Source organism: Klebsiella sp. BIGb0407 (assembly GCF_024807845.1).
Classification (GTDB): Bacteria; Pseudomonadota; Gammaproteobacteria; order Enterobacterales; family Enterobacteriaceae; genus JGM124.
Genome location: NZ_JANUEQ010000008.1, coordinates 1 through 57,671, shown reverse-complemented (window position 1 = coordinate 57,671; position 57,671 = coordinate 1). Strand labels below are relative to the sequence as shown.

Sequence of the window (57,671 nt, the reverse complement as noted above, 5' to 3'; positions counted from 1 at the left end):
GGGGCGGGAGCAGGAGTTGAGGCCGCAACATTGAGCGGATATTTTATTTCCGGCAGCTGTAAGTCCAGTACTGAACCTCGGGATAATAACACTGCGCGTTCAATAACATTCTCCAGTTCGCGCACATTACCCGGCCACGGCATGCGGCTCAGCTGGCGAAGGGTTTCTGAAGGAATACTGTCGATGGTACGTTTCATGCGTTTGGCTATTTTATAGGTGAGAAATTTCACCAGTTGGGGAATATCTTCTGGGCGTTCACGCAGGGGGGGAATAACAATCGGAAAAACATTCAGCCGGTAAAAGAGGTCGCTGCGAAATTCTTTATCCATCACCATCTGACCCAGATCCCGGTTGGTTGCCGCAACAATACGCACATCCACAGAAATCAGCTTGCTGCCACCGACGCGTTCAAATTCTTGCTCTTGTAAAATACGCAATAGCTTAGGCTGTAACTCAATGGGAATTTCCCCGACTTCATCAAGGAATAAAGTACTTTTATCGGCCAGTTCAAAACGGCCCATACGCTGGGTGGTTGCGCCGGTAAATGACCCTTTTTCATGGCCAAATAAATCACTTTCCATTAATCCGGCGGGCATCGCCGCGCAGTTCATTTTAACCATGCGCTGATTACGGCGATCGCCCAGGTCATGAATCGCACGGGCAATCAGTTCTTTACCGGTTCCCGTTTCGCCAAGGATCAGTACCGTGCAGTCGCTTTTCGCGACGATTTCAACCTGCTTTAACACTTCCGACATGCTGGCACTACGGCCAACAATATCGCTGAAATTCGGGTTATTACTGTTAATTTGCTCGGTAAGATAGAGGTTTTCGTGCTGAAGCTTTTCCTTGAGGCTTTTAATTTCCTGGTAGGCTAAAGCATTATCCACCGCAATCGCAATACGGGCGGCGATTTGCTGCAATACCCGCAGGTTAGCAGCATTAAAATTATCCGGCTGACAGCGGGCCAGTTCTAGTACACCTAATGTTTTATGCCCGAAACACAGAGGGAGTAAGCACAAGGTTTTGGTCTGGTCGCGCCAGAGTCGATTGAAAAACTTACTCTTATCCTCGTCAATCCCTTCACCGGCCTTCACGTTGGACAGCAGCATTTTACCGTTCTTCATCACCTGCTGTTCCAGTGAACCCGCAAGCCTCATATGTGTCTGTTCGCGTTCTGCAATATGGCTCGGCAGATAATGCGTCGAGTAAACGCTGGCCTGGTCGCTCTCTTTATCGGCGTCACACAATACAATGCTGATGGCATTAATGTGGAAGAAATGGTGAATGGATTTGGCAATTTCACCCGTCAGCTCATCAAGATCGAGCTTGGACAGTACCGCGTTAGTAATATCAACCAGAATACGGAAGTCATCGCGCTCATGGCGCAGCATGGCCTGCTGGTGCAAGGCATTCTCACGCAGCTGGATCTGTTCGACGGCGATGGCAGTTAGTAAGCAGAGTTCATATAAACCATTCTGATCTTCCTGGCTGAACGGCTCGCCACGCTGACGAGTGAACTCACAGCCGCCCAGTGTCCGGGTCGAGATCCGCAAAGGCACCAGACAATAGTCAGAAAACTCCGGGTAAAGTTTTAACGCAGCCAGTTGAGGATAGCGAAAATGCAGCGCTTCCCAGCTCCAGGCCGATGTTTGAGGGTGAGCGAGCAGGCTGTGTACCGGCCCGCCCGCCAGCAGGGTTTCATCTTCGTAGGTCACCGGCTGATGCTGGGCATCGATACCATAAAAACTGACGCGGGCACTATTGTCGTCGAACAGCACAAGCGTCACGGCGTCAGCAATCCCTGCTGTCTGGATAACCTGAGTTAAGGTTTCCAGCAGCGACGTCATATTCTGTTGCTGCAACAGTGTGCGCGCAAGCTCCAGTAATCCTTTATGTTTCGTGACGCTTATGGTGGTACTCGGCATAGTGTTTGCTCTAAATAACATCGATTATGGAAACAGGTTGTTTCAAAAATTAAGACGCTGAAAAAAGTGTACTCCTTTCAACGTAGTCGAGCCCCAGACAAGATCAACAAATACGGGGTAAAGGTTCTGCGTGAGGTAGCATTAACTGGCGAGAAATACCCAAAGCACCGCGCAAACACACTTGTGGGTTTTCTGTCACCTCACCGATGGTCGCGGCATCCATGCCCAGCGGATGGCTACGTAATAGCGCCAGTACCGCCTCTTCTTCCTCGGCTGACACGACCACCACCATTTTGCCTTCGTTGGCAAAATTCAGCGGCTCCAGGCCCAGCAGTTCACAAATGCCACGCACCGCCGGTTTTACCGGCAGGCTATTTTCATCGATACAAATACCAAAACCACTGGCGGCACTGAACTCATGTAAAATCGCGTTCACGCCGCCACGGGTTGCATCACGCAGAGCATGAACCCCAGCTTGTTCACGCAGAGGAGCAATCATCGGTGCCAGCACGGCACAGTCACTCTCGACCCCTAAATCCATGCCTAAATTTTCGCGCAGGTTAAGAATAGCGGCCCCGTGGTCACCCAAAGTGCCGCTGACTATGACTTTATCGCCAGCTTTAATATGAGTTGCCGCCCAGTTCACTTCGGTCGGAATAACGCCAATCCCGGCGGTATTAATAAATATTTTATCGGCAGCGCCTCGCTGAACCACTTTGGTATCACCGGTGACAATCGCAATTCCCGCATCCCTTGCCGTCTGCGCCATGGCGCTAACAATTTTCTGTAAGTCATCGAGCGGCAACCCTTCTTCCAGAATAAAACCGCAGGAAAGATAGGCCGGGGTTGCACCACTCACAGCCAGATCGTTTGCCGTTCCGCAGACCGCCAGTTTACCGATATTACCGCCCGGGAAAAAAATCGGGTCAATCACGTAGCTGTCGGTAGTAAATGCCAGTCGGTCGCCCTGCGCAGTCAGACTGGCTAGCGACAAGCGCGCACCATCTTCCCGTTCATTAAGCCAGGGATTATCAAACGCGCTGAGGAACATCTGTTCGATTATCTGCTGCATCGCGCGACCACCGCTGCCATGCGCCATGGTGATAACTTGTTTGTTCTCATTCATCCTGACTGACCTTCTGTTGTTGGCACTTGGGCTGAGGTTTATTCGCGAGAGCCTCTTCCTGATGACGATACTGATACCATGCGGCACAGGCCCCTTCTGAAGAGACCATCAGTGCCCCAAATGCGTTATGCGGCGTACAGCCGCTACCGAACAATGGACATTCATGGGGTTTACAGCGCCCGGTTAACACTTCACCGCAACGGGAACGCGGATCGTCGGCAACTGACTGAGCCTGCGGACTGAAGCGGCGTTCGGCATCAAAGCTCGCGTAGGCGTCAGTCAGGGAAATACCGGACTCTTCAATTAAGCCTAGTCCACGCCACTCGCTGCTTCCAGCAAGCATAAAGACTTCGTTCATCGCCTTTTGTGCAAGCAGGTTACCCTCGGTCGGTACCACGCGGCTGTATTGATTCTCGGTTTTACAGGTTTGCTCACAAACTTGCTCTACCAGCATCAGCACACTTTGCAGCATATCCAGCGGTTCAAAGCCACTGATAACCAAGGGTTTACTAAACTCTTCATTGATAAAATGATAGGGAGTGATGCCGGTTATCATGCTGACGTGGCCGGGTGCCAGGAAGGCATCAATCCGCACATCCGGCTGCGAAAGCAGACTGCGTAAAGTTGGCATCAGGCTGATATGCTGGCAAAAGACGCTAAAATTGGTCAGACCTTCGCGTCGTGCCTGCTGCAGGGTGACGGCGGTGACGGGCATCGTGGTTTCAAAGCCCAGGGCGAAGAAGACCACTTGCCGTTCAGGATTTTCACGCACCAGTTTCAGGGCATCAAGTGGGGAGTAAACCACCCGGACATCGGCCCCACGCTCACGCGCCTGGATCAGGGAGCCTTGTTTTCCCGGCACCCGCAAGGCGTCACCAAAGGTACAAAAAATCACCTCAGGGTGAGAAGCGATTTCGCAGCAGGCATCAATGCGCCCCATAGGTAATACACACACCGGGCAGCCAGGACCATGAATAAATTCCAGCTGTGGGGGCAGCAGTTTATCGAGGCCGAATTTAAAAATAGCATGAGTATGACCGCCGCAAACTTCCATAATCTGCATCGGTTTTTTCGCGCTGTAGGGCAGGAATGCCGCCCGCTGGTGTAGCCGTTCAATCAGCGTTTTTGCCAGTTGAGGGTCGCGGAATTCATCAACAAAACGCATTATCTGGCCTCCCCGGCGCCGAGGAACAGGGCAACATCCGCCTCGACTTCTTCCATGGCATGTAATGCCGCCAAGGTTTCCAGCGCTTCCTGCTCATCTAACCGGCTGAGGGCAAAGCCAACGTGGATTAACACCCAGCAGCCTATCAAAGCTTCGGGATCTCCCTCAGAGACCAGCGCAATATTCACTTCACGTCGTAGCCCGCAAACCTCAGCCCAGGCATGGTCGGGCTGCTGTTGATGCAGGGCAACAATTTGTCCCGGAATGCCTATGCACATAGTTGTTGCTCCAGCCATGTCAGCCACAGCTCCATACCCTCGCCGCTGGTGGCGGAAAGCTGGATCACTTCAATCTGCGGATTCACCTGGCGGGCATTGGCGATGCAGGTTTCGACGTCAAAATTGACATAGGGCAGCAGGTCAATTTTATTCAAAATCATCAGGCTTGAAGCGGCAAACATATGCGGATACTTCAGCGGTTTATCTTCCCCTTCAGTGACGGATAGCACCGCTACTTTATGGCGTTCGCCAAGATCAAAGCTGGCCGGGCACACCAGGTTTCCGACATTTTCTATAAACAGCAGGCTGTTATTTTTCGGCGCTAGCTGATGCAGCGCATCGTGAACCATCTGCGCATCCAGATGACAACCTTTGCCGGTATTAACCTGAATGGCGGGAACCCCGGTGGCACGGATACGGTCAGCATCATTGGTGGTTTGCTGGTCACCTTCGATGACCGCGCAGTCAACCTGAGCAGCTAAGCGAGTCAGGGTGCTGGTCAGCAAGGTGGTTTTACCTGAGCCCGGGCTGGACACCAGATTCAGTGCCACAATCTTCGCTGTGGCAAAATGCTCGCGATTATGGGTCGCGATATGGTTATTTTTCGCCAGCACGTCCATTTCGATATCCACCAGCCGACGTGGCGCAAACGGCAGTCCGTGACTGTCAGCATGAGAATGTTCGTGGGAATGGTGATGAGTGTGTTCAGGGCTGACGCCTTCGATACGAAGTTCGCCGCTGGCACAACCGCAGGTACTACACATAGCTTTCTCCCCGGGTAAACCGCTACCCGTTATTCGATTTCAATTCGTTTAATTTTCATGCCGTCGTCAGCGACCACTCGCACATCTCGTCCGCCGCAGATCGGGCAGAGCAGCACACTAGGGCTGAGTAAGGTGATCTCCTGCTGGCAGTGATAGCACCAGCTTTCGGCCTGTGGTGTTTCAAGATGTAATTCGCAGCCTTCAGCGAGCGTTTCACGACACGCCAGTTCAAAGCAAAATTGCACCGCTTCCGGCTCTACACAGGAAAAGGCGCCTATTTCCATCCAGACCGCGGTAATTTTCCGGGCATTATTTTGCCGCCCAAACTGCTGCATTATTTCTACCGCATTCTGACATAAGGTGATCTCGTGCATTATTATCCGCCATCCGGAGATTAATAAAGAGAGTATGAAAGAGTGACTGCAATATTGATGCCAGAAATAATGAGAAGGTTCAGAATACCCCTCAATAACGCGCCATCATATATGTCGAAATAAAGTGTCATCGACATGTCATCGTACTTTTCACCCGGTCAGGAAAATAATTAGCAGTCGCTTTAACTTATTAATAATAAATAAGTAATCAAAAAATTGTGGAAACTGGCACGCTTTATGCCAGTACCAGTGTATGCACCCTCTTTTTGTCGTCACTTTTTGCATCCCGGCGAATAAAAAAAGGCACCGGCACATCATTTAATTACGGGTAATAACAATGAGTACTCTGAGCGATCTGACCAATAAAGCAGATTACATTGCCAGCAAAAACAACCATCTGAAAGCGCAATGGAGCCTCTATCAGAACAGTCTGACGCAGGCAGTAACCCATTCAAATAAAAAGATAAATCATGATTTCAGCTGCGGCGAAGAGAGGGGTGTCTGCTTTACGCTGTTTGACTATTTTTCCGTCAGTATTTACCTCAGTGACGACTTCTATAGCCAGGATATTGTTTACAGCCTGAATATGGCGCATAGCAATGAAGTCGATGATTTTAAAACATTTGCCCATGCCACGCTGAGCGAAGAAGGCTTAGTCGATGGCTCTGTGGATATCAAAGATAAAAACGCGGTGCTGGAACATTATCTCAGTAAAATTTCAGCTATTTATCAGTGTATTTTTGATTCGCTGAAAAGTAATCAACCTATTCATCCGCAGCTCGAAAAATTACTCGGCAATGCCTGAGTTAATTCTGAAATAAATTATTGCTGCGGCAGTAAAGAGATATTTCAGCACCGTTTTTACTGGGTTCAACTCCGACATAAATGTCGAAATATCAAATTAAGTGCCGATTTCGTCACTTTTGATGAAATACTGAGGAGACTTCATGAGCGTTAAACATGCCATGAATCAATATGTGATAGCCGATCCGAAACTGTGTATCGGCTGCAATACCTGTATGGCGAGTTGTTCGCAGGAGCATCAACGCCAGGGTTTACAATCCGCACCCCGTCTACAAGTGATGAGGAACCGTCTGGATTCGGCACCGGTGATGTGTCACCAGTGTGAAGATGCCCCTTGCGCCCAGGTGTGTCCGGTCAATGCTATCACACGCGAAAATGACGCCATTTATCTGAATGAAAGTCTGTGCGTGAGCTGCAAACTCTGCGCACTCGCCTGCCCATTCGGCGCCATTACCTTCTCCGGCAGTACACCTCTGGATATCCCCCTGGACTGTAATACCTCAAAAGCACGACCTGCCCCACGTCCACCGCGGGCTGTCAGTCCGTTCCTGGACTGTGTGCCGGGCGTGCGTGCGGTAGCGGTGAAATGCGACTTGTGCAATTTCAGCTCTGAAGGCCCGGCCTGTATTAAAACTTGTCCGACACAGGCCATCACGCTGGTCACCCCGGCACTAAGTGAGAATGCCAGCCAGCAAAAACGGCTGAATGCGATGAATGTCTTTTCGACCAGGCTGACCACCTTCGATGTCCCTGATGAGGGAGCCAAATAATCACAACAATATTTCCAATGGCTCCGGCATCTCTGAGATTAGTTTCAAAGCGGACTGCTGGCTGACCTGACATTTTTCTTATCTCACGACTGTGGGAAGAGGCTTTGTAATGAATGAATTCAATACTGCATTAAATCAAAACCCGGTCGGCAAAGCGTATCTGGCGGATCTCGAAAAGCAATTCCCATCGGCCATTTTAGGCAGCAGCTGGCAAACCGATACCCAGGCCACCGTCACCATCAGGCTCAACTGGTTACCTGAAGTGGTTGAATGGCTGTATTACCAGCAGGGTGGCTGGCTTTCCGTGCTGTTCGGTAACGACGAACGTACCCTCTGCGGCAATTATGCGCTGTATTACGTGCTGTCGATGGAAAAAGGGGTGAAGTGCTGGATAACAGTACGTGCTGAAGTTGATCCTGTTTCCCTGGAATTCCCTTCCGTGACACCGCGTGTTCCTGCGGCGGTCTGGGGTGAACGTGAAGTCCGCGATATGTATGGTTTGCGCCCTGTCGGGCTACCGGATGAGCGTCGACTGGTGTTACCGGATGACTGGCCGGATGATTTATATCCTCTGCGTAAAGATGCGATGGATTATCGTCAGCGCCCGGCGCCAACTACCGATACAGAAACCTATCCGTTTATTTCTGAGGCCAAAGAGAGCAGCAATATTGTGCCGATTGGTCCGCTTCACGTCACTTCTGACGAACCCGGACACTTCCGCCTGTTTGTTGATGGCGAGGATATTATCGATGCCGACTATCGTCTGTTTTACGTGCACCGTGGCATGGAGAAACTGGCGGAAACCCGTATGGGTTATAACGAAGTCACCTTCCTCTCAGACCGGGTATGTGGGATCTGTGGTTTTACCCACAGCGTGGCTTATACCTCTTCGGTCGAAAATGCGATGGGCATTGAAGTCCCTGAACGCGCTCAGATGATCCGTTCTATCTTGCTTGAGGTCGAACGCCTGCACAGCCACCTGCTTAACCTCGGGTTAGCTTGTCACTTTGTCGGTTTTGACTCCGGTTTTATGCAGTTTTTCCGCGTCAGAGAGCAGTCAATGAAGATGGCGGAGATCCTCACCGGGGCACGTAAAACCTACGGTATGAACCTGATTGGCGGTATGCGCCGCGATATTCTCAAAGATGACATGATAGCCACTATCGCACTGGCGGGTGGCATGCGCCGGGAGCTGAACGACCTGGTTAATATTCTTCTCAGTACCGCCAATACCGAACAGCGTAGCGTCGGGGTCGGTATTCTTGACCCGCAGGTAGCGCGTGATTTCAGTAACGTCGGGCCAATGGTGCGTGGCAGCGGTCATCGTCGTGATATGCGCCAGGATCATCCTTATGCCGGTTACTCAAAATTACCTTTTGAGCTCTATAGCGAAACCGGAAATGACGTCTATTCCCGCTTAAAAGTGCGTATTCACGAAGTGTTCAACTCGCTGGATATGATTGAGTTTGGCCTGCAAAACCTGCCCAGCGGTCCGCTGGCGGTGGAAGGTTTCAACTATATTCCGCATCGTTTTGCCCTCGGTTTTGCTGAAGCCCCGCGTGGGGATGATGTTCACTGGAGCATGACCGGTGATAACCAGAAACTGTTCCGCTGGCGCTGCCGTGCCGCCACCTACGCTAACTGGCCAACGCTTCGCTATATGTTACGCGGCAATACGGTATCTGATGCACCGCTTATCATCGGTAGTCTCGATCCTTGCTATTCCTGCACCGACCGCATGACGGTCGTCGATGTGCGTAAGAAAACCTCCATTGTGGTGCCTTACAAAGAGATAGAACGTTACGGCATCGAACGTAAAAATTCGCCGCTTTAAGGAACTGTTCATCATGCTGAAACTGATTAAAAAAGTACTCAAAACCGGCGACGCCACCGTGTCTTACCCGTTTAAGCCACTCGATCTTGCGCCTAACTTTCGCGGTAAGCCACAATATACTGCTCAGCAGTGTATTGCCTGCGGTGCCTGCGCTAACGCCTGTCCGTCGAATGCACTAACCATGACCACATCAGAAGATGGCGAAACCATCCGTTGGTCGCTGTTTTTAGGTCGCTGCATTTTCTGCGCGCGCTGCGAGGAAGTTTGCCCGACCGCCGCTATTTCGCTGTCACAAGAGTTTGAACTGGCCGTGTGGCGTAAAGAAGACTTATTTGAAACAGCCGATTTCCCTGTCTGCCACTGTCGTTCCTGCGGCAAACCTTACGCGGTACAAAAGGAAATCGACTTCGCACTCAGCCTGTTGCAAGAGAGCGCGGCACTGAGCGACAAACAAATTGCCGAGCGTCGGGAACAGTACGAAACCTGTCCTGAATGTAAAAAACGCCACAGTCTTTCTTCTTCCGACCGGATTGATATCGGCCGCCATATGACAACGGAGGCCCATCCATGAGTCATAACCCGATTGCGCCACGTGATGCGAACGGTCTGCCCGTCCCCATTACGCTGGATGAGAGTATCGCTAAACTAAAATCCACGCTGCTGCATAGCATTCGTCGTTCGGCCTATGTTTATCGCGTAGACTGCGGCGGCTGTAATGGCTGTGAAATTGAGATTTTCGCCGCTATTTCGCCGTTATTCGATGCAGAACGCTTTGGTATTAAAGTGGTTCCGTCGCCGCGCCATGCTGATATTTTGCTATTTACCGGGGCCGTAACCCGTGCCATGCGCATTCCCGCCATGCGCGCCTGGGATAGCTCCCCTGACCCCAAAATCTGTGTTTCCTACGGCGCTTGCGGTAACAGTGGCGGTATTTTCCACGACCTGTATTGCGTCTGGGGCGGCACGGATAAAATCGTACCGGTGGATGTCTATATTCCCGGCTGCCCGCCGACACCCGCCGCAACCATTTACGGCTTTGCCATGGCTCTGGGTTTGCTCGATCAGAAAATAAAAGGTCAGCAACACGACGAAGCTGCCCGCGAACCCGCGGCATTATTACACCCCGCTTTACCGCAACCGCTGCGCGTGCTGCTGGACCGCGAGGCGCACCGTATGGCGGGTTACCGCTATGGCCGCCAGATTGCCGACCAGTTTATGGATTTGGTGGTCGCACCGGGTACTGAGTCGGTTGAACAACGGGTAGCGAGTTATCTTGACCAGCGCGGTGACCTGCGCCTTAACGAGATTGTCGGTAATCTGCTGCATATCTATCAGCAGGTACTGCGCGGAGAGGTACGTCTGTGATGAGCCACGTTAACGAACAGCGCTATGCGCGCCACCAGCCTTATGCCGGGCAGCCTGACAAAAACAAAGTCATTTTTTATTCGCTGAGCAGCAAATTTGTCGATGAAGAAAAGGCCCGAAAACATAGCTCACAAAAAGTGCAGGAAGTGGTGTATTACAGCCTGGCTATTGGTCATCACCTCGGCGTTATCGACTGTCTGAAATCACGCCTTGAATGTCCGCTGGACGGCTATATTAGCTGGGTTAACTGCCTGCCAGAAGAGAGCGAGGCGCACCGTAAGCTGGCCGGCGTACAGCGTTTCGGCGAGATCAATATTGATAGCAGCCATACCCACTTGCTGGCGCTGGCATTGCGCGATGCTCGACCAAAAATGACCCCGGAACAACAGGGCTGGAGCGATGCGCTTATCGCTCTGCTGACACAAATTGAATACGATCCCGCCATGTATCTGATGGTCAGGAGGTTTGATGCGTGATGTAAACTCCCGCTTTGCGCTGCTGTGCGTCGGCAACAGTATGATGGGGGATGACGGTGCAGGTCCGCGTCTTGCAGAGCTGTGTGCTGAACAACCTCTCTCTGGCTGGACGGTGGTTGACGGCGGTGCTGCGCCTGAAAATGATATCGGTTTTTTACGCGAGCTACGCCCGGAACATCTGGTGATTGTCGATGCCACCGATATGGGGCTGGCGCCCGGTGAAATGCGCATTATCGACGAAGATGATATCGCCGAGATGTTTATGATGACCACCCACAATTTACCGCTTACCTTCCTTATTCAGCAATTGCGCGAGGATATCCCGCAAATCACCTTTGTCGGTATTCAGCCGGATGTGGTGGCCTTTTACTTCCCCATGAGTGCCGTCGTTGAACAGGCGGTAAAACGTCTTCATCAGCTATTGCCTGCCCTGGAACAAGATTTAGGGATTGCGCCTTTTAAACAGGAAACTGACTGATATCCCTCTCATTCACGAGTCTGACAGCCGTCAGACTCCTTTTTTGATAGCAATAAAATGCGATAACCCGTACTTCATATCTTACGCAGAATATTACTGAGAGAGTTGAGGTATGAATTCCAGACGGATAATGATTAACGCCTGCGTCATTCTTATCCTCGGTTTACTATCGATTGACCTGTATAACCCCGCCCTACCATCCATTAAAATAGCATTGAATATCACTGATGCTCAGGCGCAAAGAATGGTGGTCTGGTATCTGGGCGGTTTTTCCGTATCGCAGTTAATTTACGGGCCGATGTCAGATAAGTATGGTCGAGTCCCGGTCATATTACTGTCACTGTTTCTTGCAGCATTAGGTAATTATTTAACGTCAACCGCTGAAAGTTACCACGCATTATTAGCCTTCCGTTTATTCACTGGCCTGGGAGCAGGTGGCTGTCCGGTGATTAGTCGGGCGATTCTGAGTGATACCTTTAAAGATAAGGCTGAGCTATCAAAATCACTTACCGTATTTTCTATGGCATCCCAGATATCCCCGGCACTGGCACCAATTATTGGCGGTTATATCACGGCCCATTTACCCTGGAAATATAACTTCCTGGCCCTGGCTCTGTTTATGTGTCTGGGATTCTTGTTTGTCAAAATAACCTTAAGGGAAACGGTACCCAAAAGAAGAGTGTCTCAGGGAGCTTTTTCCGGTTTTATCGTTTTATTGTCCAGTCGCAAATTTGTTATTTATAGCCTTGTCTCTGCAATATTATTTGCCATTACCATTGGTTATTTTACCGCAAGCCCTTTTGTGTTTCAGAGGCAATTTAATCTCTCCCCGCAACAAAATGGCTATGTATTTATCGCCTATTCCGCTGGCATTGTTACTGGCTCCTGGCTGACCAAAAGAGGATTAACCTGGGTAACACCGGAAAAACTCCTCAGGGTTTCGTTGCCGCTGCTGGTCATCGTCACTTTGTCCGCCTTTCTGGCTACTCAGTCTACATCCCTGTTGTCGGTGGGATTTATCGTAACGTATAGCGCGGCCGTCGGTCTCGGTTGTGGCCTCTCTTCCCCTTTGCTGCTGGGTATCAGCCTGCATGGTCATCCGGGGTTAGCCGGAACCGGGAGCGCGTTGCAAGGCACGCTAAAAATGGCGGATGCCGCGCTGGTGTTATGGTTTTTCGCAGGCGGACATACGGCGACTGCCTCGGGGCTTTTACTGGCTTTATTTATCCTGTCACTGATGTGTTTTGCGTTAATCACCCTCCCCCTTTCAAACCGCGAGTAGCCTGATAACGGCTGTCGACACAACTGTCGACGTCATGACGACAGCCGAATGTCATCAGCAAATAAATTCGTCACCGCCGGAAAACAAATATATAACGCACTGAATCAAATGAATAATTTTTAAATTAAAAAACTGGCACGTTTTGTGTATTACCCATGCAAACCCTTCATCATTCGCGCTGTCCAGGCAGCTTGAATTATGAAGGGTAGAGCAATGTCGCCAAGCCGGTGTAACCCGGTTTAATAAAAAACCCGGACTCAGGAGGTTTAGATGAACCGGTTTATTATCGCCGACCCAAAAAAATGTATCGGCTGCCGTACCTGTGAAATTGCCTGCGTGCTGGCTCACAGTGAATCTCAGGATCTCTCGCTGTTTAGCGCCGCCACATTTGCACCGCGTCTGCATGTGATTAAAGGCGTCAATATCAGTACTCCGGTGACCTGTCGCCAGTGTGAAGATGCGCCTTGCGCTAACGTCTGCCCGAACGGTGCCATTCTTCGCACCGGAGACCATGTGCAGGTAATGCAGGAACACTGTATTGGCTGTAAAACCTGCGTTGTCGCCTGCCCATACGGCGCAATGGAAGTCATCACTACCCCTATTTTCCGCCAGAATGGCGCCGCTATGGTGGCCATTTCAGATAAAGCTGAGGCGCATAAATGCGACCTGTGCAGCTCCCGCGATGAAGGCCCGGCCTGTATTGACATTTGCCCGACCAAGGCAATTTACGTCATCGACCGTAACCAGTTACAGGATATGAACGCAGAAAAACGCCGCCGCGCTGCGCTCGACAGCACATCCCCACTGCTGTTTTAACCCCGGATTGAGGAAATAATTAAATGAAAAAAGTCACCACTGTCTGTCCGTATTGCGGTGCCGGATGTAAATTAAATCTGGTCGTGGATAACGGAAAAATCATCCGTGCGGAAGCTGCGAACGGCGTGACCAATCAGAACGAATTATGCCTGAAAGGCTATTATGGCTGGGATTTTCTGAATGATACTAAACTGCTTACCCCGCGTCTGACGCAGCCGTTGATTCGCCGTGAAAGAGGCGGAAAATTTGAAGCGGTTAGCTGGGAAGAAGCAATCAGTTATACTGCCAAACGCCTGAGCGAGATAAAACAAAAACACGGTCCGCGCGCTATCATGACCACCGGTTCTTCCCGCGGTACCGGGAATGAAACCAACTTTGTGATGCAAAAATTTGCCCGTGCGGTCATCGGCACTAACAACGTCGACTGCTGTGCCCGCGTCTGCCATGGTCCTTCTGTTGCCGGTTTACAGGCCACGCTGGGTAACGGGGCGATGAGTAACTCGATTGGCGATATCGAAAACTCAAAATGCCTGCTGGTGTTTGGCTATAACTGCGCCGACTCCCACCCCATCGTTGCCCGCCGGGTGATTAAAGCCAAAGAAAAAGGCGCCCAGGTTATTGTCTGCGACCCGCGTCGTATCGAAACGGCACGTATTGCGAATCAGCATCTACAAATCAAAAATGGCTGTAATATGGCGCTGGTGAATGCCTTCGCCCATGTGCTTATCGAAGAAGACTTGTATGACCACGATTATGTGGCGAAATACACCGAAGGCTTTGAAGCCTACCGTAAAAATGTCGCCGATTACTCACCGGAAGCGGTCGCCGAGCAAACCGGCGTTTCTGCCCAGGAAATCCGCCAGGCAATGCGGACTTATGCCGCAGCACCTTCTGCCACTATAATGTGGGGCATGGGAGTCACACAATTTGGTCAGGCAGTTGACGTAGTTAAAGGCTTGGCGAGTCTGGCATTACTGACCGGTAACCTGGGTCGGGCCAATGTCGGCGTTGGCCCGGTGCGTGGTCAGAATAACGTCCAGGGTGCCTGCGACATGGGCGTGCTGCCGAATGAATTCCCGGGATACCAGTCAGTGACTGACGCCAAAGTTCGCGCCAAATTCGCAACGGCCTGGGGCATTGACGTAAATCAGATGGATACGCAAATTGGTCACCGTATCACTGAAATCCCACACCTCGCCATCGAAGGCAAGGTGAAAGCCTACTACATCATGGGCGAAGATCCGTTGCAGACTGAAGCCGATTTAGGCTTAGTGCGTAAAGGATTTGAAGCGCTGGAATTTGTGGTGGTTCAGGATATTTTCATGACCAAAACCGCCGAACAAGCCGACGTTATTTTGCCTGCAACCTCCTGGGGCGAGCACGGCGGCGTCTTCTCTTGTGCAGACCGCGGCTTCCAGCGTTTCGAAAAAGCGATTGAACCAAAATATAATGTCAAACGTGACTGGGACATTATCAGCCTGCTGGCTACCGAAATGGGTTATCCAATGCATTACCAGGATAATCAGGAAATCTGGGACGAAATGCGTAGCCTGTGCCCACTGTTCTTTGGTGCAACCTACGAAAAAATGGGCACTTTAGGGCATGTTCAGTGGCCTTGTACTACACTTGAAAGTCCGGGAACACCTTATCTGTACGCGGATAACCACTTCGATACCCCAACCGGTAAAGGTCAGTTATTTGCGGCCCCATGGCGTGCACCGGCAGAAGTACCGGACGGCGATTATCCGCTGGTCCTCTGTACCGTGCGCGAAGTGGGTCACTATTCATGCCGTTCGATGACCGGTAACTGCGCGGCTCTGCAAACCCTGGCTGACGAACCGGGCTTTGTGCAGATGAACCCGACAGATGCCGAAGCGCTGGGTATCCGTGACCAACAGCTGGTCTGGGTGGCCTCTCGTCGCGGTAAAGTGATTTCACGCGTTAACTACAATGAGCGTATCAATACGGGTGCAGTCTATATGACTTACCAGTGGTGGATCGGGGCCTGTAATGAACTGACCCAGGATAACCTTGACCCGATATCCAAAACACCGGAAACCAAGTACTGTGCGGTGAAAGTCGAACCTATCGCCGATCAGCGCTGGGCCGAAAACTACGCCCATCAGACTTACAGTGATATGAAAGCCCGTCTGCGTAGTGCTGTTGAAGATGTCACACCAGTCAGCTCAATGTAGTTTGCTGTCTCTAACGCCTCCCCCCGGGGGCGTTATCCCTCTGGTTTAAGTCTAAAGAGGTTTTATGTCTGGTCTGCTTATCCGTGTCTACGGCAAGGTACAAGGCGTCGGTTTCCGACCTTTTGTCTGGCAACTAGCCGACCAGCTACAACTTTGTGGTGATGTCAGTAATGACAGTGCGGGTGTCGAAATCAGGCTCCTCAATCCCTTTAATCTTGATGCCTTTATTGAACAGCTTAAACAGAATTGCCCACCTCTGGCACGTATCGACAGTATCAGCGTCACTCCCTTCGACTGGCAGACATCCCCCGAAAATTTTACCATTATTGAAAGTCGTCACTGCCAGATGGATACCCAGGTGGTGCCCGATGCCGCGACCTGCCCCGAATGCCTGAAAGATATTAACTGCAAGGGAGATCGTCGTTTCGGCTACGCGTTTACCAACTGTACACATTGCGGACCGCGTTTTACGCTGATCCGCGCCATGCCTTACGACAGGCCTTTTACCAGCATGGCAGAATTCACCTTATGCCCCGACTGTCTGCATGAATACCAAAATCCTGCCGACCGACGCTTTCATGCCCAGCCCGTTGCCTGTCCGCACTGTGGGCCACAAGTCACGGCAACGTTGCACAATGGCGATGAACTTGCCCGGGGAGAAGCGGCGCTGGAATATGCGGTCAACGCGTTACGCGCGGGGAAAATCGTCGCGGTCAAAGGACTTGGGGGTTTTCATCTTACCTGTGATGCCACGCGGCAAGATGCGGTTATGCGATTGCGGGAACGTAAACAGCGACCGTCAAAACCCCTGGCCGTGATGTTGCCGGATATCGACTGGCTGGCGCAATGCAGCGCGGCAAGCGAAGACAAAGCGCTACGCGATTTACTCCGTTCCCCGGCGGCACCCATTGTACTGACAGCCAAAAATGCCCGGTCGCCACTGTGCGCCGCCATAGCGCCTGACCTTGATGAAGTCGGCCTGATGCTGCCCTTTACTCCGCTCCATCATTTATTAATGCAGGCGGTTCAGATCCCGCTGGTAATGACCTCCGGCAATGCCAGCGGCTGTGCGCCAGTGCTGACCAATGAACAGGCTCTGTCGCAGCTGGAAGGTATCGCTGATGTCTGGCTGCTGCATAACCGCGATATCGTCCAGCGTGCGGATGATTCACTAGTACGCCTTACCCCTCAGGGGACGGAGATTCTGCGCCGGGCGCGGGGTTACGTACCGGATGCCCTTCCACTCCCTCCCGGATTCAAGACACAGCCACCGTTACTGGCGTTGGGAGGCGATCTTAAAAATACCTTCTGTCTGGTACGCGGCAACACCGCTACCCTCAGCGCCCATTTCGGTTCACTGACCCACAGCGATATTGCTGACCAGCAGCAACAGGCGATTGCGCATTTTCAGCATCTTTATGACTGTAAACCGCGGGCGATAGCCCGTGATATCCACCCGGCGTATGTCAGTCACGCGCAGGCGGAAAATTACCGGGTCCCGGTTTCTGATGTACTTCACCATCATGCCCATATCGCCGCCTGCCTGGCGGAACACCAGTGGCCGCTCGATAATAGAGAAGTCATTGGGCTGGCGCTGGATGGCCTGGGTTATGGTATTGGGGAAGATAACCAGGGAGCGCTCTGGGGCGGCGAGTGTTTACGGGCCAATTACCTGCACTGCGAACATCTGGGTGGATTACCGGCAGTGGCGCTGCCCGGTGGTGACCTGGCTGCACGAGAGCCATGGCGAAATACCCTGGCACAGTGGCTGGCATTTGTCCCGGACTGGCAGACCCGCCCTGAGGCACAGGTACTGCAAAACACACCCTGGTTCCCCCTGTCGAAAGCTATCCAGGCAGGCATTAACTCACCGCTCGCCTCATCCTGTGGACGTTTATTTGATGCCGTCGCGATGATACTCGGTTGTGCCCCTGTCCGGCTTAGCTGGGAAGGTGAAGCCGCCTGTCGCCTGGAAGCGCTGGCACAACAGGCTCCGGGGACTTTACATCCGATCACGATACCGCAGCTACAGACAAACTCTGGTACTGTTCTTGATTTAGCGACATTCTGGCAGCAATGGCTTGACTGGAAAGCCGAACCCGCCGCACGGGCATATGCTTTTCACGACGCTCTGGCTAAGGGCTTTGCCGCTCTGGCTTTATATCATGCAGAAAGAACTGGAATCCGGACCATCGCCCTTAGTGGCGGGGTACTACATAACCGCCTGCTGCGCCAACGGTTATATCACTACTTAGCGCCGCTTCAGGTGCTGATGCCGCAGGCTATCCCTGCCGGCGACGGCGGGCTGGCGCTGGGGCAAGCGGTTATTGCCTGTGCAAGCTTGCAACATCGCGCTATCTAAAACATCAAAAAACCGTTCATCCGGCTTGATAAGAAACCCCGCATATATACGTAATATTGTTAAGCGCCCTGTCATTTTCTCGCTTACAAGTCACATGTTAACGATTAATTGATATTGTAATGAAAATCATTCTCATGTAAATTTTGATGTATCAACGTTTCATCATTTACACCACAGTAACGGCTAGAACGATATGTCATCTCCTGGTTTAGGTTCGGCTGAAAATATTGAGCTGATTTTCTCAGAACATCATAGCTGGCTACAGAAATTACTCAGACGACGTCTCGGAAATACCAGTGATGCAGCCGATCTGGCCCAGGACGTGTTTCTTCGATTACTGCTGAAACCCCGTCATTTTGACAGTCTGGCCGGCGCGCGAGCCTATCTGGGTACCATGGCTCAGGGGATGTGTATTGATTTATGGCGCAGAAAAGAACTGGAGCGCGTATGGCTTGAGGCCTTGGCCCTGCAGCCACTCCCCGTCGCCGTTTCGGCTGAACATTGCGCTATTGTGCTCGAAACCTTATATCAGGTCGATGCAATGCTACGGGCTTTGCCAGAGAAGGTTCGTGCAGCTTTTGTCATGTCACAAATCCGCGGGCTGACCTATGCAGAAATTGCCAGCGAACTGGCCGTATCTGAGCGGATGGTGAAAAAATATATGGCACAGGCTATGCTGCACTGCCTGATGCTGGAAGTTGAGTATACTGATGCTTTCACACCCGCCTCAGCCTGAAGCTGTACCCCATAAGCCGGGTTTCGCAGCCTTGCAACAGGCGGCAAACTGGTATGCTGAGGTCGAGGATATCGCTTCTCCTGAGCATTATCCCGCGGCATTACAATCCTGGCTTAACCAAAGTCAGGAGCACCAGCAGGCATGGCGGTATGTGCTGAATATTAGCCAGCGTTTTACCCCGCTGCGGGAAAACCCCGGGCAACAAACTGCGGCGCTAACGGCGTTGAATCAGACATCGCATAATGCAGGACGCCGTCAGATGCTGAAAATGGCTGCATGGATCTCTCTAGGATCCCTGCTCGGCTGGACAAGCTGGCGACATACCCCACTGCGTGAGCAGGTGCTGGCCTGGCGCGCAGATTATTATAGCCCGCTCGGGTCTGTCACGCAGTTCACTCTGAGTGATGGGTCACATATCTGGCTCGATACTGACAGCGCACTGAATACCGATTATTCCTCAACCCAGCGTGCACTTCAGCTACTGCATGGTCGAGTGATGATTAATACAGCGACCGATCCATTGCGGCCACTGACGCTATCAACCGCACAGGGAACAATGCGAGCCCTTGGTACCCGCTTCAGTGCTCAAGAACGAGACAAGAGTACGGTGCTGCAGGTTTATCAGGGGGCGGTGGAAGTCTCACCGACAGACAGCTCCGAGCGGCTTATCGTAAAAGCGGGGCAAAAAGTCACCTTCCGGCAGAATGAAATTGGACCCGTAACCGCCGTCATGAGAGAACCGACCTGGCCACAGGGGTTATTGCAGGCAGACAATCTGCCGCTCAGTGAGTTTATCGAACGATTAGCAACCTATCGTCGCGGTTATCTGGGATGTGACCCGGCAATTGCGAAGCTTACCGTCACGGGTACTTTCCCATTGAATAATACCGATATGGCGCTGGAGATGCTGACCCACGTGCTACCCGTCCAGCTTAATCGCCGTTTTTCATGGTGGCTGACCGTTGCCCCACTCGATAAATAACCGCTTTTTAAAAAAAATTGATCAGCCGGGTTCCCCTTTTGGTTCTCTCATCCGATTAATCCCCTGTAGCACTTCTACTTTTGGGAATTAACAGGGTATCTATGTCACCGTCACTACAAAATAGCCAGCCATACCGTTTTCACCGCACGCCCGTGGCTGCATTTATGCGCATCATTTTGTGCGTACCTGCTTTCAGCTTAACGGCTTCTCTGATGTCTCCCGTTTATGCCGCCCAGGTAACCGAAAGCACACACACTTTCGCGATCCCGGCCGCCTCTCTTGCCGCTCAGCTTAATCAGTTTGCTGCACAGTCAGGTATTTTTCTGGCAAGCGATGCCCGACTTACCGCCGGAAAATCAGGCCCGGCGCTTAAAGGGAGCTATCTGATTGCTGATGGTTTTTCTCGCCTGCTGAGCGGCCATGGCTTAATGGCCGAACAGCAGTCTGATGGCAGTTACTCGCTAAAAAAGATCCCCGAAGGGGACGAAATGGTGGTGACAGCCAAGGTTAACCATGGCTCTATGACGGAGGACACCGACTCATACACTACCCGAAATATGGCTGCCGCGACGCGGCTGAACCTCTCGCCACGCGAAACGCCACAGTCGGTTAGCGTCGTCACACGTCAGCGTATGGATGACCAGAATATGACGACCCTTGACGATGCGATGCGTCAGGTGACTGGCGTCAATGTCATCAAGGAGAGCTCCTACCAGACTCGCTATCAGTCACGCGGTTTCACTATGGATAATATTCAGGAAGATGGCATCAGCTCATCGTTTCAGAATAGCGTTGCCGGTATGGGATCTTCTGAGGCCTCGGCCGAATCACCCGACCTGGCCATTTATGACCATGTGGAAATACTCCGGGGGGCATCAGGCCTGACGCAAGGGAGCGGCGAACCTGGCGGTACCGTGAACATGGTGCGTAAACGTCCTACTTACGATTTTCGCTCATCTATCAGCGCAGGAATCGGTAGCTGGGATAACTACCGGAGCGAAGCGGATGTTTCCGGACCATTGAATGACGATGCTTCACTTCGCGGCCGTTTCGTCGGTGTTCTGCAAACGAAAAACAGCTTTACCGATTATGTGAACAGCGATCGTCAAGTACTGTTCGGTACCCTCGCCTACGATTTCACACCGCAGACCACTGTCACCACCGGTATCTCATGGCAAAAAACCAACACCGTGCCCGATCTTTACGGTGTCCCGATGTCCACTGACTACTCGAGTCTTAATTTGCCGCGTTCGACCTTCCTGGGGGCAAGCTGGAATAATATTACCTTTGAAAAAACCAATGCTTTTGCGGAGTTAGAACACAGCTTCGATAATGACTGGGTGGCGAAAAGCTCGGTAAATTATATCTCTGCCAGTGCCCAGGGTAAGTTTATTGGTATTTTTGGTAACGGTACTCAAGGCGTGGATGATTCAGGTAACGCTAAACTCAATAACGTGTTACAGCGGCACAATCGTAGTACACAGTTTGGTTTAAATATGAATTTAAGCGGTCCGTTTGAATTACTGAATCGCGACCATGAGCTGGTACTCGGCGCTGATTATCAGAAGGAAAACTTCAGTAACTTATTTGGATCTGTCAGTAATACCAGCGTAGTGAATATCAATAGTTGGGACCCTGAAAGTCTGAACGAACCCACCTGGGATTACACCCGCCGCTATCAGTACGATATCTATCAGCGTGGGGTCTATGCCACGACCCGGCTGAAACTGGCAGATGACTGGACAGCGATCCTCGGCAGTCGCTACAGTAATTTCACCTACGACTCTTATTTTACCAATCTCACGACCGGAAATATCACCGGGCATAGCAATTACAAGGTGAAAGGTAAAGCCATGCCTTATGGCGGCTTGCTGTGGGATTTTGCAGAAGATTACACCTGGTATCTGAGCTACGCAGAAATTTATAAACCGCAAAGTTCGAAAGATGCCAATGGTAACTTCCTGCCACCGGTGACGGGAAGTAACTACGAAACCGGTATAAAAGGGGAATTCTTCGACGGAGCTCTGAATGCTTCCGTCGCCCTGTTCCGTATTATTCAGGAAAATAATGCGCTGAGCGGCATCGACTGCGACGAGTGCTATATTGCCGATGGCAGAGTACAGAGCCAGGGGCTGGAGGCTGAAATTTCCGGCCAGCTGGCAGAAGGCTGGCAAGTTTACGCCGGGTATACCCTCAATAACAGTAAATACCTTGAAGCTTCCACCACGCAAAAAGGGACTAACTACAGTAAACACACACCCCAGCACCTTTTCCGCTTATACAACAGCTATCGTTTACCCGGAGAGTGGAATAAATGGTCATTCGGTGCGGGCCTGACAGCCCAGACAGACACTACCACTAACTACAGTGTGTCTCAGGGTGGATATACCCTGTTTAATGCCAATATCGGTTACCAGTACAGTAAACAAATCAGCCTCAGCTTAAATGGTAATAACCTGACGGATAAAGAGTATTACATCGGCGTGGCTAACCGTCACCGGGGGGGGAATAACTTCTACGGCGATCCGCGTAACGTCATGTTTAACGTGAAATTGGCTTATTAAGCTAACGCCCTCTGAATCTGAAAGATAGCCATTCGCATTCGTAATGGGCGGCTATCTCTCTAAGCGCGACCTTTACCACTCTCTTTATACGACGTGCTCTATGCAAAGTTTAAAACGATTTTACTCGCTTATTACTCCCTACTGGCTGCATCCCCGCTCAGGCTTTATGTGGCTTTTACTCCTGACTCTGGTCGGGCTCACGTTAGCTGTGGTCTGGATAAGCGTTCAGTACAATAACTGGAGCCGTGAGTTCTATGATGCCATGACCGACTACTTTCAGCACACCGCTGTTACCGGACTAGTGCTCTCATATGCTGGCTTAACGGTACTCTTTGTGTTGTGTATTATCAGCGCAAACTGGCTGAAAAAGTTACTGATTATTCGCTGGCGGCAGAAAATGACGCTGAGATTTCAGTCCACCTGGCTAAGAAGACATAATCATTATCGTCTGAGTCTCGGCTCAGGTCCGGATAACCCCGACCAGCGTATTGCCGAGGATATTCAGCTGCTGATTGAGCAGAGTCTGGAGCTCTTTTTATCGCTACTCAAAAATACCACCCGACTGTTTTCGTTTATTTTTATTCTCTGGCAGCTATCGGACCAGATACGTGTCACTGTTTCCGGTTATAGCTTCATTGTGCATGGTTATCTGGTCTGGATCGCGCTGATATATGCAACGCTCAGCAGTTTGCTCGCACACAAAATCGGGCGTCCTCTGCATAAACTCAATATAGAGAAACAAAAAACCGAGGCGGATTACCGCGCCGGTCTGTTACGTATCCGTGAGAATACCGAGCAAATTGCTTTCTACCGCGGTGAACGCGCTGAACTACGTCGAGCCCAGCAACGTTTCCGGGCTATCGTCAGAAACTGGCAACAACTGATGCTACGCGAGTTTAAGCTGGAAAGTTTCACCACCACGTATTTTCGTCTGAGTCTGATGATCCCTATTTTTGCCGTACTGCCGCTTTATATCGCCAAAAAAATCTCGTTCGGCGGGGTGATGCAGGCGCGTTCCGCATTTGGCTATGTGCTGGATGCTTTTGGCTGGTTTATTGATTCCTATCGCCAGATAGTCGCCTGGTCCGCAACGGTGGAAAGGCTCTGGGAATTTGAGCAACATTTAAGGAACTTACCGGCCAGGACCAAGGAGCCACGTTATTCTCAACAATTGGTTTGCCGCAACCTGGTCGCTTATCATGGGAATGGCTACCCCCTCTTCGATCCCGTCAGTCTCAGCCTGCAAAGCGGCGATTCAATAGCGATTACGGGTGCCAGCGGGAGCGGTAAAACAACCTTTTTAAGAACTCTGTCGGGGCTGTGGCCGTTTTGTAGTGGAAGCTGGAATTTACCGCCAGGAAAGAGTCTTTTTATTCCACAAAAGCCTTATTTGCCTTATGACACGCTTTGGCATGTGCTGACTTACCCGGGACTCACTTATGTCACCGAAGAGCAGGTTATAATCTGCATGAAACAGGTCGGGCTAACTCACCTGAGCACTCAGCTTAATGAGCGAAAATTATGGAGTCATATTCTCTCTGGCGGGGAGCAACAGCGTGTTTCGTTTGCCAGAATATTATTGAGTAAACCGGCGCTTATTTGTCTGGATGAGTCGACAAGTCATCTCGATGATAACAGTGCGTTACGGTTAATAAGGCTTATTCAAAGCGAATTGCCGGAAAGTATTATTCTGGCTGTCAGCCACCAGGTCTCTGTTATGGAATTATTTGCCCGCCATCAAGCCATTCAGTTGGATGCTACTGAATGGGATAATACCGGCCCTGTTGTTTATTAAAAGCATATTCAACGCTGATATCATCCCGCATGCTGTAGCAATGAAAAGAAACCGTCGCGTCATTAACAGTTTCAATATTTTGATAAATAGCTGTCATATAAAAACCAAAGTCACAATTTTCCGTTTGCGGATTAATTGTCTGTATCACCGCGCCGCGTTTTTTATCAATAACCTTAACCTGATGAATAACGAGACCGTCATTGCTGTTTTCATATACGCCAATAAAACCGTGATCCGCAGTTTGTCCCCAGAAAGGGATGTCCATGCTCGCTTCACCGGCAACGATCTGAGTTTCATCCAACATGTCGGTACCGGATAAACTGACGGGCAGACGGGTTTTATCATTCTGCCAGACACCCGTTAAGCCTTCATCATTGTAGGTGAGTCTGAAAGGACAGGTCTCCAGATCGTAATTTTCACCCACCAGCAGATATTTATCGAAATCCGTCTTGCTGGTGGTCTCACACAGGGTAAGACCGGTTGCTGTTTCACGACCATAGAGCACAATCGGCGCGCGGCGTTTATCGTAGTAATAGCTTCCCTCAACGCCAGTATGAGGGCCAAAAGTGTAAGTCTGAAGAGAGACATGTACCGGATATTTGCCTATCGTGCCAGTATAGTTACTGACCACATACCAGCTATTCCCGGCGAAAACCGCCTGACACACTGACAGCGAAACCGCCGCAGTTATCGCCTTTATTCCATTCATTGTTTACTCCATAAAAAAAGCCCCGAAAAGACTCCGGGGCCTGGTACAAACAACATCATATTGGGCGACATGATGTGCGGTAAACACGTTTTCTCAGGCTGAAGTGGCCTGGTGATTCAGTGCTGCGTTCATCGCAGCCTTCATTGCAACTACGCTATCGCCGTCAACGCAATAGCGCGAGAATTCGTCGGCGGCTGCATCAGCACTCATGGAGACGCCAGTATTGCGGTAACGCATCGTTGATGCGACTAAATGCCCCGCTGAACTGTGCAGCTCTTCGATTCCATGCTGCAGAAAGAGTGGGATATTGGCCAGTCGTACTCCAGCCCCCGCCATAATGATTGGAGTAGCCGATCGTTGTTTTAGTTCCCGAAGCAATGAAATTCCTTTCTCAGCGCTCGGTTGCTGGCCTGAGGTCAGTATCCGCGCTACGCCAAGTTCTCTTAGCGTGTCAAAGGCTTGCTGCGGTGAGCGACACATATCGAATGCACGATGAAAAGTCACAGACATACCCTCACTGGCTTCCATCACTTGCTTCATCCGCGGAATATCGACCTCACCTTCTTCATTTAAGATGCCAGTCACCAGCCCCGGGAATCCTAGCTCACGCACCAGGGCAATATCGGCCAGCATGCAGTCAAATTCACTCTGGGTGTAACAGAAATCGCCACCGCGAGGACGAATAATCGGGTGAACGGGTATCGATACCTGTTGTTTTACCAGAAGTAATACGCCTGCCGAGGGAGTCAGCCCTCCTTCTTTAGGTGCCGAACAGAGTTCGATTCTGTCTGCCCCTGCCCGTTGTGCCGTCAGTGCACAATCTAAGCCATAACAGCATATTTCTAACAACGCCATTGCTTGCTCCTTAAAATCGGGACGATAAAATTACTGTTTTTCGCTTAACACAATCTCTTCAAGACTCCAGGGATGAAACTTCAGCGTAACTTTGCCATCTGTAATCGCAAAAGTGGTGTTAGGGAGTCTTTCCCCTTCTGCTTGCGGCGCGCTGGTTTTCACAGCAATCCCCGTTTCCATTAATCCTTCATCGCTCAGTAATGCTAAAGCTCGGGTATTTAAACTTTCCGCAGGGCCGGGAAGAACGATTTCTACATGCTCCCAGCCTTCGTGGGGGTAACGTTTTTCACCAGGCCAGGGCAGCTCTATCAGCGTAAACGCCCAGCCTGCTACACAAACCGGCTGTTCCAGTTTGAATAAGCAGACAGGACGACCGTTGATCTGACTTTCGCTGAATAAGACGCCGCACTTTTCTAACCCCCTACGCCAGCGTTCTGCAGTAGTATTCTGGTGACAGCGCAATGAAATATGATCGGCATTTAGCGGCACAATATCCAGCCCGATGCGGCTCGCCAGCCCGGTTATCTGCAGGCAAAACCGATCCAAATCAGTCACCAGGTCCTGTAATTCATCAATACTTTGCCATTGTGCCATCCGCAACTCTCCAGAAATATAAAAAACGCTAATCTACCTTGTCACCTCAGGGTAACCAACTCCAGCGGAGAATTTCTGCCATTGAGTGACTATTCCTTATACACAGGAACAAATTACTGGCGCGGAAATAAGGCTTTTGCTGACTCGGCGCGATAAATAACGCTATACTTACTCTCTATTTCTTTGCTCATTTATCAACGACCGCCCGCATCAGGTGGTTCGGACTCTGTTAAGGTATCCCGGTGAATATTCAGTCTCTTCTCTCAGAAAAAGTTAGCCTGGCAATGATTGCTGCAGGTGCAGCCGCGGATTGTGAACCGCAGGTTCGTCAGTCAGCAAAAGTTCAGTTCGGCGACTATCAAGCCAATGGCGTGATGTCAGTTGCCAAAACGCTGGGCATGCCACCGCGACAATTCGCTGAGAAGGTGATTGCCAGCCTCGATTTGACCGGTATCGCCCACAAAGTTGAAATTGCAGGTCCGGGTTTTATCAATATCTTCCTTGAGCCCGCATTCCTGGCTCAGCATATTGAAACCGCCGTGGCTTCACCTCGTGTCGGGGTCAGCCCGGTCAAACCGCAGACCATTGTTGTCGACTACTCTGCGCCAAACGTTGCCAAAGAGATGCACGTCGGCAATATTCGCTCCACCATTATTGGTGATGCGTCAGTGCGCACTCTGGAGTTCCTCGGCCATAACGTTATCCGTGCGAACCACGTCGGCGACTGGGGCACGCAGTTTGGTATGCTGATTGCCTGGCTTGAAAAACAGCAGACCGAAAATGCCGGTGATATGGTGCTGGCTGACCTCGAAGCCTTCTATCGTGACGCGAAAAAATATTACGACGAAGACGAGGTTTTTGCCGAACGTGCCCGCGGCTATGTCGTGAAGTTACAGAGTGGCGATGAGTACTGCCGTGATATGTGGCGTAAACTGGTCGACATCACCATGACTCAGAATCAGTTAACCTATCAGCGTCTGAATGTCACGCTGACCCGGGATAATGTGATGGGTGAAAGCCTGTATAACCCAATGCTTGCTGGTATTGTTGCTGACCTGAAAGCTAAAGGCCTGGCGGTTGAAAGCGAAGGCGCTACCGTTGTCTATCTTGATGAGTTCAAGAATAAAGACGGCGAACCTATGGGCGTGATTATCCAGAAAAAAGATGGCGGCTATCTCTACACCACCACCGATATCGCCTGCGCCAAGTATCGCTATGAAACCCTGCATGCTGATCGTGCGCTCTACTATATCGACTCTCGTCAGCACCAGCATCTGATGCAAGCCTGGGCTATCGTGCGTAAAGCCGGGTATATTCCTGACAGCATGTCACTTGAACACCACATGTTCGGTATGATGCTGGGTAAAGACGGTAAACCCTTTAAAACCCGTACTGGCGGCACCATTAAACTTTCTGAGTTACTGGACGAAGCGCTGGATCGTGCGCGCCGTCTGGTTGCTGAGAAAAACCCGGATATGCCTGCCGATGAGCTGGAAAAACTGGCCAATGTTGTTGGTATCGGCGCAGTAAAATACGCTGACCTGTCTAAGAGTCGTACCACCGACTATATCTTCGACTGGGACAATATGCTGGCGTTTGAAGGTAACACTGCGCCGTATATGCAATATGCCTATACCCGAGTACTGTCCGTCTTCCGTAAAGCAGAAATTACTGAAGCCGAGCTGCTGAAATGTCCGGTGACACTGACAGAAGAGCGTGAAACTCAGCTGGCAGTCCGCCTGCTGCAATTTGAAGAGACGCTTAGCGTGGTTGCCCGTGATGGTACCCCGCATGTCATGTGTAGCTACCTCTATGATTTAGCAGGCCTGTTCTCTGGCTTCTACGAACATTGCCCTATCCTGAGCGCGGGTAATGATGAATTGCGTAACAGCCGTTTAAAACTGGCCTTGTTAACCGCTAAAACGCTGAAACTGGGTCTGGATACTTTAGGTATTGAAACCGTAGAACGGATGTAATCAGTCAAAATAACAACGGCATGTCACTGATGAGTGACATGCCGTTTTTTTATGCCTGATTTCTGCCTCAGGGCGTGTAGTTGACGATAACCTGGTTACTGCTGACACGTAATGGCGGATAAAAACTCCCTCGGCCATGCACTTCCCAGACAAAAATCAGCGGCTGACCGGCAGAAATGCCCGCTAATCCTCTGGTAGTACCGCTCGGGCCGTCCAGCGCAACACAGCGACTTGGCGAACAAAGCTTAACTCTTAGTCCGGCGGGTTCCGGACTCATCAGCTGGTAGCGCCAGGCAATTAAGGTCATGTTTCCATTCACCTCAGCCGGAGGGCGAAGTGCCGGGGAATTCACCACTATCCCACGCTGACTGAGCGTGGCGCCCATGCCACTCGCCTGCCATGCCCCGCTACCCGAGGCGCTGGCCTGCAAGGGCAATAACAAGAGCAGCAGTAAGACTCGCACTATTTGCCCCCAATCGTTGCCGTCATACGAATATTGCGGTTATCCGACAGTTCCAGGCTGGAAAGTACCACCAGCTGCGGCAGCGAGCGGCGCAGAAAACGCGATAACAGCGGGCGCAGAGCATGATTTACCAGTAATACTGGCGGCGCCCCCATCATTTCCTGACGTTGTAAGGCATCCTGCGTCTGGGCAAGCAGGCGATCTGCCAGACCCGGCTCAAGCCCGCCCCCACCCTGCAGGGCTTGTAACAGAATACGTTCCAGGGCCGGATCGAGGCCGATAACCTGTACTTCAGCCGTACCAGGGAACCATTGTTGGGTGATAGCGCGCCCCAGCGCAACACGTACTACGGCCGTCAGTTCATGGGGATCATTTTGAATAGGGGCATGTTCTGCCAGGGTTTCCATAATGGTGCGCATATCCCGAATCGGGATATTCTCCTCAAGGAGATTTTGCAACACCTTATGCAGAATAGTCAGGGTCACCACCGCAGGAACTAAATCTTCCACCAGTTTGGGCATTTCCTGGGCCACTCTGTCCAGCAGTTGCTGGGCTTCCTGACGACCAAATAATTCAGCCGCATGCTGGCCAATCAGATGGTTAAGGTGTGTCGCCACCACGGTACTGGCTTCAACTACTGTAAAACCTTGAATTTGTGCCTGTTCTTTAAGCGCACTTTCAATCCAGATGGCAGCCAGACCAAAAGCCGGATCGATAGTGGTTTCTCCGGGTAAGGTTCCCGCGGCCGTTCCCGGGTTAATCGCCAGCCAGCGTCCGGGATATGCCTCACCACTACCAATTTCGACCCCCTTCATCAGAATACGGTAGCGTGCCGGGGTTAAATCCATATTATCGCGGATATGGACTACCGGTGGCAGAAAGCCCATTTCCTGAGCAAATTTCTTACGGATACTCCGAATCCGTCCGAGCAGTTCACCATCTTGCTGAGTATCCACCATCGGAATTAAACGATAGCCCACTTCCATACCTAGTGGGTCTTCCAGCTGAACATCATTCCAGCTAGCTTCCACTACTTGCGTATTATCCGGCATTTTTACCGGTTGTGGGGCGGCTATGACCTGCCCTTCGCGGCCACGCAGCCACCATGCCAGCCCTAAAAGCGCGGCGGTAAATAGCAGAAAGACTAAGTTCGGCATGCCCGGCACTAAACCGAGTAAACCGAGCACGCCTGCGGATAACACCATAACCCGCGGATGGCTGAACAGCTGGGTGACCATCTGCTCGCCAACATCCTGATCGGTGGCAACCCGGGTCACAATCACACCCGCGGCGGTTGAGATAACCAGCGCCGGGATTTGTGCGACCAGACCATCACCGATGGTCAGCAAGGTATAGCTTTCCGCCGCAGCGCCAATCGGCATATCATGCTGAATTACCCCGACCAGCAAACCACCTACAATGTTGATAACCATGATGATTAAACCCGCAACGGCATCACCACGGACAAACTTACTGGCACCATCCATTGAGCCGTAGAAGTCGGCTTCCTGGGTCACTTCTGAGCGGCGTTTTTTTGCTTCTTCCTCACCAATAATGCCGGCATTCAAATCGGCATCAATCGCCATTTGTTTACCTGGCATACCGTCCAGCACGAAACGGGCACCTACTTCGGCAATACGTCCGGCACCCTTAGTGATAACCATAAAGTTAATCAGGACGAGGATAATAAACACCACGATACCAATAGCAAAGTTACCGCCTACCAGGAAGTGGCCGAAGGCTTCAACCACTTTACCGGCGGCCGCGGCACCAGTATGACCATCGAGTAAAATGATACGTGTTGAGGCAACGTTAAGTGCCAGACGTAATAAGGTCGTAAACAGTAAAATAGTCGGAAAAGCAGCAAACTCGAGGGTCCGCTGGGTAAACATGGCCACCAATAACACCATAATAGATAAGGCAATATTGAAGGTGAATAACAGATCCAGAACAAAGGCCGGTAATGGCAGCACCATCATCGACAAGATAAGTAATATCAGGATTGGTCCGGCAAGGATCTGCCACTGACCCGATTTCATACCGCGAGGTAAACGCAGCATTGTTATCAAATTACTCATCAGAGTCCTTGTTATTGGTAAAGTCTAGTGCCGCTGGCACGGGTAAATTTGCAGGTTTTTGCGGGATCAGTCCCCCGGCCATACGCCAGCGTCTCAGCTGCCAGACCCAGGCCAGTACTTCGGCGACAGCCGCATACAGCTGACCGGGTATCTGCTGACCGATTTCGGCGTGTCGATATAAAGCACGAGCCAGCGGAGGAGCTTCCAGCATCGGAATACGGTTTTGTTCGGCAATTTCACGTATCCGCAATGCCACCTGCCCCGCCCCTTTTGCCAGTACTTTTGGCGCACTCATTTTATTTTCGTCATATTGCAAAGCGACCGCATAATGGGTCGGGTTAGTGACAATCACATCCGCTCTGGGCACATCCGCCATCATGCGACGACGGGCCATCGCTCGCTGTTGCTGACGAATACGCCCTTTAACATGAGGGTCACCCTCATTCTGTTTGTGTTCATCACGAATATCCTGGTGGGTCATTTTCAATTTTTTGATATGGCTGAAAATTTGGAAAAAGACATCAAAGCCCACCATCGGGATAAGCCCGAGTATCACCAGCAAGGCACATAATGCGACGATATTCAGGGCATTACCCAATGCAGCAACGGGTGGCTCATGGATTAGACGTAACATCGACGGCCAGTTATGCCAGAGGAACCAACCCACCACGACGCCCAGCAGTATGACCTTCAGCAATGCCTTAAATAACTCAGCCAGCGTTTGCATCGAGAACATGCGTGCAAACCCTTTAATCGGGTTCATTTTGCCAAGATCAAACTTAATCGATTTACCGCTGAACATAATGCCGCCCAGTAGCATCGGGGCAGCAATCGCCATAATGACTAGCCCGGCAATAAGCGGCAGGAGAGCCATCACAGCGAGCTTAACTAAATGGCTAATTTGGTGAATAGTCAGACTGGGATCATTAATAATTTTATGATCAAAATGCAGACCATCTGAGAGCATCGACCCCAGGGTACGGCCGAGTGACGCACCTCCGGCCCAGAGCACGCTCAGTCCAACCAGCATCATAAGTAATGAGGTGAGTTCGCGGGATCGCGGGATCTGTCCATCTTCCCGTGCTTTTTCAAGTCGGTGGGATGTGGGGGCTTCTGTTTTTTCCTGATCGCTATCTTCAGACACTCTGAAAATCCCGTGGCCGTAAGTCAGCCAAAGCATGCCAGAGCTATGAACAAATAATGGAAGAATTACAGCGGTTTTTATGCGGCTATTTTGGCGTTAAGACACACCTTGCAGGTAAATATCTGCAAGGTGTATTAGCGCTTAGAAACCTAAGCTATCGAGTAAATCATCAACTTGATCCTGACTGGCTACTACACCTGTCGCACTGGCATTCAGTTGCGGGCCATTTAATAGCCCCTCATTTGCACGTTTTGTCCTGTTATCTGACTCAGGCATGTTTTCCAGTAATACCATCAGTAACTGACGCTCAATTTCTTGAATAACATCCATCATGCGTTTGATAACCTGACCAGTAAGGTCCTGGAAATCTTGAGCCATCATGATTTCAAGCAACTGTGCATTAGTAAAACTGGTATGATCGGGAACCTCGGACAGATAGCTGCGCGTATCCGTCACCAGTTCACGTGCATCATCAAGCGCTATTGGGTTTGCAAACCACTCATCCCAACGACCACTGAGCGATTTCGCTCCACGTTCAAGTTGCGTTTGATGAGGCTGAGAAAGTTCGACACAGTTTAATGCTCGTTCAGCAGCCTGAGCGGTCATCTGTACCACATAATCCAGTCGGTCTCGTGCGTCCGGTATCGCTTCTGCTGCTTCAGCAATCGCTTGATCCAGGCCCAGTTCACGCAGACTGTCACGCAACATCCGCGTTAAGCTACCGATGCGAGCAACGATATCTGCCGCTGATTGCGGGTGTAAATCTATTGCCGGGTTGGCTGGTGAGTGCATTTGCTCCTCCTTACATGCCAAGCTTTTCGAATATTTTGTTCAGCTTCTCTTCCAGTGTTGCGGCAGTAAAAGGCTTAACGACGTACCCACTTGCTCCCGCCTGCGCTGCTGCAATGATGTTCTCTTTTTTAGCTTCTGCCGTAACCATCAACGTCGGCATCGCCGCCAGAGCACCATCGGCACGAATGGCTTTCAGTAACTCCAGACCATCCATATTAGGCATGTTCCAGTCAGTGATAACGAAACCGAAGCCACCGCCCTGGAGTTTGTTGAATGCCTCAACGCCATCCTCTGCCTCTTCAACATTATTAAAACCGAGCTCTTTTAATAAGTTACGTACGATGCGTCGCATCGTTGAGAAATCGTCTACCACCAGAAACTTGAGTTCTTTATCAGCCATTAAAATCGGGCTCCTTCAATTAAATACGTATTGCCTGTCCGGCACTCATTTTCGCCAGCATTTGCTGGCTTATCTGGCTTAACTCGACCACTTCGCTAACGCCACCAGCATTGATGGCCTCGCGCGGCATGCCGAACACCACACAACTGGCTTCATTCTGAGCAATAGTCCAGGCACCCGCCTGGTGCATGGCGAGCATTCCTGCTGCGCCATCATTACCCATTCCGGTAAGAATGACGCCCACGGCATTTCGACCGGCGCATTTTGCTACCGAGTGAAATAAGACATCGACCGAAGGACGATGACGATTTACCGGAGGGGCATCAGTAATGGTGATTTGATAGTTTGCACCGCTACGCGTCAGCGCCATATGTTGATTACCCGGTGCAATATAGGCATGTCCCGGCAATACGCGCTCACCGTCTTCGGCTTCTTTCACTTCAATCTGACACAGCTTATTCAACCGCTCGGCAAATGAGCGGGTAAACCCCGCGGGCATATGCTGAGTGATTAATACTGCCGGGCTTGAAAGAGGGAGTGGCTGCAATACATGACGAATCGCCTCCGTTCCCCCGGTCGAAGCACCAATGGCAATCAGCTTTTCGGAGCTGAGTAAGGGGCCGTTTTTCAGAAGTACTGGCGCGCTACGACTTACTGCGGTTCCCAGTTTGGCGCGTGATGCGGTACGGACTTTTTCAGCGATAGTTTCGCTATAAGCCAGCATGCCCTCACGGATCCCTAGCTGAGGTTTAGTCACAAAATCAATGGCGCCTAATTCCAGCGCACGGAGTGTCACCTCGGAACCTTTTCCCGTCAGGGATGACACCATTACGACTGGCATCGGCCGTAACCGCATAAGTTTCTCAAGAAAATCAATACCGTCCATACGCGGCATTTCGACATCCAGCGTCAAAACATCTGGATTGAATTTCTTAATTAAGTCACGTGCAACTAATGGATCCGGAGCTGTAGCAACCATTTCCATATCACTGTGACTATTAATAATTTCCGTCATAATCCGCCGCATTAAAGCGGAGTCATCTATTGATAACACACGTATTTTTGTCATGTCCTTTCCTTACTCAACCCATAAACGGTCTGACCACGAAGCCAGAAGTCACGGCTAAGATGACTGAAATTCTCCGAATGCCCGGCAAACAGTAATCCCCCTGGTTTTAACAGTGGGACGAAGCGGCTCAAAATATCTTGTTGTGTTTTTTTATCAAAATAAATCATTACGTTACGACAGAATATGGCATCGAACGGCCCGGGGGTTTGCAGCCTTGTGTCAAGCAAGTTGATAACGGCAAACTCAACTTGCTTAGCCAGCTCCTGACGAACCCGGACATAGCCTTCATGGGGTCCGGTACCTCGCATGAAATAACGCTGAAGTTGCTGGGGCGAGAGCGTCTTAAGCTCCTGCTGACGGAAAACGCCACTCTGGGCTTTTTCCAGCACTTGCGTATCAATGTCACTGGCAAAAACTTTCCAGCGACCAGTACCTTCTCCCAGAACATCAGCAAGCGTAATCGCAATAGAATACGGCTCCTCTCCGGTCGATGACGCCGCGCTCCAGACCTTATACTCGCCCTTTTTTTGACGAGCATGCTCGGCAAGAATAGGAAAATGGTGCCCTTCGCGGAAAAAAGCCGTCAGGTTTGTGGTCAGGGCATTAATAAATGCCTGCCACTCGGCATCACTGGCGTTTGCCTCCAGCATACCGAGATAGTCACCAAAATCCTCCAGACCGAGCTGTCGCAAACGGCGAACCAAGCGGTTGTAGACCATATCCCGTTTATGGTCAGCCAGTACGATACCTGCACGCTGGTAAATTAACTGGCATATCCGACGGAAATGAACGTCGGAAAGCGGCAGACGCTGTGTCATTTGTTGTAGTAATGACGATTGCCCAATCGGACTCTGTAATGTCATAGCGCCTTCTCAATTACTCTTCAGGTATCAATCTGAAATAACTAATTTTTCTACCCAATGCCGCGTCAGATATCACTCAAACGGAAGACTTTGACCACTTGGTTCAAATGTTCCGTCTGACTTGCCAGCGATTCCGTCGCACTGGCGGATTCTTCCACTAATGCGGCGTTCTGCTGAGTGACAAGATCCATCTGACTCACAGCCTGGGCAACCTGAGCTATACCGTGACTTTGTTCATCCGACGCGGAGGCAATTTCGCCCATGATGTCGTTTACCTGGGTCACTGAATGCACAATTTCAGACATCATGGCGACGGATGCATCGACACGGTCCGATCCCTGCTGTACTTGTTCGACTGACTCTTCTATTAATACTTTTATCTCTTTTGCTGCTTGCGCGCTGCGACTGGCGAGATTACGCACCTCACCCGCAACCACCGCAAAACCGCGTCCCTGCTCACCTGCTCGTGCTGCCTCCACAGCTGCATTCAGCGCCAGAATATTGGTCTGAAAAGCAATACTGTCGATGACATTAGTAATATCGGAAATTTTTCGTGAGCTTCCCGCTATTCCCTGCATAGTCTGAGCAACAGACTCCGCCTGAGAACCTCCCTGCTTTGCTTTATCGGCTGCGGCACGCGAAAGTTGAGCGGCCTGTCGGGCATTATCAGCATTCTGTCCGACAGTGGCAGTTAGTTGCTCCATACTGGCCGCGGTTTGCGCCAGCGATGCTGCTTGCTGCTCGGTTCTGGATGACAGGTCATTGTTTCCTAATGTTATTTCAGAAACCCCCAGATGCATCGCCTGGCTACTGTCACGTACCTGGCTAATCGTCTCTTTGAGTGCGCTTTGCATCTTTTTCAGGCTGTCAAAAATTAAAGAAATTTCATTCCGGCCAAATACTGCTATCTGTTTCGATAAGTCACCTTCAGCAATGCTGTCGAAATGGCTACGTACAATCGCCAGCGGCTGGACTATCATTCTGCGTGACCACCACAGGGATCCCAGGGTCAGTAACACCGCGCTTAAGGTCACGCTGCCAAAAATAATCGCCGATAACAGATAATTACTTTCACTGCCCTGACGAGCCTCGGTAATTCGCTGATTAATCGTCTGCTGCCAGGCATTGAAATAGGATTCAAAATTGTCCTGCGCTTCACCTACTGGCGTATTTAAAAACTCAGATATCTGATTACCTTCCAGCCAGGAGATTTGCTGGCGCAAAGCACTTTCAAAACGGGTAAAACTTTGCTGAGCAGAGGCCATCATGTCGGTATCATGTTCACTACCGCCGGGGGTCTCACTGAACTGGGTAAACACATCATCAGCATGATCCAACCCTTGCTTCGCCAGGGTAATTTGCTGCTTAATTTCATCGGCCGGATAAACCAAGGCAGCCAGTGTTCCGGCGCGGCTTAATGCGCCACCGGCTTCGAGCAGTGCCGCCCGACTTTGTGTTAACAGATCACGCTGCTGGTTACTGGACTCCACCATACTTAAATTCTGATAGTCGTTATGAAAAGCCCAGAAAGACAAACCATTGCTGCCGATTTGCAATACTCCGCAAATCACTAAAATAATAAAAAGCGTGGTCGAAATTTTGATACGGTTAAACATCAATCCCTTCCTTAGCTAATATTGATAAGTACGACTTAATCGCTCTGATTTTGGCGTCATCTTTGCATCACCATCAGCAGAGCGCAGCTTGAGCAGAATCGAATAATTCCGTCTGAAGCCCTGAGTGACTTATTGATTTCTTTGCCAGAGATGTTCAGCAAGCGTTAATCGTTGTTATCGGCAGCAGTAGCGGAAACTTTATTTATGGCGCAAGGAAATGAGTGAATTACTGGAGAGGGTGCTAATAATAAAAAGAAAAGCCTTATCTGCGGGTACAGATAAGGCTTTTTACGGTTACAGAGACTTCATTATAGTGCGGCGGATTCTACTAAGGCCATTTCTTCACTGCTCAATAATTTTTCAATATTGACCAGTATCAGCATGCGATCTCCCAGCGCCCCGAGACCAGTGAGGTATTCTGTCGAAAGCGTGACGGCAAACTCAGGAGCCGGTCGAATCTGATCGGTGGTCAGCGATAACACATCAGAGACACCATCAACCACAATACCGACGACGCGTTGTTCAAAATTCAGCACAATAACGACAGTATTGTCATTATATTCCACATCGTCCTGAGCAAATTTAATACGTAAGTCGATGATTGGCACAATCACACCGCGTAGATTGGTAACGCCTTTAATAAAGTTAGGGGTATTCGCAATTCGGGTCACTTGATCATAACCGCGAATTTCCTGCACTTTCAGAATATCAATACCGTATTCTTCGTTACCGAGCGTAAACACCAGGAATTCTTGTCCTACGGTCTCGCCAGTTAATTTTGTCACATGAGTGGATACTGTCATTTGCGTACCTATTTCTTAAGCGGTTGATCAAGCGACGGGAAGCGCCAGACGTTGTTCACGATTTAAACCTTGCAGGGCAGAAACATCGACAATTAAGGCGACGCTTCCATCACCTAAAATCGTGGCTGCTGAAATACCCGGCACTTTGCGATAATTACTCTCAAGATTTTTTACCACAACCTGATGCTGACCAATCAGCTGATCAACCAGCAGTGCAAAGCGGCGGCCTGCACTTTGCAGAATGACAACGATGCCTTGCGTGGCTTCAGTTTTTGCCCCCTGCACTTCAAACACTTTCCAGAGTTCGACTAACGGCAGATACTCTCCGCGAACTTCCAGTACACGCTCTCCACCGGCTAATGGATGTAAATCTTGTTCCTGAGGCTGCAAAGATTCCATGACGGCATTCAGTGGCAGAATAAAGACTTCATCACTGACTTTCACCGACATACCATCGAGAATGGCGAGGGTCAGTGGCAGCAAGATCCGTATCGTGGTTCCTGCTCCGGCTTTGCTCTGAATTTCAACGTGGCCGCCCATTTCCTGGATATTACGTTTCACTACGTCCATACCCACGCCACGTCCGGAAACATCAGTGACCTGCTCGGCAGTTGAGAAACCTGGCGCAAAAATCAGCATGCCAATTTCTTCATCACTCATATTTTCGTGAACGGCCAGCCCCTGAGATAAGGCCTTCGCCAGAATACGTTCACGATTCAGTCCGGCACCGTCATCGGACACTTCGATACAGATATTTCCGCCCTGGTGTTCAGCAGACAGAATCAGATTTCCTGACTCACTTTTACCGGCAGCGCGGCGTTTTTCTGGTGACTCAATACCATGGTCAAGACTGTTACGTACCAGATGCGTTAATGGATCGATAATGCGTTCAATGAGACTTTTATCGAGTTCGGTTGAACTCCCCAGCAGTGTCAGCTCTACCTGTTTATCCAGTTTACTGGCCAGGTCACGCACCAGCCGAGGGAAGCGACTAAAGACATATTCCATCGGCATCATACGAATAGACATCACCGACTCTTGCAGATCGCGGGCATTACGTTCCAGTTGCCCCATGCTGGCAATCAAATCGCCATGCTGAACCGGGTCTAATTCGCCTGAACGCTGGGCCAGCATCGACTGGGTAATAACCAGTTCACCCACCAGGTTAATGAGCTGGTCAACTTTTTCCACTGCGACACGAATACTGCTTGATTCAGCACCACGCGTGGTCGGTTTATCCCGAATCACACGGCCGGTTACGGGGGCTAAAGGTTCTGGTAACGAGTTTTTGACCTCAACAACTGCCGGTGCAGGAGGCGCAATGACCGCAACATCGACAGCAGTAACAGAGAGTTCGGGTTCTGGCAGAGTCTCAAGTGGTAAAAAGTGAATCTGTTCAGGCTCAATAACAAAACATAATACGGCTGCGATATCATCCCCACTGACCGTGGTCTCAAGGGTGACCGTCAGTGATGTAGCCTCTTTCACTACCTCGCTGACATCCCCGAGATTGGCCAGTTCGTCTAACATCACATCGCGTTCAGCTTCTTTCAAACCGTCCAGCAGCACGCGCAGTTTATTACCTGAGCTACCGGCAGATGTCACGACAGCAGGCTGTGCGGCCTCGGTCACCTGCGGTTTGTTAACCGCTCCAGCTTGAGTTTCCAGTGCTAACTGACGTAGTGCCTGGCAAATATACTGAAAACTTGCTGCATCGGGTTCTTCTGAAGCTTTATAGGCATCTAACTGTTCCTGCATAATATCTTTGGTTTCCAAAAACAGGTTGATAATGTCTGAGCTAAGCTGCATTTCGCCACGCCGAGCCTCATCGAGAAGATTTTCCATCAGGTGGGTTGTTTCCTGCAGCAGGCTAAAACCGAAAGTTCCTGCCCCACCTTTAATGGAGTGCGCCGCACGGAAAATAGCATTTAACTGTTCTGAATCAGGAGATTCGGGTGTCAGGTCCAGCAAATGCTGCTCCATATCAGCCAGTAACTCATCTGCCTCATCGAAAAATGTCTGGTAAAAATCGCTGATATCCATACTCACGCTATCACCTCATATCTGGTTGTGGCGCAATGTTATTATTCCCAGGAGACGTATCAGGCAGCGCTATCAAGGCGTCCAAGGGTTTATTTTCACTCTCTGCGTTTTCATGCATGATGGCACTTTCAGTCTGTTTATTAAGAACTAACAAACTGATACGACGGTTAATTGCATCCCCGGCACCTTTGTCCGAGAGCACCATCGTTGATGACATCCCAACGACACGCAGAACTTTTCCTTCATCCAGTCCGCCGGTAACCAGTTCACGGCGTGAAGCATTTGCCCGATCGGCCGATAGTTCCCAGTTACTGTAACCTCGCTCACCACTCGCATAAGGGAGATCATCTGTATGTCCGGAAAGACTGATTTTATTAGGTAAATCATTCAAAACAGGTGCAATCTTGCGCAAAATATCACGCATATAGGGTTCAACCTCTGCACTCCCCGTTTTAAACATTGGGCGGTTCTGACTATCAATTATCTGGATACGTAAACCTTCCTGAACCAGCTTTATCTGTAAATGCGGACGCAAAGCCCGTAATTTAGGATCAGACTCAATCAACTGGTCGAGATCGCCTTTGATGCGTTTAAGGCGATTACTTTCCATACGTTTACGTAACTCTTCAATATCAGGATGTTTTTTAACTTCACCCTGTTGCTGAGTTACATCGTCTCCACCGCCAGGAACCGGACTGAAACTATCCGAAAGACGCTCCCCCCCCGTAATGGCCTGAGCCAGTGGGGTACGAAAATAATCGGCAATTTGTGCCAGTTCTTTAGGGCTGGAAATGGAGATAAGCCACATCACCAGAAAGAAAGCCATCATGGCGGTCATAAAATCGGCATATGCAATCTTCCATGAACCATGCCCACCCTGTGCATGATGTTTGCTCTTACGTCGTCTGACGACAACGATAGGGTGAGCCTGATTTTTCATACTTCCTCTTCCGTGCTTCGTTGGGCATTCGGGGAACGAACAGCACGAACATGTTCTTCAAGTTCAATAAACGATGGACGTTCGCTGGAATAGAGCGTTTTACGTCCAAATTCCACAGCGATAGGTGGCGCATAGCCATTAAGACTCGATAGCAAAGTCACTTTGACGCATTGCATCATTTTCGTGGTTTCGGCACTTTTCTGCCGTAATACCGAGGCAAGTGGCGAAACAAACCCATAAGCCAGTAAAATACCCAGGAATGTTCCCACCATCGCATGCGCAATCAATGCCCCCAGTTCAGCCGCCGGACGATCGGCTGATGCCAGGGCATTAACAACGCCCATAACCGCCGCGACTATTCCGAAAGCAGGTAAAGAATCCCCCACCAGTGACAAGCTATTTGCGGGGATTTCTGCTTCACTTTCATGAGTTTCTATTTCTTCGTCCATCAAAGCTTCGATTTCAAAAGTATTCATATTGCCGCTGATTATCAGACGCAAATAATCGACGATAAAATCCAGCATGATGGGATCCGCAAGGATCCGCGGATAGCTGGCAAAGATTTCGCTTTCAGCAGGTTTTTCAATATCACGCTCAAGAGAAAACATCCCTTGCTGGCGTGACTTAGCCATCAGGCGATACAGCAACGCCATCAGATCCATATACATACTTTTGTTGTATTTCGAGCGACGAAACAGCAACGGCAACGCTTTCATTGTGGCCTTGATAGCTTTACCGTTATTACCGACGATAAAGGCCCCAACACCCGCACCACCAATGATGATAAATTCTGAGGGTTGATACAGCGCGCCAAGATGCCCGCCCGTCATCATATAACCGCCAAATACAGTCACTATAACGACCAGATAACCTATTAAAATCAGCACGAGACAATCCTTCCGCTATTGAATGTGGTGAGAGTGAACAAAAAACAACAACAGGTCTAAAACGCAGACATAAAAAAAGCAGCAGTAAAACTTCACCGCTGCTGAGATGTTTTAACACTGTGTGTGTTAAACGACCTGTTCTACCTGTTCATTCAGCAGTTGCGGAATAATATCGGCAGAGTTTATGGAAAGTTTACGTCTTTTTACGGCTCTGGAGGGAGGCTGGCAAAGACTGCAGGTAAAACTACCCGCGGGTTGATGAGCATGAGCGATAAATTTACCGCTGCAGCTGTTGCATTCACAGAGTTCCAGCATGCCACTTTCGACAAAACGAACCAGTGTCCAGGCGCGGGTCAGTGCCAGTAATGGTCCATCTGCCGGAGAAGGACATTGTTCAAGATAAAGGCGATAGGCCTTGATAACGGCATCAACCCCTTCACTTAATCCGCTGCGCAATAAAAACTGCCAGGCATTACAAAACATGGAAGCATGAATGTTTTGCTCCCAAGTCATAAACCAGTCAGTAGAAAAAGGCAGCATCCCTTTTGGAGGCGGGCTACCACGTAACTCTTTGTAGAGTTTAATAAGACGGCCACGACTCAGTTGCGTTTCACTTTCTAGCATCTGTAGCCTGGCACCTAAAGTAATGAGCTCCATTGCCAGCTGAATATCCCGGGCTTCCTGAACAATACTTTTTTCACTCATTTCACGCTCTTTTCTTCTTGGATGTATCAACTGGTTCTGATATCCCATTAAGTAAATGGGTAGATAATAAAATACCGGTATGGATTTGTTGTAAATCATCCACACGAGAATCCTGCGTCAGGCGAGTAATTGTCTGATGATCGGTGAAGCGGAATTGACATACCAGTTGGTTTGTTTCCGCTAATTTGACCATTTGAGGTAACGTTAACTCAACCAAGGTCGTTGCCATATCTTCAGTAATACCTAAGCGAAAAATCGCGGAGGCTTTATCCTGGCCAATGAGGTGCTGTGCGAGTAGTAAATATGACAAATTGATATCATATATATGTTTTAGCAACTCGGATGTATGCATTTTTACCATCCCAAAAACTACTGTTTGTTTGTGCCAGTTAATCCTAATTTCTCAGGATAAGATAAGCGCTAATGGTTGTTTTCTGGAAACGTCAGAACAAACCTATGTCACCTATAGTTATCGTCTGAAGATTAAAAAACATTAACCACACCCCATTACTTCGACAGTTATCGCTGGCAACGAGGCATTAAATCACCAGTAAAAACTCCCGAAAAGCTACAACGACTACAAAATCACGGTCTAAAACTTACGAATGATTACAAACAAAAGATATTTTTTTAGTTCTCTGGCGTTTGAAAATTAAGATTTATCCTAATGAAGGCGAACTCTACTCGTAGCAGGTAGCACATACAATGAAACATGCTGCGATTTTGAAAAAAATGTGACGAGCATCACATAATTTGTTAGGAAATTTCTCATCAAATCATCAGTGTGGCTTTTCATTTGATCAAATGTTGATCAAAGGATCGGACTTTGTAGACGAGTTATTATCTGGCATTCAACAAAACAAGAGTGATTAAAATTAGTCATATTTTTTAGTAGGATAGCGAATAAATTAAAGTTTCAGGTATTTATGAACAATTATGTTTTATTCGTTATTGTTACGCATTCACCCAGATACCACGTTCATTTAGAGCAAAATTTAACCAGTAATGATAGATAGTTAAATCATTGCAGCGATTTTTCATAAATTTTAATTTCCTGATCATTTCAAGCAAGTGCACTCTGTCAGGACTCATGTGCTGAGAAAAATAAATGAATTTATTTCATAAGAACAATTTAACTATCAGGATGAAATAGGTTGGTATTTTTATCGCGCAAATTATGAGAATTTACCCCTGAATCTGCCGTATTTAAGGCTTAAAATTTTTAAGGTTATATTTGAAACTATCCAAATGTTATCAACATTCGGTCATATTTTACTGAGCCTGCCTTGTTCAATAACATTACATCAATAATTTTTTGCTACAAACGCAGCGACCTGCTAACAGGGAGGTAACACTTACGAAGTATCCCGGGATAATTAAACAATAATTCTGTCGTCACTTATCACTTCATGGTTCCAAAACGCACCAATAACATCCAGTTATTGTCGGGCGAAAATAATCTCTATATAAAAAAATGTCAGGCCGCTGCGAATAATGTGATGCAGAGTTTCAACTAAAATTATGCCGTTAAATGTTTACGGAAATAACGACAGACAGACGCGTAAACCAGGCTGAATGGATTCAGAAAATATATCGGAAATAAGAGGGACGAGCAGAATGCACGTCCTCTTTACAGGCTGATACACTCAGTAATTAGTGTGCATCTTGTTGTGGGGAAAACTTGAGTTCAATAAGCGCTATCGCTTTCTGAATAGCACGCTGGGTGACAGGGTCAGCTCCAGCAGGGTGTCTGGCAAAATCAATTGATTTTAACTGATGCGCCATTTTGTCCCGCACTTCAACCGGAGCAATAACGTCGATTACATCGAGAATTTGCTTGATTACCAACTGACACGCGACGACATCAGAAACCAACTCCTGATCGGCAGAAAACTGCTCGGCCATACTTCTTCTCCTGTTCTGTTCGCCCGACAATCTACCTGCTCCGTTTGAAACGAAGCAACTCGCCGGGCGGCGCTTGCAATAAATGATTACTGTTGACTATGTCTAAGCGTCTGATGATTTATTTTGATGGAAAGAAAAACGCTGATGGAAATACGCCTTCAGATGCTCTTCCATAGCCTGAACTTTCTGATCAATTCGCTGACATAAATATTCGTCGCTATTCATTGCCCGAACTCTGTCCAGAGCCATCTCGTCAATTTCATCTTTTTGCCGTTCGCTCAGTTCAGTTTTATTTACTTGTTGCGTCATGATAAAGCTCTCCATCAGGTTAGGGCTCAATTATAGCGCTATCCTGATACTGAACACCATGATGTATCTCCACGCCAGCAGAATACCCGGTTGATAACCGAAAATAGCGTGAATTAAGGCGGAGGAATTCAAAGAGGAGATGTTGCTTATGTCTGAAAATATACAATGAACAGAATCAATCTGAAGGCTCAGAATGAGCCTGAACCTTCAGTTATGGTCTTCAAGCCAGTACATTACGAACAAAAGCTTCAATCTCTTTATTCTGACAATTTTCAAAGAAACAGGTCTGGAAGCGCTCTCCTGAGACTGCCGTTTTCACCAGTTCAGGATCTATAGCGCGTAAGGTATCAAGATAATGTTCTTTCACTACAGCCGCTTTTACCTGACTAAATATACCTGCATTACGTACCTGTGGTTCTTTTCGTTCAGCAGGATAACCTTCCCCTCGAGGCCCGCTAAATGCCTTTTCAAAAATATAACGAACATTTAATTCTGCACCCCAGCCAAATCCTTTAGCGTAAGGTAGTGACAGTGCGTTGCCGTTATTAATTTGTGAAAATAAGAAAGCATCTGCCGGATCGATACAATAACCACAGATAACACCCGGATGAATATTGAGTGACATTAAAGCACCCTGCCCGGTTCCACAACCGGTTACCACAAAATCTACCGCCTTGGCATTCAGTAAAATACTCGCCATAATACCGAGATGAATATACGTCAGATGATGATCCTGTTCATCACTCATACCAACATTAAAGACCGGGTAGTTTTTTTCCGAGGCAACAGCCTGCAATTCTTTAAGAATAATAGCATTTTTACTTGCCTGGCTATTTTCCATCATCAGTGCAATTTTCATATTTTACCTCCAGGTTATTTCGCGGAAAGTTCAGCATCGGGTATCACTCATGGTAATACACTACTATTCAAAGAACGCCACCTCAATTTTAATGAAACATTATTTTAAAAAAGTAAGATGGCCTTCACAGTTCGCTATTTTTTTATCCGAAAAAATAAAATGCAACGTTAGCGTATTCTGCACTGACAGTTGCAAAGAATATCCCAAAGACAATTTCACTTAACTTAATATTTTAAATCAAAACAACAGGTAATCACTGCTTCCACGGTAAAGACTACTTTCTTCAATTACCGCTCGTGCTACCCTGAAACTAATCTGGCTAAGGTATCAATAAGATGAAGTATCATTGTCTGTTCATTGCCACCCTGCTGCTTAGCGGGTGTACATTAAATAAAACGCCTGACATCGTAAGTACCGATCCTACCGCTGGAGTGGTTCGTCTGGGGTATAGCTTGTTACCGCTTAACAGTGGGAAAATTGATGAGCTGCAGACGCAATCGACCGCTGTTCAGCAGTGTCAGAAATGGGGTTATTTAACTGCATTACCCTATGGTGAAACCAAAACTTGTACAGTATTCAGCGGCCCACAATGTCTGAACTACGATGTATTACTGGACTACCAGTGCCGGGGCACAGGCGGAGCGCCTTACTCTGTTGTGACGAGTAACTGGTAACCCCATTATCATCCGTTAGCGCGGTAAGTGGATCGCATCTCTACCGCCGCTTCACAAAGATATCGTGATGAATTCACGCCCAGTCGTTTTCTCTCTTTTATCTGCCTTCTTCTATTGCGGTTATGACGCACTTTTTCCAGAAAATATCAGAAATTGTTGCCAGTTTAAGCAATCAGTAAACTCCCTGCTGCTTATAAATGATTTGCTCGGTATATTGGAGCGTAATTTGATAGACACCTCGCATTGCGCAGTATCAAGCGTTTTAATGCGCGATTAAATCACCTGCAGACATACCCAAATCGGACAGATGCATAATGACATTCTATAAAACAGCCTTAACGGGCGCTTTGCTGTTACTTCTGACAGGTTGTGCTGGCGGAACAAAAACACCGTCAAACATAGCTCAGTCCTGTGCCATCGGTGACACCATGACTCAAAGCACTCTCTATTTTGGTCTCAATCGCCCGGCAGGGCCTGAAATCACTACGACAGAGTGGCAGCAGTTCGTTGATAACGATGTAACCCCAAGCTTTCGTGAAGGACTTACCGTATTTAATGCTAGCGGGCAGTGGCTGGGTAAAGATGGAAAACTGGCGCGGGAGTCTAGCAAGGCACTGATGCTTATTCACGCCGGAGATGCAGAAAGTAACAGTAATATTGAGAAATTACGTAGCACTTATCAGTCACGTTTTAACCAGGATTCGGTAATGCGTGTTGACCAGAAAGTGTGCGTGGCGTTTTAGTCACTCGCCGGGCGCATTATTGTGCGAAAGAGAATACACTTCTTCTCTCTCGCACAGCGTTTATAGCACCAGTCCGGCAAATGCTGCGGACAGCAAACTCACCAGCGTCGCGCCATAGACTAAACGCAGACCAAAACGTGATACCACGTTCCCCTGCTGTTCGTTCAGACCTTTAATCGCCCCGGCAACAATACCAATCGAAGCAAAGTTAGCAAAAGAAACCAGGAAGACTGACAGAATACCCAAGCCCCGTGGCGATAAGGTCGCCATGATTTTTTGTAGTTCAATCATGGCGACAAATTCGTTCGCGACCAGCTTAGTTGCCATAATTCCGGCAGCAGCCAGAGCATCAGCATGGGGTATCCCGACAAGCCAGGCGAAAGGATAGAAAACATAACCCAGTATCTGCTGGAAACTCATACCAAAAACTGTTGCAAACAAGGCATTCAGCGCACTGATTAAAGCAATAAAACCAATCAGCATTGCCAGAATAATCATCGCAACTTTAAAACCAGCAAGAATATACTCGCCCAGCATTTCAAAGAAACTCTGAGATTCATGCAGTTTTTCTAGTTTGATTTCAGGCTCTTCCGTTCCCGGACGAGTTGGGTTGATTATCGTCAGAATAATAAAGGTACTGAACATATTGAGGATCAGCGCCGCAACCACATACTTAGGTTCCAGCATTGTCATATAAGCGCCGACAATAGCCAGTGATACAGTCGACATCGCCGTTGCTGCCATAGTAAACAGACGACGTGAGCTTAAATCTGCCAGAACACCTTTGTAAACAATGAAGTTTTCTGACTGCCCAAGGATCAGTGAGCTGATAGAGTTAAATGACTCAAGTTTCCCCATGCCATTCACTTTTGACAGCAGTAAACCCACCACGCGAATGATCACAGGCAGAATACGAAAATGCTGCAAAATACCGATCAATGCTGAAATAAAAATTATCGGACACAGCACCCCGAGAAAAATAAATGCTAGTCCGGCTTTACTCATTCCACCAAAAACAAAATCACTTCCCTCTGCAGCATAGGACAGTAAATGACCAAAGAAGCCAGAGACAGCGTTGATGATGCTTAATCCGCTATCTGAATTCAGGAAGAAGAATGCCAGCAGGCCTTCGATAACGACCAACTGGACTAAATAGCGAATACGAATGGTTTTACGGTCAAAGCTAACTAGCCAGGCAAGGCCAAGGATAACAAACAGAGCAAGGACAAAATGAAGAATATTCATGTTACTGACAACGTTGAAAGAAAAGCATTTAGCCACAGCTGACCGGCGAGGTAAATGCCCTGGACAGAATTTATTTCTGTGAGGTGACGTTCATCTGTGTCCTGCCATGAACGAAACGAGCTTGTTTCTACGAGATTTTTTATTCAGGGTTATTCTATTTATTATTGAATATTTCATGGAATATATAATAAGAGTAATTCGCATTATTATTACCAGAAAATTTAACCAATAATAATATTAACAACCATTCTCATTTAATTAATAATTGCAACATTCCATTTGCTTTTCTGCAAATATATATCTAAAGTATTAATTATCTTCCAGACCTTATTTATGGAGTTGCACATGTTAAAAAAGGATATGATCGAAAAGCTCAACGAGCAAATGAACCTTGAGCTCTTTTCTTCCCTGCTATACCAGCAGATGAGCGCATGGTGTAGCTACCACAGTTTCGAAGGCGCGGCAGCATTTTTACGTCGCCACGCTCAGGAAGAAATGACGCATATGCAACGCCTGTTTGCTTATTTAAGCGACACAGGAAATATGCCACAAATTAATGCTATTGCATCACCTTATAGTGATTATGCTTCGTTAGACGCTTTATTTAAAGCAACTTACGAACACGAGCAATTAATAACTAGTCAGATTAATGAACTGGCACATGCGGCAATGAGTTCCCAGGATTACCCTACATTTAATTTCCTGCAATGGTATGTTGCTGAGCAACACGAAGAAGAAAAACTGTTTAAATCTGTACTGGATAAACTCAGTCTTGTGGGTACCAGCGGTGATGGCTTGTACTTCATCGATAAAGAACTGGCAACTCTGGACTCTCAGTCCTAAGAGCCCAGATTCATTTTGCAGGCTGCTTCAGCCTGCAAAATATTTCCTGTATACGCAGGTAAAAGTTCGGTTCCAACTCCCCCCTTTTTTACGCCCCCTGGCAACTTAAAACATCACAGCGTTATATCCAAAATAATTCGAGTTGCAGGACAAAACGTTTACGTTTTGATCAACGCAAAGCGTTGGCCCGCCTGGGCGAGACTCATTGATGAGTCTCGTAAGCGGCAAGTGAGAGAATCCCGATGAGCTTACACAAGTAAATGATTCGGATGAACGAATGCAGCCAACGTGCATGCAACTTGAAGTATGACGGGTATGCTAGTGTAATGCCTGACCGCTCTGTCGGCGCTGCCAGTAATGATACAAACTCAATACTGCGGGTTTTATCTGGTCAAGACTGTCGAGAAACGCCGCCGGTGACATCTGATTGATTGTCACAACATTCTCTTCTATACCATGTAAGGCAATAACGGCGAGGGCCGGGCGTAATTCTTCTGGCAGGTCAACGCGATTAGTCAGCATGACACCGCGCATATAACCATAACACCACTCTTCCACCAGCACGATTTCCCGGTTATCGACCTCATCACTGCCAAACAGGGGTTCAAACTGTGTCGGATAGAATTCCAGACGCTCAGCGATATCCTGCTGATGCTGGTTAACCAGCCCTTCAAAGCGTACTCGCTCGGCATCGCTCTCCCACTCGGGTAACGTACCCCATATTGCCTGCCATAGCTCTGTGGGTTCAAAAGTATCACGCATTGATAACAGAGCTGTCAGTAAGCCGTCCAGCTCCGCTGCATCAATGACCGAGTCCGGGGTTCCATACTTGGCTAATACTTCATCAATCCATTCAATTTCTTCTTCACTGAGTGGTCCCTGGTTCATTGCTGGCTCCTCCTGGCATCACAGCCCAACCCATCCGGGCAAGCGGCCTGTGAGGCAATTCATCATAGTTTTACTATAGTACAACGAAAGTGCAGGAGATGCAGGGAAAGAAGCGCCACCAGGCCGCTATAACCCTATATCGGTATGCTGTTATTGCGATACGATCGATTCATTTCTATAAAAAAAAGGCTCATACTGGTTAACAGGAAAGTGTCTTAATTTCTATTTAAACACTTATATAACAGACCCGATGATTCTCTATTTGGAGTTTTTATGCGCGACTACTGTTTTTTTCAAAAGGATGATCAAATTATTGCCCTGGAAATAATGGATGTGGACAGAGCATTTCAATTAATTGAAAAAGGATTTAAAAAACAGTTTGAAGAAGTCAGTGCGCTGAATGAAGAAAAAGCGCTTGCTCGCTTTGAAGATATCCGCAGGAATAATCAGACAGATCATAAAAACTTTCTCGCAGGTGCGATAGCCATGCCTGTTATAGGCGCTCTGACTGCATTTACAACATACCTGTTTCAGAAGAAATGGTTAAAACGTAAATAGCTGAATTCACAAAAAGATTATTTTTTTAAGAAAGATACAGCAGCAGCCCAGGATAAATAACTCCATCTTCGGGAGTTTTTATGATTTCAGAGGCTGAGCAGCCAAAGCAAGTGGGGGCAGCAATACCCCACTCTTATGACGAAACCAAATAAAGGAAGGCAAATTTCAGGCAATAAAAAACCACCCGAAGGTGGCTTGCACGACACTGCTTATCATTGATTTTATTCTTGTATTTCCATGGTGCCCGGAGCGAGACTTGAACTCGCACAGCCATAAGCCGAGGGATTTTAAATCCCTTGTGTCTACCGATTTCACCATCCGGGCTCATGAAAATATTGGAGGCGCGTTCCGGAGTCGAACCGGACTAGACGGATTTGCAATCCGCTACATAACCGCTTTGCTAACGCGCCAGCCTTTAAGGCTTTACATTAAATTCTGTACAATAAAAAACCACCCGAAGGTGGCTTACACGACACTGCTTATCATTGATTTTATTCTTGTATTTCCCATGGTGCCCGGAGCGAGACTTGAACTCGCACAGCCATAAGCCGAGGGATTTTAAATCCCTTGTGTCTACCGATTTCACCATCCGGGCTCGGGAAAATTTGGAGGCGCGTTCCGGAGTCGAACCGGACTAGACGGATTTGCAATCCGCTACATAACCGCTTTGCTAACGCGCCAATCTCTAAGCCTTTACAGCCAGCAACAGAAACTCTGTTACCTGATATCTGGAGCGGGAAACGAGACTCGAACTCGCGACCCCGACCTTGGCAAGGTCGTGCTCTACCAACTGAGCTATTCCCGCACTTTACAAGTAAGAAGATAAAAACCTAATCACTTGCTTTTACTCTTATCGAAGCAGCCTTGCTGCCTTTCGATGCGTTGCATTCTACTTATCTGGCGCGGCGAGTCAATTAAATTTTCTAACTCTACGAATCGTTTGATTATTTTTGCGCCGGATAGATCACTGTTCGAGCAAATCGTTCCTTGCAGCCGCTAAATATTGGAACATTGACCAGAATGTCAGTACCGCTGCAACAAAGAAAAGCACAATACCCGCGTACTCAATCCACATGTTAGGACGCCATAACATGCCAATCAACGCCAGCATCTGTGCCATTGTCTTCGTCTTACCTATCCAGGAAACGGCAACACTGCTTCTTTTACCGATCTCAGCCATCCACTCACGTAAGGCCGAAATAATAATTTCCCGGGCAATCATGGTTGCTGCGGGCAACGTGACCCACCAGACATGATAATGTTCGGCTACCAGCACTAACGCGACGGCGACCATGACTTTATCGGCAACCGGATCGAGAAAAGCACCGAAGCGGGTACTTTGGTTCCATCTTCTGGCCAGGAAGCCGTCAAACCAGTCGGTAATCGCCGCCAGCCAGAAAATAAACGCACAGAGGAAAGGAGCCCAGTTGAACGGCAGATAAAACGCCAGAACAAAAAACGGGATAAGCACGACTCGGAATAGCGTGAGCATTGTAGGAATATTAAATTGCATAGCGCCAGGTTGCTTTCTGCTGAAAGTGGTAAATTGCCTCTATGTTGCTACAGAGACCCTAATGTTTCAACGAGTAGTAGATCTTTTCTGCAAGCGCCTGTGAAATACCGGGCACTTTGGCTATTTCCTCGACGGATGCGTTCTTGAGTGGCTGCAATCCGCCCATGTATTTTAGCAGCATCTGACGCCGTTTTGGTCCAATACCTTCGATTGTTTCCAGTGCACTGGTATTTTTTACTTTGGCACGCTTATTCCGGTGTCCGGAAATCGCATGATTATGTGAATCATCACGAATATGCTGAATCACATGCAGCGCCGGAGAGTCAGGTGGCAAGGCAAAACCTTCGCCAGTCGGCTCTAAAAATAACGTTTCCAGCCCTGCTTTACGATCCGTGCCCTTCGCGACGCCCAGTAATAGCGGATGATGCTTATCCCAGGGGACATCAAGATGCTCAAATACCGCTTTTGCCTGACCCAGCTGCCCTTTTCCCCCATCAATGATAATCACATCAGGGATCTTGTCCGGCTCGATAGCCTTACCGTAGCGACGCTGTAGCACCTGATCCATGGCGGCATAGTCATCCCCCGGTGTAATACCGGTGATATTATAGCGCCGGTATTCTGCCCGTAACGGACCATTCGCGTCGAACACCACGCAGGAAGCAACCGTCTGTTCCCCCATGGTATGGCTGATATCAAAACATTCCATGCGCGCAATAGCAGGCAACTGGAGCACTTCAGCCAGCGCTTTAAGACGCTGATGAATCGTCGACTGCTCGGTTAGTCGTGTCACTAAGGCGGTTGCGGCATTGGTACGTGCCAGTTTTAAATAGCGTGCGCGAGGGCCACGTGGCTTGCTCTGGATATTGATTTTACGCCCGGCAAGTTCACTGAGCGTATCCTCCAGCACCGTTTTATCTTGCAGGGTGAAGTCGAGCAGGATCTCGCTCGGCAAACTACGGGCTTCGCTGCCCTGTAGATAGAACTGCCCGATAAAGGTTTCCACTACTTCGGCCAGTTCAGTGCCTGCCGGAACTTTAGGATAATAGCTACGACTACCAAGTACTTTGCCCTGACGGATAAAGAGCACATGAATACAGGCTATGCCGGCATCAAATGCCACCCCTATCACATCCAGATCATCACCATTATTCGAAACAAACTGCTGTTCGGTCACCCGGCGCACGGCCTGGATCTGGTCACGAATACGCGCGGCTTCTTCGAATTCCAGCTGACTGCTCGCCTGTTCCATGCGCTCAATCAGCAAGTTCAGAACCTGGTCATCTTTCCCTGACAAAAACAGGCGCACATAGTCCACCTGCCGGGCATAGTCCTCTTCGCTGACAAGCCCACTGACGCAGGGGCCAAGACAGCGGCCAATTTGATACTGTAAGCAAGGGCGTGAACGATTACGATAAACACTGTTTTCACACTGACGCACGGGAAAGACTTTTTGCAACAGCGCCAGCGTTTCGCGGACAGCATAGCCATTAGGAAAAGGACCAAAGTATTCACCACGAGCGTGTTTAGCCCCTCGGTGCATCGTCAGTCGTGGGTGGCTATCCGCACTCAAGAAAATAAAGGGATAAGACTTGTCGTCACGTAACAGAACGTTGTAGCGGGGCTGATAGAGCTTAATATAATTATGCTCAAGCAGCAGCGCTTCCGTTTCAGTGTGGGTCACGGTGACATCGATATGCGCTATCTGCGCCACCAGAGCTTCAGTTTTTCGACTGGCAAGGTTGCTACGAAAGTAACTCGCCAGCCGTTTTTTAAGATCTTTTGCTTTTCCGACATAAATAACGGTTTCACTGGTGTCATACATCCGGTAGACACCAGGCTTACTGGTAACCGTTTTTAAGAAAGCGCGTGGATCAAAAATATCATTCACTTCCGGACAATGTCTCCGCATCGAAAAGTCCGTAACGAATCGCCAGATGCGTTAATTCAACATCACCGTTGATATTCAGCTTACTAAACATACGATAACGATAACTATTGACTGTTTTAGGACTTAAATTTAGCTGTTCAGATATTTCATTAACCTTCTGACCTTTGGTGATCATCAGCATGATTTGTAATTCACGCTCAGACAAGCAGCCAAAAGGAGAAGCTGATTTATCGGGTTCAATCTGGCTCAATGCCATTTGCTGCGCAATATCAGATGCTATATAACGCTGTCCCGACATAACCAGTCGAATCGCATTAACCATATCTTGTGGCGCTGCGCCTTTACTCAGATAGCCAGCGGCACCAGCTTGCATGACTTTCGCCGGTAAAGGATTTTCAGTATAAATAGTCAGCATGATGACTTTGATATCGGGCGCGTAACGTAAAATTTTGCGGGTCGCTTCCAGTCCGCCGATCCCCGGCATGTTCATATCCATTAACACCACATCTACCGACTGATTACGGCACCACTTAATGGCATCTTCACCGCAATTAACTTCACCCGTTACATTAATGCCTTTAATATCTTCCAGAATACGTCGTATCCCTGCTCGCACCAACTCATGGTCATCAACAAGAAGTACGTTGATCAAAGAATAAATCTCCAGAAAAGGGATAACGTTACTGATGGGAACGATTCATAGAGTAACGCTTTTCAGGCGAGAGGCAAATTCAATTTGCTATAAGCGTAGACAACGACGCATTATGAAGAGTTTTCTTATCTTTTTAGCCGATGGTCTGTTTAAAAAACTAACAATCGAGTAATTAAAAGCTTACAAAATAACGCCCTTCTTGTTTCGTCGATATACGCACCTTTATAACTTCTGTCTCTGCTGCTGAGCTAAAAGCTTATCCGATTATTATAACGCTTTATCGGGCTTAGCTCTATCTGCGCATGTTTTCATTGCCCCGCTATAATTGATGCAGGCAGGTTTCATCGGTATCGGGGCAAAAAATTCACGCAAGCCATGATATACTCCGTCGCCTTAATATTTTATCGCGCTGAAACAGCGACAAACCCAGCATTGAGGAACGTAAATGAGTACTCCTGATTTTTCCACGGAAGAGAATACCCGCCAGCTGGCGAGCGAAGTTTCCTGCCTGAAGGCCTTGTTAACACAGATGTTACTGGCTATGGGCCAGGCCGATGCCGGGCGTGTGATCCTGAAAATGGAAAAACAAATCGCCGAAATGGAAGATACTGCCCAGGCAGAAGTTTTTTGTAATACTGTGAAACAAATAAAACAGGCTTACAAACAATAAATCCGGATGGCTGGCAGCATAAGCTTTGCCAGCCATCATGATTCAGTCTCTTTCTGCCGTGATGTCGATAACGTTACCGTTCCTGGTGGTAGGCAAAAAGTGCCGGAGCCCCGCCGGTATGAATAAACAGAATCGGGCCTTCATCTTTAAAGCGTTTTTGTGCAACACCGTCAATTAACCCTGCCATAGCTTTACCGGTATAGACCGGGTCAAGTACCACCCCTTCCAGCTGGGCCAGTAATTTAATCGCAGCCAGACCCGCTTCACTCGGACGGCCATAACCTGGCGCAAAGTAGTCATCCCACAAGGTTATCGGTTTTTGTGCCGCCAGCTCCAGAGACTCTGCAACCTCTTGTTGTAAACCAGCGACCTTCGGTAACTGCTGCTCCAGACTTCTTGATACCGTGACCCCTATCAGTTCCACCTGCGGCATTAATTGTTCAAGCCCCACCGCCAGCCCGGCATGAGTTCCACCGCTACCCGATGCAACCACCACAGAAGAGAGTTCGACTGCCCCTTCGCATTGCTGAAATATTTCCTGGGCACTTTCCACATACCCCAAAGCACCCAGCGCGCTGGAACCACCAACCGGAATAACATAAGGGCGGAAACCCTGGGCTTCCAGGCGGATAGCGAGCTCGGCAAGCTGCTGGTTTGGTCTGTCCAGTGCCGGACACATTTCAATTTCTGCATTAAACAAGTCCAGCAACAGACGATTACCATTGGTCAGGTAATTTGCCGTCTGATTACCCGTGGGATTTTCCAGCAGTGCCACACAATTGAGGCCTAATTTTGCTGCCACCGCTGCCGTTTGACGGACATGGTTGGACTGGATTGCCCCGGCAGTGACTAACGTATCCGCTCCCTGACTTAATGCATCTGCCACCAGAAACTCAAGCTTACGCAGTTTATTGCCCCCCAGCGCAACGGGAGTAATATCGTCGCGTTTAATATAGATCTCGCGCCCAAGGTAATCAGAAAAACGCGGTAAATACTCCAGCGGCGTGGGTGCACCCAGAAGTTCAAGGCGGGGGAAACGAACTAAGTTGTTGAGTGACATAAAACCTCTTACAGAGACAAGAAAGTAAGGATGATTATGCCCTGGCGATGACGGTTTTGTTGCTCTGTGGGGAAAAATACGGATAAAAATTATCAGGCTTTACTGTCTTGATTAAAAAAGCCCCCTCCAGGTACGGGTCATCTTCTGGCTCTCACCGATTGAATATCCCGTATCCAGAGTAATAAATCGTTAACGTAATTCACTGTTTCTGTTGCTGATAAACTGATCGTATTTACGCAGGGCAATACGGTAATTATTGGTGCTGGTCTGAGGCAACCCGTCATTCAGCTCTTCCAGAGAAAATGCGTTTGATTCACCAGGCAGCGGAACAGAATGCTCGCTGAAATAATTACCCAGCCGACGCACCCGCACCACATATTCACGAATAGTGCCATGGCTCATCTCAGTCTGTTCAAACAGATACTGTTTAAAACCAATAATATCGAAAAAGTTATTTTGTTCTTTGCAATAGAGATCGCCGCAGAAGCGACATAGCGCGTCCCAGTGAGCCTGCTCTTCTTGCCAGTCGGCGTCAGTAATCAGGGTATCAAGCTGAGCAATGCTAACTTTGTTTACTATCGCACCATCCCGGGTCAGGGTTATCCTGTCCAGCTCTTTACTACAGTGCGCACAATGCGTTGCGATATGTTTAAAATCTTTCAGGTAGCGGCTTAAGGGCCGTCTTTTTGCTTGTTTTTGTATCATTTTTATTCCCCAGCGTTATAGCATTTTTCGGTAGGCCTATAACTTGCCCAGCTTGCTTCGCAGACGTTTAATCGCCTGACTATGCAGCTGGCTGACTCTTGACTCCCCTACTTCCAGCACCGCACCAATCTCTTTAAGATTGAGTTCCTCCTGGTAATAGAGGGTCAAAACCTGTTGCTCGCGGTCGGGTAATTTTTCTATCGCGTCCATTACCCGCTGCCGCAGATTGCCGTCCAGTAGAGCCTGAAGCGGGTTTTCCTGCTGATGCTGCTCGGTTATCAGTTCAATGCCGTCACCATGTTCTTCATGCCATTCGTCATAGGAGAACAACTGACTATTGTTGGTGTCGAGCAACATCTGGCGATAGTTTTCCAGCGAAATATTCAGTCGCGCCGCCACTTCTGTCTCTGTGGCATTACGCCCGAGTTCTTGTTCCAGCTGACCAATGGCCTGGGCCACACCACGCGCATTCCGCCTGACACTACGCGGTGCCCAATCGCGGCTACGCAGTTCGTCCAGCATCGCCCCACGAATACGCTGTACCGCATAAGTGGTGAAAGCCGTGCCTTGCAAAGCGTCATACCTGTCCACCGCATTCAGTAAGCCAATTCCTCCGGCTTGCAGCAGATCGTCTAGTTCAACGCTGGCGGGTAGACGAACCTGTAAACGCAATGCTTCGTGGCGGACCAATGGGACATAGCGCTGCCACAGCGAGTGTTTATCCATGACACCTTCAGCGGTATAGAGTGCGTTCACCATAAACAGCCTTGCGTTAGTTAATTCATCGGCACAATTATCCGTTTCTGTAGGAGTTTTAATCGTCAGAATAGTGGGGCAAATAGCGGGTATATTTGGCAGTAGAAAGCCAGAAACGGCGAAGAAACCAACAGAAATAGCTAGCAACAGCCGGGGACATTTGTCCCGCTGTTTGAGCTGAGTTAACCTGGTTAGCGATGGGGATCGATACCAGAGTTTTTATACCCGCTCTTTGAGCTGATACAGGTATTCAGCAGCGATAAAAAAACCCGCCGGAGCGCTGAGGAATCCCCAGTAAAATGAGCGGTTAAAATAAGACAGGCATAGAGTTTTGTGATCCACTGATTATTCCAATAATTCAATGAGTTCACC

Annotated in this window: 55 protein-coding genes and 5 tRNA genes (1 of these 60 running past the window's edge); 21 read left to right on the top strand and 39 right to left on the bottom strand. The window is 48.9% G+C overall.

Annotation, left to right across the window (positions count from 1 at the left end; genetic code table 11):
* From flhA (M2387_RS20265) to hypA, 6 genes are all read right to left on the bottom strand, one after another.
* A protein-coding gene (flhA, locus tag M2387_RS20265) for a formate hydrogenlyase transcriptional activator FlhA (protein ID WP_259052096.1) crosses the window boundary here: on the bottom strand, positions 1-1,925 show its 5' portion. 157 nt of this gene lie to the left of the window's left edge; only the first 1,925 of its 2,082 coding nucleotides appear in the window; its start codon is at positions 1,923-1,925; the stop codon falls past the left edge of the window.
* 103 nt (positions 1,926-2,028) lie between these two features.
* Positions 2,029-3,051 (bottom strand): hydrogenase expression/formation protein HypE, encoded by a 1,023-nt coding sequence (hypE, locus tag M2387_RS20260; protein WP_259052094.1) that lies wholly within the window; start codon positions 3,049-3,051, stop codon positions 2,029-2,031.
* Positions 3,044-4,216 carry a hydrogenase formation protein HypD gene (gene hypD, locus M2387_RS20255; protein WP_259052091.1) on the bottom strand — a complete coding sequence of 391 codons (1,173 nt, stop codon included), beginning with the start codon at positions 4,214-4,216 and terminating at the stop codon, positions 3,044-3,046. The genes hypE and hypD overlap by 8 nt, the downstream gene beginning before the upstream one ends.
* Positions 4,216-4,494, bottom strand: a complete 279-nt coding sequence (gene hypC, locus M2387_RS20250) for a HypC/HybG/HupF family hydrogenase formation chaperone (protein ID WP_259052088.1) — start codon at positions 4,492-4,494, stop codon at positions 4,216-4,218. Before hypC ends, hypD begins: the two co-directional genes overlap by 1 nt.
* Positions 4,485-5,258: a hydrogenase nickel incorporation protein HypB gene (hypB, locus tag M2387_RS20245; protein ID WP_259052087.1), complete on the bottom strand. Its 774-nt coding sequence runs from the start codon at positions 5,256-5,258 to the stop codon at positions 4,485-4,487. The genes hypC and hypB overlap by 10 nt, the downstream gene beginning before the upstream one ends.
* Positions 5,259-5,287: 29 nt before the next feature.
* Positions 5,288-5,632 carry a hydrogenase maturation nickel metallochaperone HypA gene (gene hypA / locus M2387_RS20240; protein WP_259052085.1) on the bottom strand — a complete coding sequence of 115 codons (345 nt, stop codon included), beginning with the start codon at positions 5,630-5,632 and terminating at the stop codon, positions 5,288-5,290.
* A gap of 337 nt (positions 5,633-5,969) precedes the next feature.
* Here hypA and M2387_RS20235 point away from each other — a divergent pair, with 337 nt between their 5' ends.
* From M2387_RS20235 to M2387_RS20165, 15 genes are all read left to right on the top strand, one after another.
* A complete protein-coding gene (locus tag M2387_RS20235; RefSeq protein WP_259052083.1) occupies positions 5,970-6,437 on the top strand; it encodes a formate hydrogenlyase regulator HycA in 468 nt (155 codons plus the stop codon).
* A gap of 160 nt (positions 6,438-6,597) precedes the next feature.
* The gene (locus tag M2387_RS20230; RefSeq protein WP_259052456.1) at positions 6,598-7,206 is read left to right on the top strand and encodes a 4Fe-4S dicluster domain-containing protein; all 609 of its coding nucleotides are present in this window, start codon (positions 6,598-6,600) and stop codon (positions 7,204-7,206) included.
* A gap of 109 nt (positions 7,207-7,315) precedes the next feature.
* Positions 7,316-9,040: a hydrogenase large subunit gene (locus tag M2387_RS20225; RefSeq protein ID WP_259052081.1), complete on the top strand. Its 1,725-nt coding sequence runs from the start codon at positions 7,316-7,318 to the stop codon at positions 9,038-9,040.
* A gap of 13 nt (positions 9,041-9,053) precedes the next feature.
* Positions 9,054-9,611: a formate hydrogenlyase complex iron-sulfur subunit gene (locus M2387_RS20220; RefSeq protein WP_259052079.1), complete on the top strand. Its 558-nt coding sequence runs from the start codon at positions 9,054-9,056 to the stop codon at positions 9,609-9,611.
* Entirely contained in the window at positions 9,608-10,405 is a 798-nt protein-coding gene (locus M2387_RS20215) for an NADH-quinone oxidoreductase subunit B family protein (RefSeq protein WP_259052076.1), read from the top strand. Before M2387_RS20220 ends, M2387_RS20215 begins: the two co-directional genes overlap by 4 nt.
* On the top strand, positions 10,405-10,881 hold the full coding sequence (locus tag M2387_RS20210) for a formate hydrogenlyase maturation HycH family protein (protein WP_259052074.1): 477 nt from the start codon (positions 10,405-10,407) through the stop codon (positions 10,879-10,881). Before M2387_RS20215 ends, M2387_RS20210 begins: the two co-directional genes overlap by 1 nt.
* Entirely contained in the window at positions 10,874-11,359 is a 486-nt protein-coding gene (gene hycI / locus M2387_RS20205) for a hydrogenase maturation peptidase HycI (protein ID WP_259052073.1), read from the top strand. The genes M2387_RS20210 and hycI overlap by 8 nt, the downstream gene beginning before the upstream one ends.
* Positions 11,360-11,471: 112 nt before the next feature.
* Positions 11,472-12,641 carry a multidrug effflux MFS transporter gene (locus tag M2387_RS20200; RefSeq protein ID WP_259052072.1) on the top strand — a complete coding sequence of 390 codons (1,170 nt, stop codon included), beginning with the start codon at positions 11,472-11,474 and terminating at the stop codon, positions 12,639-12,641.
* Between the two features lie 270 nt (positions 12,642-12,911).
* Positions 12,912-13,457, top strand: a complete 546-nt coding sequence (hydN, locus tag M2387_RS20195) for an electron transport protein HydN (protein ID WP_259052071.1) — start codon at positions 12,912-12,914, stop codon at positions 13,455-13,457.
* 23 nt (positions 13,458-13,480) lie between these two features.
* A complete protein-coding gene (gene fdhF / locus M2387_RS20190) occupies positions 13,481-15,652 on the top strand; it encodes a formate dehydrogenase subunit alpha (RefSeq protein ID WP_259052070.1) in 2,172 nt (723 codons plus the stop codon).
* 64 nt (positions 15,653-15,716) lie between these two features.
* Entirely contained in the window at positions 15,717-18,014 is a 2,298-nt protein-coding gene (gene hypF / locus M2387_RS20185; protein WP_259052069.1) for a carbamoyltransferase HypF, read from the top strand.
* A gap of 193 nt (positions 18,015-18,207) precedes the next feature.
* Positions 18,208-18,750 carry a sigma-70 family RNA polymerase sigma factor gene (locus M2387_RS20180; RefSeq protein ID WP_259052067.1) on the top strand — a complete coding sequence of 181 codons (543 nt, stop codon included), beginning with the start codon at positions 18,208-18,210 and terminating at the stop codon, positions 18,748-18,750.
* On the top strand, positions 18,725-19,732 hold the full coding sequence (locus tag M2387_RS20175; protein WP_259052064.1) for a FecR domain-containing protein: 1,008 nt from the start codon (positions 18,725-18,727) through the stop codon (positions 19,730-19,732). The genes M2387_RS20180 and M2387_RS20175 overlap by 26 nt, the downstream gene beginning before the upstream one ends.
* 101 nt (positions 19,733-19,833) lie before the next feature.
* Positions 19,834-22,296: a TonB-dependent siderophore receptor gene (locus M2387_RS20170; protein ID WP_259052061.1), complete on the top strand. Its 2,463-nt coding sequence runs from the start codon at positions 19,834-19,836 to the stop codon at positions 22,294-22,296.
* 100 nt (positions 22,297-22,396) lie between these two features.
* Complete coding sequence (locus M2387_RS20165; protein ID WP_259052059.1) at positions 22,397-24,091, top strand: ABC transporter ATP-binding protein/permease; 1,695 nt, start codon at positions 22,397-22,399, stop codon at positions 24,089-24,091.
* Here M2387_RS20165 and M2387_RS20160 read toward each other — a convergent pair.
* The 3 genes from M2387_RS20160 to M2387_RS20150 form a co-directional block, all read right to left on the bottom strand.
* Entirely contained in the window at positions 24,054-24,800 is a 747-nt protein-coding gene (locus M2387_RS20160) for a hypothetical protein (RefSeq protein WP_259052058.1), read from the bottom strand. The genes M2387_RS20165 and M2387_RS20160 overlap by 38 nt on opposite strands.
* Positions 24,801-24,893: 93 nt before the next feature.
* Positions 24,894-25,655 (bottom strand): copper homeostasis protein CutC, encoded by a 762-nt coding sequence (cutC, locus tag M2387_RS20155; RefSeq protein ID WP_259052057.1) that lies wholly within the window; start codon positions 25,653-25,655, stop codon positions 24,894-24,896.
* Between the two features lie 30 nt (positions 25,656-25,685).
* Positions 25,686-26,249, bottom strand: coding sequence for a VOC family protein (locus M2387_RS20150; protein ID WP_259052056.1), 564 nt, complete (start codon positions 26,247-26,249; stop codon positions 25,686-25,688).
* A 242-nt stretch (positions 26,250-26,491) separates the two neighbouring features.
* Here M2387_RS20150 and argS point away from each other — a divergent pair, with 242 nt between their 5' ends.
* A complete protein-coding gene (argS, locus tag M2387_RS20145; RefSeq protein ID WP_259052054.1) occupies positions 26,492-28,225 on the top strand; it encodes an arginine--tRNA ligase in 1,734 nt (577 codons plus the stop codon).
* A gap of 67 nt (positions 28,226-28,292) precedes the next feature.
* On the opposite strand, the gene flhE is transcribed toward argS, so the two are convergent.
* From flhE to M2387_RS20060, 17 genes are all read right to left on the bottom strand, one after another.
* Entirely contained in the window at positions 28,293-28,688 is a 396-nt protein-coding gene (gene flhE / locus M2387_RS20140; protein ID WP_259052052.1) for a flagellar protein FlhE, read from the bottom strand.
* The gene (gene flhA, locus M2387_RS20135) at positions 28,688-30,766 is read right to left on the bottom strand and encodes a flagellar biosynthesis protein FlhA (RefSeq protein ID WP_259052050.1); all 2,079 of its coding nucleotides are present in this window, start codon (positions 30,764-30,766) and stop codon (positions 28,688-28,690) included. The genes flhE and flhA (M2387_RS20135) overlap by 1 nt, the downstream gene beginning before the upstream one ends.
* Positions 30,759-31,910 (bottom strand): flagellar biosynthesis protein FlhB, encoded by a 1,152-nt coding sequence (gene flhB, locus M2387_RS20130; RefSeq protein WP_259052049.1) that lies wholly within the window; start codon positions 31,908-31,910, stop codon positions 30,759-30,761. The genes flhA (M2387_RS20135) and flhB overlap by 8 nt, the downstream gene beginning before the upstream one ends.
* Before the next feature lie 141 nt (positions 31,911-32,051).
* A complete protein-coding gene (gene cheZ, locus M2387_RS20125) occupies positions 32,052-32,702 on the bottom strand; it encodes a protein phosphatase CheZ (protein WP_259052047.1) in 651 nt (216 codons plus the stop codon).
* Between the two features lie 10 nt (positions 32,703-32,712).
* Entirely contained in the window at positions 32,713-33,102 is a 390-nt protein-coding gene (cheY, locus tag M2387_RS20120) for a chemotaxis response regulator CheY (RefSeq protein WP_259052044.1), read from the bottom strand.
* Between the two features lie 19 nt (positions 33,103-33,121).
* Entirely contained in the window at positions 33,122-34,171 is a 1,050-nt protein-coding gene (locus M2387_RS20115) for a protein-glutamate methylesterase/protein-glutamine glutaminase (protein WP_259052042.1), read from the bottom strand.
* Positions 34,168-35,034, bottom strand: a complete 867-nt coding sequence (gene cheR / locus M2387_RS20110) for a protein-glutamate O-methyltransferase CheR (protein WP_259052039.1) — start codon at positions 35,032-35,034, stop codon at positions 34,168-34,170. The genes M2387_RS20115 and cheR overlap by 4 nt, the downstream gene beginning before the upstream one ends.
* A 65-nt stretch (positions 35,035-35,099) precedes the next feature.
* Positions 35,100-36,650, bottom strand: a complete 1,551-nt coding sequence (locus M2387_RS20105; protein WP_259052037.1) for a methyl-accepting chemotaxis protein — start codon at positions 36,648-36,650, stop codon at positions 35,100-35,102.
* 308 nt (positions 36,651-36,958) lie between these two features.
* The gene (cheW, locus tag M2387_RS20100) at positions 36,959-37,453 is read right to left on the bottom strand and encodes a chemotaxis protein CheW (RefSeq protein WP_259052034.1); all 495 of its coding nucleotides are present in this window, start codon (positions 37,451-37,453) and stop codon (positions 36,959-36,961) included.
* A gap of 27 nt (positions 37,454-37,480) precedes the next feature.
* The gene (gene cheA, locus M2387_RS20095; protein WP_259052032.1) at positions 37,481-39,502 is read right to left on the bottom strand and encodes a chemotaxis protein CheA; all 2,022 of its coding nucleotides are present in this window, start codon (positions 39,500-39,502) and stop codon (positions 37,481-37,483) included.
* Between the two features lie 4 nt (positions 39,503-39,506).
* Positions 39,507-40,436: a flagellar motor protein MotB gene (gene motB, locus M2387_RS20090; protein WP_259052030.1), complete on the bottom strand. Its 930-nt coding sequence runs from the start codon at positions 40,434-40,436 to the stop codon at positions 39,507-39,509.
* On the bottom strand, positions 40,433-41,323 hold the full coding sequence (gene motA, locus M2387_RS20085; protein ID WP_259052029.1) for a flagellar motor stator protein MotA: 891 nt from the start codon (positions 41,321-41,323) through the stop codon (positions 40,433-40,435). Before motA ends, motB begins: the two co-directional genes overlap by 4 nt.
* Before the next feature lie 126 nt (positions 41,324-41,449).
* Positions 41,450-42,028: a flagellar transcriptional regulator FlhC gene (gene flhC, locus M2387_RS20080; RefSeq protein ID WP_259052028.1), complete on the bottom strand. Its 579-nt coding sequence runs from the start codon at positions 42,026-42,028 to the stop codon at positions 41,450-41,452.
* Position 42,029: 1 nt separating this feature from the next.
* Entirely contained in the window at positions 42,030-42,380 is a 351-nt protein-coding gene (flhD, locus tag M2387_RS20075) for a flagellar transcriptional regulator FlhD (protein WP_259052027.1), read from the bottom strand.
* A 1,301-nt stretch (positions 42,381-43,681) separates the two neighbouring features.
* Positions 43,682-43,933 (bottom strand): DUF2766 domain-containing protein, encoded by a 252-nt coding sequence (locus M2387_RS20070; RefSeq protein ID WP_259052026.1) that lies wholly within the window; start codon positions 43,931-43,933, stop codon positions 43,682-43,684.
* Between the two features lie 102 nt (positions 43,934-44,035).
* On the bottom strand, positions 44,036-44,242 hold the full coding sequence (locus tag M2387_RS20065) for a hypothetical protein (protein WP_259052025.1): 207 nt from the start codon (positions 44,240-44,242) through the stop codon (positions 44,036-44,038).
* Positions 44,243-44,462: 220 nt separating this feature from the next.
* Positions 44,463-45,101 (bottom strand): RpiB/LacA/LacB family sugar-phosphate isomerase, encoded by a 639-nt coding sequence (locus M2387_RS20060; RefSeq protein ID WP_259052024.1) that lies wholly within the window; start codon positions 45,099-45,101, stop codon positions 44,463-44,465.
* A 335-nt stretch (positions 45,102-45,436) separates the two neighbouring features.
* On the opposite strand from M2387_RS20060, the gene yecR reads away from it, so the two are divergent.
* Both yecR and M2387_RS20050 read left to right on the top strand, forming a co-directional pair.
* Entirely contained in the window at positions 45,437-45,775 is a 339-nt protein-coding gene (gene yecR, locus M2387_RS20055; protein ID WP_259052022.1) for a YecR-like lipofamily protein, read from the top strand.
* A 314-nt stretch (positions 45,776-46,089) separates the two neighbouring features.
* On the top strand, positions 46,090-46,518 hold the full coding sequence (locus tag M2387_RS20050) for a DUF3574 domain-containing protein (RefSeq protein ID WP_259052021.1): 429 nt from the start codon (positions 46,090-46,092) through the stop codon (positions 46,516-46,518).
* A 60-nt stretch (positions 46,519-46,578) separates the two neighbouring features.
* Here M2387_RS20050 and M2387_RS20045 read toward each other — a convergent pair whose 3' ends face one another.
* On the bottom strand, positions 46,579-47,763 hold the full coding sequence (locus M2387_RS20045) for a NupC/NupG family nucleoside CNT transporter (protein WP_259052020.1): 1,185 nt from the start codon (positions 47,761-47,763) through the stop codon (positions 46,579-46,581).
* A gap of 345 nt (positions 47,764-48,108) precedes the next feature.
* Here M2387_RS20045 and ftnA point away from each other — a divergent pair, with 345 nt between their 5' ends.
* Entirely contained in the window at positions 48,109-48,606 is a 498-nt protein-coding gene (gene ftnA, locus M2387_RS20040; protein WP_259052019.1) for a non-heme ferritin, read from the top strand.
* Positions 48,607-48,924: 318 nt separating this feature from the next.
* On the opposite strand, the gene M2387_RS20035 is transcribed toward ftnA, so the two are convergent.
* Positions 48,925-49,494 (bottom strand): UPF0149 family protein, encoded by a 570-nt coding sequence (locus M2387_RS20035; protein ID WP_259052018.1) that lies wholly within the window; start codon positions 49,492-49,494, stop codon positions 48,925-48,927.
* A 273-nt stretch (positions 49,495-49,767) separates the two neighbouring features.
* Here M2387_RS20035 and M2387_RS20030 point away from each other — a divergent pair, with 273 nt between their 5' ends.
* Positions 49,768-50,052 carry a hypothetical protein gene (locus M2387_RS20030; protein ID WP_259052017.1) on the top strand — a complete coding sequence of 95 codons (285 nt, stop codon included), beginning with the start codon at positions 49,768-49,770 and terminating at the stop codon, positions 50,050-50,052.
* A 238-nt stretch (positions 50,053-50,290) separates the two neighbouring features.
* On the opposite strand, the gene M2387_RS20025 is transcribed toward M2387_RS20030, so the two are convergent.
* The 8 genes from M2387_RS20025 to uvrY all read right to left on the bottom strand — a co-directional run bounded on the left by M2387_RS20025 (position 50,291) and on the right by uvrY (position 54,108).
* Positions 50,291-50,376 (bottom strand) — tRNA-Leu (locus M2387_RS20025).
* A gap of 12 nt (positions 50,377-50,388) precedes the next feature.
* Positions 50,389-50,462 (bottom strand) — tRNA-Cys (locus tag M2387_RS20020).
* Positions 50,463-50,561: 99 nt separating this feature from the next.
* Positions 50,562-50,647: transfer RNA gene (locus M2387_RS20015), tRNA-Leu, on the bottom strand.
* 11 nt (positions 50,648-50,658) lie between these two features.
* Positions 50,659-50,732: transfer RNA gene (locus M2387_RS20010), tRNA-Cys, on the bottom strand.
* A 49-nt stretch (positions 50,733-50,781) separates the two neighbouring features.
* Positions 50,782-50,857 (bottom strand) — tRNA-Gly (locus M2387_RS20005).
* 159 nt (positions 50,858-51,016) lie between these two features.
* Positions 51,017-51,565 carry a CDP-diacylglycerol--glycerol-3-phosphate 3-phosphatidyltransferase gene (gene pgsA / locus M2387_RS20000; protein WP_259052016.1) on the bottom strand — a complete coding sequence of 183 codons (549 nt, stop codon included), beginning with the start codon at positions 51,563-51,565 and terminating at the stop codon, positions 51,017-51,019.
* 58 nt (positions 51,566-51,623) lie between these two features.
* Positions 51,624-53,456 (bottom strand): excinuclease ABC subunit UvrC, encoded by a 1,833-nt coding sequence (gene uvrC / locus M2387_RS19995; protein ID WP_259052455.1) that lies wholly within the window; start codon positions 53,454-53,456, stop codon positions 51,624-51,626.
* On the bottom strand, positions 53,449-54,108 hold the full coding sequence (gene uvrY / locus M2387_RS19990; protein WP_259052015.1) for a UvrY/SirA/GacA family response regulator transcription factor: 660 nt from the start codon (positions 54,106-54,108) through the stop codon (positions 53,449-53,451). Before uvrY ends, uvrC begins: the two co-directional genes overlap by 8 nt.
* Before the next feature lie 445 nt (positions 54,109-54,553).
* Here uvrY and M2387_RS19985 point away from each other — a divergent pair, with 445 nt between their 5' ends.
* Complete coding sequence (locus tag M2387_RS19985) at positions 54,554-54,778, top strand: DUF2594 family protein (protein ID WP_259052014.1); 225 nt, start codon at positions 54,554-54,556, stop codon at positions 54,776-54,778.
* 73 nt (positions 54,779-54,851) lie between these two features.
* Here M2387_RS19985 and dcyD read toward each other — a convergent pair whose 3' ends face one another.
* From dcyD to M2387_RS19970, 3 genes are all read right to left on the bottom strand, one after another.
* Positions 54,852-55,838: a D-cysteine desulfhydrase gene (gene dcyD, locus M2387_RS19980; RefSeq protein WP_259052011.1), complete on the bottom strand. Its 987-nt coding sequence runs from the start codon at positions 55,836-55,838 to the stop codon at positions 54,852-54,854.
* A 189-nt stretch (positions 55,839-56,027) separates the two neighbouring features.
* Positions 56,028-56,543, bottom strand: a complete 516-nt coding sequence (fliZ, locus tag M2387_RS19975) for a flagella biosynthesis regulatory protein FliZ (protein ID WP_259052009.1) — start codon at positions 56,541-56,543, stop codon at positions 56,028-56,030.
* A gap of 36 nt (positions 56,544-56,579) precedes the next feature.
* The gene (locus tag M2387_RS19970) at positions 56,580-57,299 is read right to left on the bottom strand and encodes an RNA polymerase sigma factor FliA (protein ID WP_259052454.1); all 720 of its coding nucleotides are present in this window, start codon (positions 57,297-57,299) and stop codon (positions 56,580-56,582) included.
* Between the last annotated feature and the right edge of the window lie 372 nt (positions 57,300-57,671).

What these genes read in the sequence shown, in the direction of transcription:
- cutC (WP_259052057.1), bottom strand. Translation starts at nt 25,655, where the DNA reads ATGGCGTTGTTAGAAATATGCTGTTATGGCTTAGATTGTGCACTGACG.
- M2387_RS20030 (WP_259052017.1), top strand. Translation starts at nt 49,768, where the DNA reads ATGCGCGACTACTGTTTTTTTCAAAAGGATGATCAAATTATTGCCCTG.
- M2387_RS20230 (WP_259052456.1), top strand. Translation starts at nt 6,598, where the DNA reads ATGAATCAATATGTGATAGCCGATCCGAAACTGTGTATCGGCTGCAAT.
- hypF (WP_259052069.1), top strand. Translation starts at nt 15,717, where the DNA reads ATGTCTGGTCTGCTTATCCGTGTCTACGGCAAGGTACAAGGCGTCGGT.
- hycI (WP_259052073.1), top strand. Translation starts at nt 10,874, where the DNA reads ATGCGTGATGTAAACTCCCGCTTTGCGCTGCTGTGCGTCGGCAACAGT.
- dcyD (WP_259052011.1), bottom strand. Translation starts at nt 55,838, where the DNA reads ATGTCACTCAACAACTTAGTTCGTTTCCCCCGCCTTGAACTTCTGGGT.
- hydN (WP_259052071.1), top strand. Translation starts at nt 12,912, where the DNA reads ATGAACCGGTTTATTATCGCCGACCCAAAAAAATGTATCGGCTGCCGT.
- flhA (WP_259052050.1), bottom strand. Translation starts at nt 30,766, where the DNA reads ATGAGTAATTTGATAACAATGCTGCGTTTACCTCGCGGTATGAAATCG.
- cheR (WP_259052039.1), bottom strand. Translation starts at nt 35,034, where the DNA reads ATGACATTACAGAGTCCGATTGGGCAATCGTCATTACTACAACAAATG.
- M2387_RS20170 (WP_259052061.1), top strand. Translation starts at nt 19,834, where the DNA reads ATGTCACCGTCACTACAAAATAGCCAGCCATACCGTTTTCACCGCACG.
- hypE (WP_259052094.1), bottom strand. Translation starts at nt 3,051, where the DNA reads ATGAATGAGAACAAACAAGTTATCACCATGGCGCATGGCAGCGGTGGT.
- M2387_RS20160 (WP_259052058.1), bottom strand. Translation starts at nt 24,800, where the DNA reads ATGAATGGAATAAAGGCGATAACTGCGGCGGTTTCGCTGTCAGTGTGT.
- fliZ (WP_259052009.1), bottom strand. Translation starts at nt 56,543, where the DNA reads ATGATACAAAAACAAGCAAAAAGACGGCCCTTAAGCCGCTACCTGAAA.
- cheY (WP_259052044.1), bottom strand. Translation starts at nt 33,102, where the DNA reads ATGGCTGATAAAGAACTCAAGTTTCTGGTGGTAGACGATTTCTCAACG.
- M2387_RS20150 (WP_259052056.1), bottom strand. Translation starts at nt 26,249, where the DNA reads ATGGCACAATGGCAAAGTATTGATGAATTACAGGACCTGGTGACTGAT.
- cheW (WP_259052034.1), bottom strand. Translation starts at nt 37,453, where the DNA reads ATGACAGTATCCACTCATGTGACAAAATTAACTGGCGAGACCGTAGGA.
- hypA (WP_259052085.1), bottom strand. Translation starts at nt 5,632, where the DNA reads ATGCACGAGATCACCTTATGTCAGAATGCGGTAGAAATAATGCAGCAG.
- M2387_RS20180 (WP_259052067.1), top strand. Translation starts at nt 18,208, where the DNA reads ATGTCATCTCCTGGTTTAGGTTCGGCTGAAAATATTGAGCTGATTTTC.
- M2387_RS20050 (WP_259052021.1), top strand. Translation starts at nt 46,090, where the DNA reads ATGACATTCTATAAAACAGCCTTAACGGGCGCTTTGCTGTTACTTCTG.
- hypB (WP_259052087.1), bottom strand. Translation starts at nt 5,258, where the DNA reads ATGTGTAGTACCTGCGGTTGTGCCAGCGGCGAACTTCGTATCGAAGGC.
- yecR (WP_259052022.1), top strand. Translation starts at nt 45,437, where the DNA reads ATGAAGTATCATTGTCTGTTCATTGCCACCCTGCTGCTTAGCGGGTGT.
- M2387_RS20165 (WP_259052059.1), top strand. Translation starts at nt 22,397, where the DNA reads ATGCAAAGTTTAAAACGATTTTACTCGCTTATTACTCCCTACTGGCTG.
- M2387_RS20035 (WP_259052018.1), bottom strand. Translation starts at nt 49,494, where the DNA reads ATGAACCAGGGACCACTCAGTGAAGAAGAAATTGAATGGATTGATGAA.
- M2387_RS20175 (WP_259052064.1), top strand. Translation starts at nt 18,725, where the DNA reads ATGCTTTCACACCCGCCTCAGCCTGAAGCTGTACCCCATAAGCCGGGT.
- M2387_RS20045 (WP_259052020.1), bottom strand. Translation starts at nt 47,763, where the DNA reads ATGAATATTCTTCATTTTGTCCTTGCTCTGTTTGTTATCCTTGGCCTT.
- flhD (WP_259052027.1), bottom strand. Translation starts at nt 42,380, where the DNA reads ATGCATACATCCGAGTTGCTAAAACATATATATGATATCAATTTGTCA.
- flhC (WP_259052028.1), bottom strand. Translation starts at nt 42,028, where the DNA reads ATGAGTGAAAAAAGTATTGTTCAGGAAGCCCGGGATATTCAGCTGGCA.
- M2387_RS20115 (WP_259052042.1), bottom strand. Translation starts at nt 34,171, where the DNA reads ATGACAAAAATACGTGTGTTATCAATAGATGACTCCGCTTTAATGCGG.
- hypC (WP_259052088.1), bottom strand. Translation starts at nt 4,494, where the DNA reads ATGTGCATAGGCATTCCGGGACAAATTGTTGCCCTGCATCAACAGCAG.
- M2387_RS20210 (WP_259052074.1), top strand. Translation starts at nt 10,405, where the DNA reads ATGAGCCACGTTAACGAACAGCGCTATGCGCGCCACCAGCCTTATGCC.
- fdhF (WP_259052070.1), top strand. Translation starts at nt 13,481, where the DNA reads ATGAAAAAAGTCACCACTGTCTGTCCGTATTGCGGTGCCGGATGTAAA.
- M2387_RS20220 (WP_259052079.1), top strand. Translation starts at nt 9,054, where the DNA reads ATGCTGAAACTGATTAAAAAAGTACTCAAAACCGGCGACGCCACCGTG.
- M2387_RS19985 (WP_259052014.1), top strand. Translation starts at nt 54,554, where the DNA reads ATGAGTACTCCTGATTTTTCCACGGAAGAGAATACCCGCCAGCTGGCG.
- cheZ (WP_259052047.1), bottom strand. Translation starts at nt 32,702, where the DNA reads ATGCACTCACCAGCCAACCCGGCAATAGATTTACACCCGCAATCAGCG.
- motB (WP_259052030.1), bottom strand. Translation starts at nt 40,436, where the DNA reads ATGAAAAATCAGGCTCACCCTATCGTTGTCGTCAGACGACGTAAGAGC.
- M2387_RS20060 (WP_259052024.1), bottom strand. Translation starts at nt 45,101, where the DNA reads ATGAAAATTGCACTGATGATGGAAAATAGCCAGGCAAGTAAAAATGCT.
- M2387_RS20215 (WP_259052076.1), top strand. Translation starts at nt 9,608, where the DNA reads ATGAGTCATAACCCGATTGCGCCACGTGATGCGAACGGTCTGCCCGTC.
- M2387_RS20235 (WP_259052083.1), top strand. Translation starts at nt 5,970, where the DNA reads ATGAGTACTCTGAGCGATCTGACCAATAAAGCAGATTACATTGCCAGC.
- hypD (WP_259052091.1), bottom strand. Translation starts at nt 4,216, where the DNA reads ATGCGTTTTGTTGATGAATTCCGCGACCCTCAACTGGCAAAAACGCTG.
- pgsA (WP_259052016.1), bottom strand. Translation starts at nt 51,565, where the DNA reads ATGCAATTTAATATTCCTACAATGCTCACGCTATTCCGAGTCGTGCTT.
- M2387_RS20105 (WP_259052037.1), bottom strand. Translation starts at nt 36,650, where the DNA reads ATGTTTAACCGTATCAAAATTTCGACCACGCTTTTTATTATTTTAGTG.
- M2387_RS20065 (WP_259052025.1), bottom strand. Translation starts at nt 44,242, where the DNA reads ATGACGCAACAAGTAAATAAAACTGAACTGAGCGAACGGCAAAAAGAT.
- M2387_RS20225 (WP_259052081.1), top strand. Translation starts at nt 7,316, where the DNA reads ATGAATGAATTCAATACTGCATTAAATCAAAACCCGGTCGGCAAAGCG.
- M2387_RS20200 (WP_259052072.1), top strand. Translation starts at nt 11,472, where the DNA reads ATGAATTCCAGACGGATAATGATTAACGCCTGCGTCATTCTTATCCTC.
- ftnA (WP_259052019.1), top strand. Translation starts at nt 48,109, where the DNA reads ATGTTAAAAAAGGATATGATCGAAAAGCTCAACGAGCAAATGAACCTT.
- M2387_RS20070 (WP_259052026.1), bottom strand. Translation starts at nt 43,933, where the DNA reads ATGGCCGAGCAGTTTTCTGCCGATCAGGAGTTGGTTTCTGATGTCGTC.